The organism is Citrobacter freundii complex sp. CFNIH2, assembly GCF_002880615.1.
In the GTDB taxonomy this organism is placed as follows: Bacteria; Pseudomonadota; Gammaproteobacteria; order Enterobacterales; family Enterobacteriaceae; genus Citrobacter_A; species Citrobacter_A amalonaticus_F.
On record NZ_CP025757.1, the window covers coordinates 5,231,422 to 5,277,996 of the forward strand.

Sequence of the window (46,575 nt, forward strand, 5' to 3'; positions counted from 1 at the left end):
TTCACTAACATCGCTTCGCCTGAAATCGCGTGTCAGGTGGCAACGCGGTTGCGGCAGGCCATTCAGTCGGCACTGTAGTCGAGTTTATGCCAGGCCGGATAAACTTAAACGCTATCCGGCGCCGGCCTCACCCTTAGCGACGAAGACTCAGCAACGCCCCGACGAAGATCCCCACCGCCGCCGCTGTACCGATGCTACACCAGGGTTTATCACGTACAAACGTATCGGCGCAGCCTACGGCGTCACGGGCGGCTTGCTGCACGCGCGTCCGGCCATGCATTTTCGCCCGCGTCTCTTTCAGCAGCGCCTGCGCTTTACGCCGTGCTGTATCCGCTTCATCCTTCGCATCGCTGCCCAATGACTTCAGTACGGCTTCCAGACTATCGGCTAATTGATTGACGTCATTATGAATATCCTGCACGCCATCATCTACGTCGTTTCGGTTCGGTCGGTTAAACATATGATCCTCCAGTGATTTCGATGTGACTTTCAGTTTAGTCGATATTTTTAACTTCTGAGACGGCTCACGGCGTTATTGCGCGTTTATGGACTTTTCTGAAAGCGTTGCTAATGCTGAATCAGGTAAGGTAAGCCCGCAGTAAAAGATAACGAGGAAAAAATATGTATTTACGACCTGACGAGGTGGCGCGCGTACTTGAAAAAGTGGGGTTTACCGTCGATGTGGTGACACAGAAAACGTACGGTTATCGACGTGGCGAGAATTATGTCTATGTTAATCGCGAAGCGCGTATGGGACGCACCGCGCTGGTGATCCATCCGACATTAAAAGAGCGCAGTTCTTCGCTGGCTGAACCGGCGTCTGATATTAAAACCTGCGATCATTATCAGCATTTTCCGCTTTATTTAGCCGGGGACACCCACGAACACTACGGAATTCCTCACGGCTTTAGTTCGCGTATTGCGCTTGAGCGCTATTTGAATGGACTGTTTGGCGAAGCGAATTAATTCAGCGACTGGCACAGCCAGTCGCCGAGTCGTTTCAGGCTTTAACCTGTTGGTAGCGACTCACCTTAAACAGGCGGCGGCAATAATCCAGGAAATAGCCATAAACCGCCCCCATCAACATCGATATCACGATATTAGAACTGACTGCGGCGGTAATTTGATGCCAGTCAGCGCCCACCGTTAGCAGAATAGCGACATACACCGGGGACTGGAAGGTGACATAAGCCAGCACATCCGCCAGGTTTTTCAGCCACCCCGCAGAACCCACCTTACGCGACGCCTTCATAAAGAGATCACGATACATTCCGTAGGGCCAGGCGATCAGTATATTGACCGGAATGGCGACCAGTCTGGAAGAAAGTGATTGCTCAAAGGTCATTCCGGAGAGAAATATCTCGATCAACATGTTCACGACAGAACAATAGACAACCATCGCGAACGTGTCTGCTACAGCATGACGCAAGCGTGACTGTGGTGAGAACATGCTAATGCTCCTTGTAAAAAGGGGTAAAATCGCCGTTAAATGAGTTTTCGTTAGTGTTTTGTCGCGGTCTTTTCGCTTGATGATAGAGTATATTGCTGTCTTGTAACTATCAACTAGCGGAATGTTTTTATTTTTACACTTTTTGTCGATAAAATACTCTGTAACCGCCTGATTTTTGTACCGGATAGAGTTTTTGTTGTTGGTATGTGTTAAATGATTAAAAATCAATTGGTTATGTGATGGTTCGGGTTGAGGGGTTTCCATGTAAGGCAAAAACCGCATGTCTGTGCCCGATGAGCCGGTATGGAGGTTATTCGTCAGAGAATGAGAAAATGGGCCGGGATATTATTCAGGGCATAATAACGGGAGGTGGTATTTCCTCTGTTATATTCCAGGGGCTGGAAAATGTTCTGATAATATAATAGACTGCACAGTGTAATAATTTGTTTTAGCGTTAAAGGGTTTTAATTATTATGAATTTGATGTTACAGAACTTAAATAATATTCGTACATTACGCGCCATGGCTCGCGAGTTCTCCATTGACGTTCTTGAAGAAATGCTGGAGAAATTCAGGGTCGTCACTAAAGAAAGACGTGAAGAAGAAGAACAGTTACAGCGTCAGCGCGCTGAACAGCAGCAGAAAATTAATACCTTGCTGGAAATGATGAAGGCCGACGGAATTAGCCCGGAAGAGTTATTCGGGAATGACGTCGCGACCATGCGAGTGGGTAAAAAACGCCAGCCGCGTCCGGCGAAATATCGCTATACCGATCTTAACGGGGAAAGTAAAACCTGGACCGGCCAGGGGCGTACGCCAAAACCGATTGCCCAGGCACTGGCGGCAGGTAAATCGCTGGACGATTTTCTGATCTAATTCTGTAAGCGGTGAGGTGATCCTCACCGCTTATTTCCCCACTATTGTTTCCCGCTATTATTGAGGACGACGGTTCCACGGCATTTTGTCGAGCAGTCGTGCCATGCCACAAAAGCCAGTCAGTCCGGCAAACAATAATCCCGCGCCCACGAATCCGCTGAGCAAGAAAAAGCCACTGTTGACGCTGTACCCCAACACAACGCCCAGTAAGGCCAGCCCGCCTGCGGCAATTTGTACCTGACGCATCAGCGGAAGCGGCTGTGATTTATCTTCCGCCGTGGGGAAACCCGCCGCTTTCCAGCCGTCAATGCCCCCTTCCAGCAACAAGGCTTCTGCCGGTGCGGCAAGAGCCTGCAATGTCGCCGCATTGTTTTGCGTCCGTTTTCCGGACTGACAATGGAAGATAACTTGCTCACCTCGCAGCCTGGCTGGAAAGCCCCCCTGTTCGAGAGCGCTCAGCGGTGCGAGATGGGCCTGCGGAATATGTTCACGCAGGTATTCGTCGGCATCGCGAATATCAATCAGTCTGGCGCCTTGCTCGATACGGGCCTTTGCATCGCGCGGGGAAATCGTCCCGATAGTCATGTTCACTCCTTATGGACAATAGACGTTTTTCAATGTGGCAATGAGTGAGTTCACCGCTGCATTTTTAATGAAATAGAGGATGCGCTGGGCATCGCGCTGGCTACCAATCAGTCCTTCTTCGCGCATTTTTGCCAGATGCTGTGAGGTGGCCGACGGGCTTAACCCGGTGGCGCGTGCCAGATCGCCCGCGCTGGTGCCCGGTGAGCCGCAAAGCATACACAGGATAAGCAGTCGCTTAGGGTTGCTCATCGCTTTCAGCAGGGCCGCCGCCTGTTCTGCGCTGGCCTGGAGTTGTTCAAGTTCGCTCATATGCATTTTAGGTTTCTCTAAATTAAGTAAATTCTAAAATAAAAGTGAAACGCCTGCCAGCGTAAAAAACGTAAAAGAGGGTAAAAGCGAGAGTGATGACTGGCGATCTCCGCTAAGCTCGCTACGCTTAGGGATAAAATCCCTTTTTAAACAATAAGTAATTTTTCTTTTTGGAGTGTGTATGGGTTTCTGGAGAATTGTATTTACGATCGTTCTGCCGCCGCTGGGTGTTCTGCTGGGGAAAGGGTTCGGCTGGGCCTTCATCCTTAATATCATTCTGACGTTGTTGGGTTATATCCCGGGTCTGATTCACGCGTTCTGGGTGCAAACCCGTCCTTCAACGCTTTCTTAAGCGTCATAATACCGCCCGATAGCGTGACGTTATCGGGCTGCACCGGTCGCCGTGCCGCCAGAATTTTAAGCGAAACTTTCTGCTACACTTCGTGAGTGTTTATTGTCAATGATCGAGGTGGATATGGGACTTTTCAACTTTGTAAAAGACGCCGGGGAAAAATTGTGGGATGCAGTCACCGGCAATCACGATAAAGACGATTTAGCCAAAAAGGTGCAGGACCACCTGAATAAAACCGGTATTCCGGATGCCGACAAGGTGAATGTACAAATTGCCGATGGCAAGGCGACGGTCACTGGCGACGGATTAAGCCAGGAAGCGAAAGAAAAAATCCTGATTGCGGTCGGGAATATTTCCGGGATTGCCAGCGTGGAGGATCAGGTTAAAACCGACGCGCCTGCCGCCGAGAGTCAGTTCTATACGGTGAAATCCGGCGATACCCTGAGCGCTATTTCGAAACAGGTTTACGGCAATGCCAACCTGTATAACAAAATCTTTGAGGCGAATAAGCCGATGCTTAAAAGCCCGGATAAAATATATCCCGGCCAGGTGCTGCGTATTCCGGAAGAATAAGTGCCGTCAGGATTTTTGCGCCAGCAGTTTACCGTTCATGGCCTGCTGGATAATAGGAATCGGCGTCAGTAAATGTTGGCGCATAAGTTCACTGGCGCGCGTCGCATCGCGCGCCAGAATTGCTTCGGTCAGCGTCTGATGCTGAACGTGTTTATCTTCCAGCATTTCAACCGACAAGACCGTTTTTCGCAGCCAGATAAACCGATAACGCGCGGCGAGATCAAACAGCCGTTCACGCATTTGCAGCAGATACTGCGAACCGCATCCGGCAACAATAGCGGTATGGTATGCCTGATGGCGTAAATCCCACTCATCCAGCAGGTGTTCACTGGCGTCGCTGGCCTCAAGCTTGCTGAGCATGTGGGCGCGGGCGAGGATCTCGGCTTCCCATTCGTCACCGCCGCGTTCAATCGCCAGACTTACCAGCATGGCTTCCATATTGGCGCGGGCGTCGAAAATATCGAGCAGTTCCTGCTCTGACATGGACGCCACCCGATACCCTTTCTGATTCACCACCGTGACCAGCCGTTCCGCCACCAGATGAGAAAGCGCCTCCCTGAGCGGCCCAACGCCAAGAGAATAGCGTGAGGTTAATAAACTCATGCGCAGTTTTTCATCAGGCTGATAAACACCGCGAATAATATCGTTCTTCAGCCAGCGGTATCCATCTATGGCCGTCGGATGGGAAATGGCGGTCATGGTCTTACTCCTGAATCGTGTTCCCGGCCTGCGCCGGGAAATCATTTAACGGGTATTTTGCAGCGGTGTCTTTTGCCACAATACCAGTTTTTTCCAGCGCGACATAATCGGCACGGTGCAAATAATCCCCAGCCCCAGCAACCCTGTGGAAATCACTTCCAGCTGTTGCGCCGGGCGGAAGAGCATCACAACCAGCACAAAGATGATAAAACCAATCACCAGCCAGGTCAGCCATGGATAGAGCCACATTTTCAGTTTGATCTCGCCGCCCTCCGCCAGCAGGATTTTGCGCATCCGCAGTTGAGAAACGGCGATAACCAGATACACCAGCAGGGCGATGGCGCCGGAGCTGTCAATCAGGAACTTAAACACTTTTGCCGGGGCATAATAGTTCACGACTACGGTTAAAAACGCTGCGCCGGTCGAGAGCAGCACCGCCACCCAGGGGGTTTTGCTGCGATTGATTTTGCCCATCATGGCCGGCGCGTCGCCACGGCGGCTCAGGGAGTAGAGCATTCGCGACGCGGTATACAGCGCAGAGTTCAGGCAACTGGTTACCGAGAGCAGGATCACACAGTCCATAATCAGTTTGGCGTGCGGAATATGCAGCAGTTCCAGCACCGACTGATAGGAGCCAACCTCTTTCAGACCCGGCATGTTCCACGGGATCAAGGCGACGACGACAAAGATCGAACACAGATAGAAGATCGAAATACGCCAGATGACCGAGTTAGTCGCGCGGACGATGTGCTTATCCGGCGTGTCGGATTCGGCGGCGGCGATGGTGACAATCTCAGCGCCCATAAATGAGAACATCGTGATCAGCATGGCGCTCAGCACCGCGCCAAAGCCGTTCGGCATAAAGCCGCCATGATCCCATAAGCGCGAAATACCGCTGACTTCAGCGTAAGGGTAAAAGCCGCTGATCGCCGCCGCGCCGAGGGCGATAAAGGCGAGGATGGCAATCACTTTGCACAGCGCCAGCCAGAACTCAAACTCACCGTAGTTTTTGACGCTCAGCAAATTACTGCCGGTTAACGCCAGCGTGATAACCAGCGAGAACAGCCAGATTGGGACGCCGGGGACCCAGGAATTGAGAATGATCGCGGCGATATTCGCTTCAAGCGGGATCACCAGCACCCAGAACCACCAGTATAACCAGCCGATGGTGTAGCCTGCCCAGCGCCCGATGGCTTTATCAGCGTAGGTGGAAAAGGAACCGGTGTCTGGCGTGGCGACGGCCATTTCGGCCAGCATCCGCATGATCATCACCACCAGTAACCCGGCGAACAGATAGGCCAACAGGACCGCAGGCCCGGCCTGGGCTATCGCCACGCTGGAACCCACAAACAGACTTGCGCCGATAACCCCGGCAATAGACAGCATGGTGACGTGGCGTGATTTCAGCCCGCCCCCTAAATCATGTGATTGCGACAGTTGCCCCATCTTATGACCTCTTTATTGTTATTGAGCCGTTTGCCGGATGGCGACTCCGCCTTATCCGGCCTACAAACCACGCCGACTCTGTAGGCCGGATAAGCGAAGCGCCATCCGGCAATGGGCTGCAAGGGTTAACCTTGTTTCGCCTCATCAAAACACTGGGCGATAATGTCCAGCCCCTGGCGGATTTGCGCCTCTTCAATGGTGAGCGGAACGAGGATGCGCAGCACGTTGTAGTACGGCCCACAGGAGAGCAGGATCAGCCCTTTGTCGCGGGCGCGTGCGACGATCTCCGCCGTCAGTTTTGCATCCGGCTTGTTATGGTCGCCGTCTTCGAACAGTTCAATGGCGATCATGGCGCCCAGCCCACGAACGTCGCCGATTTCACGATGCGTTTCAGCTATCGCCAGCAGGCCGTTGCGCAGGGTTTTGCCGAGTTCGTTCGCCTTTTGCAGCAGATTTTCCTGCTCGAAAATGTTCAGTACCGCCAGCGCGGCGGCGCAGGCGATCGGGTTACCGGCATAGGTGCCGCCCAGCCCACCCGGCGGGATGGCGTCCATGACGTCGGCGCGTCCGGTCACGCCCGCCAGCGGAAAGCCGCCGGCAATGGATTTGGCGAAGGTGGTGATGTCCGGCGCCACGCCCATCTGCTCCATCGCGAACAGCGTACCGGTACGCCCCGCGCCGCTCTGCACTTCATCGGCAATTAGCATGATCCCGTGCTCGTCGCAAATCGCGCGCAGGCGCTGCATAAAGGCCGGAGAGGCGGCGTAAAAACCGCCTTCGCCCTGTACCGGTTCAATCACGATGGCGGCGATATCTTCCGGCGCGGCATCGTTTTTAAAGATGCGGTGAATGCTGGCGATGGCGTCATCTTCGCTAATGCCGTGCAGGGCGCACGGATAGAGCGCGCGATAAACGTGACCCGGCATCAGCCCCATTCCGGCGGAGTACGGGTTCACTTTCCCGGTCAGTGACAGGGTGTAGTGAGTGCGACCGTGGTACGCGCCGCTAAAGGCGATCGTCCCTGTACGTTTCGTTGCCGCGCGGGCGATCTTCACCGCGTTTTCCACCGCTTCGGAACCGGTGGTGACCAGCAGGGTCTTCTTGGCGAAGTCACCCGGCACTTTCTGGTTCATGATTTCGCACAGTTGCAGATACGGCTCATAGGCCAGCACCTGGAAGCAGGTATGGGACAGTTTTTTCAGCTGTTCTTCGACTGCCGAGACGATCTGCGGGTGCAGGTGTCCGGTGTTCAGTACCGCAATGCCGCCGGCAAAATCCAGGAACTCACGGCCTTCCACGTCCCAGACCCGACAGTTTTCCGCGCGCTCGGCAAAGATCGGGTGAATCTGTCCTACGCCACGCGGGACGGCATGAGTGCGACGCTGCATTAATTCGTTATTGGTGCTCATCAGGTGTTCTCCAGTCGATTTATTATTAAAGGCCAATGCACAGATATTTGATTTCTAAGTAATCTTCGATGCCGTATTTGGAACCTTCACGGCCAAGACCGGAGGCTTTGATCCCGCCAAACGGCGCGACTTCGTTCGAGATAATGCCGGTATTAATGCCGACGATGCCGTACTCCAGCGCCTCGCCAACGCGAAAGACACGGCTCAAATCGCGGGCGTAGAAATAGGCCGCCAGACCAAACTCGGTGTCGTTGGCCTGTCTGATCACGTCGGCTTCATCGGTAAAGCGGAACAGCGGGGCCAGCGGGCCGAAGGTCTCTTCTTTGGCGACCTTCGCGTTGTCTGGCACGTCCACCAGAATGGTCGGCTGGAAGAAATTGCCGCCCAGCGCGTGCGGTTTCCCACCGCTAATCACCCGGGCGCCTTTTTCCAGCGCATCGGCAATATGTTCCTGCACTTTGGCGACCGCTTTCTCATCAATCAGCGGGCCGGTGGTGACGTCGGGAGCCAGACCGTCACCGAGATGCAGTTTTTCCACCGCCTGCTGCAGTTTCTCCGCAAAGCGCTCATAAACGCCGTCCTGCACATACAGACGGTTAGCACAGACGCAGGTCTGCCCGGCGTTGCGGAACTTGGAAGCCAGCGCACCTTCTACCGCTTTATCAAGGCAGGCATCGTCAAAGACGATAAACGGCGCGTTACCGCCCAACTCCAGGGAGACTTTTTTGATGTCTTTGGCGCACTGTTCCATCAACTGGCGGCCAATTTCCGTCGAACCGGTGAAAGACAGTTTGCGTACCAGCGGATGGCTGGTCAGTTCGTTACCGACGGCGCCCGCCGAACCGGTGACAACGCTGAATACCCCCGCCGGGATCCCGGCGCGGTTTGCCAGTTCCGCCAACGCCAGCGCGGAGAACGGCGTCTGGCTGGCGGGTTTAAGCACCATCGTGCAGCCTGCCGCCAGTGCCGGACCGGCTTTGCGGGTGATCATCGCTGACGGGAAGTTCCACGGCGTAATGGCGGCAGTGACGCCAATGGGTTGCTTAATGACGATCAGGCGTTTGTCGGCCTGGTGTCCGGGAATGGTGTCGCCATAAATACGTTTGCCCTCTTCGGCAAACCACTCAATAAAGGAGGCGGCGTAGCTGATTTCCCCTTTGGCCTCGGCCAGCGGCTTGCCCTGTTCCAGGGTCATCAGACGGGCGAGATCGTCCTGATGTTCCAGCATCAGATTGAACCAGCGACGCAGAATATTCGCCCGCTCTTTGGCGGTGAGGTTGCGCCAGGCGGGCAGCGCGCGGTTAGCGGTCTCAATGGCGTCGCGGGTTTCCGCGCGGCCCATTTTCGGCACGCTGCCCAGCGTCTTGCCGTTAGCCGGGTTGGTCACCGCAATGACTTCGCCGCTATCGGCATCGCGCCACTGGCCGTTGATCAAGGCCTGCTGACGGAACAACGTCGGATCGTTTAGTTGCATGATGGCTTCCTGTCTGAAAAAAGGTTAACGGGTGAAAGCGGCGTGTAATGTGTCCACGCTACGTGCCGCACGCAGCGTGCGTCCGGGATTGCTCTGGTTTGCCAGTAACGTCTGTACCTGACTGACGATGTGTGCGCCGATAGGCAGCGCTGATGTCGCCGCCGGAGAGGGGGCATTGCAGGTGTGGATTGAGCGCGGCGTGGTGACAAACAGAAAATCGTCAATCAGCTTGCCATCCGGCGAAACGGCCTGGGCGCGGACGCCTGCGGGCCACGGTTGCAGATCGTTTAGCGTCAGGCTCGGGCAGTACTTTTGCACCCGTCGCAGATAGCCGCTCTTGCACAGCGAGTTTTTCATTTCACTTAAACCGGCGCGCAGGTTGTTTTGCAGGACCCGACGAATGCCGGAAGAACCGAGGATCTCCAGCGTATCGCTGAGTGAAAAGTCGCGTTTGCGATAGCCCTCGCGCTTAAACGCCAGCACTGCATTCGGCCCAACCGTGACGCTGCCGTCGATCATGCGGGTGAGATGGACGCCGAGAAACGGCATCGCCGGATCAGGGATCGGGTAGATCAGATGGTTGACCACCTGATTGTGTTCCGCCGACAGACGGAAGTACTCGCCACGGAACGGACAGATGATAAAACCTGGCTCGACGCCGAGCATTTTCACCAGCCGATCGGCCATCAGTCCGGAGCAGGTAATCAGCGTCGACCCTTCAAATTCCTGTCCCTGGCGGGTACGCACCACCACGCCCGAGGCATGCTCTTTCAGGGCGCTGACGTCGGCGTTGTAGATAATCTCGCCGCCTCTGGCCTGGAAGATTTTCGCCATCGCCGCCGTGACCTCCCGGTAGCTGACGATCCCGCTGGACGGCACAAAAATGCCGCCGAGTCCGGTGATGTTTGGTTCGCGCTCGCGCAGTTCCTGCGCATTCAGCCACTTGCGCTCTAAGCCGTTGGCCGCGGTGCGATCCCACAGGGCGCGCATCCGTTCCATTTCCAGTTCAGAGGTCGCGACCAGCATCTTGCCGCAGGTGTCGTAGCGGATGCCGTTTTGATCGCAAAAGGCTTTGGTCGCACGGTTACCGGCGAGACAAAACTGCGCCTTCAGACTGCCTGGGGTGTAATAGACCCCGGCATGGATCACGCCGCTGTTGTGGCCCGTCTGATGACAGGCCGGGCCGGACTCTTTTTCCAGCAGTGCGATGCGAGCGTCCGGATAGACCTCAATTAACTGCATGGCGGTCGACATGCCAATAATGCCGCCGCCAATAATCACAAAATCATACATCCGCTTGTTCCTTCACGCTTACTGGTGAGTCTGGTAGTGGTGGGTGGAATAAGCGAAGTAGCCGCGCTGGCGCATGAGTTCGCGGCGCAGGTCCGGGTGCGAGGTAAAACGATCGCGGCCGTGCAGCCAGAACAGGTTGTTGATCAACAGGAATTTACCCACCGAAACCGGAACGGACAGGATGTTTTTGCTGGTTTCCAGCGCATCAGACAGGTCGCTCAGCCAGACGCCTTCTTCAAAATCTTTCGGCTGCACAAACTGGTCGATGTAGCGCATGACCGGGCGGCCCTGTTGGTCGACGTCAAATACCGGGTGGAACACATCATGGCTGACGTTCTTGCTGGGCGGCGCAGCGAAGCGCATCGGACGGCGCGCCAGTGGGTGGCTGAAGTACTCGTCAAGATGCTCCCAGTCGTCAAGATGCAGCAGCAGCGAGTTGCCGCCGGTCATGTTCTGCTCGTCGATTTTCATCATCAGCACGTAATCGGTGATCTCTTCGACGTAGGTGCCGTCGTTATGCAACTCCATCACGCGGTGCGGCTGGCGCAGATAGCTGTCTGAGTTATCGACGTTTTTTACCACAAAGCGCGCATAGTACTGGCCGCTCATGGCATCAAAGTTGGAGCGTCCAACCAGATGCGCCACCGCGGTTGCCAGCTTGACCATGTCGTCAGCCTGCGCCACGTCATCGACGCCTTCGGCGTTGATCAGCAGCGCACCCTCAGCGCGATCGAGCAGCGTTTTCAGCAGCAGCGGCTGCAGCTGGTTGTCGCACAGATCGTCGAGGATCTTGCCCACTTTGAAGCGCAGGAACGATTTGTATTCCAGCGCCTGCACTGGCCATTGCGCGACCTGCTGAAGAAAGTGTTCCGTCGTCCGGGCGGAAAAGGTCAGTTCCCGCAGACGCGGGGACTGGGCTGACGGTTTCAGCGTAAATCCGTTGTCAGGTTGGCCTGGATCTTCAGCGTTTGGTTTAACGGCAGTCAGTGCATTCATCAGAATCGATCCTCTCAGTAGATGGTCAGGGAGACATGGCGAAGCTTATTTCGTAGCCATAAATTAAAAATATCTACATTTTTAATAAACGCGCACAAAATGAACTTTTTGTTTCTTTTTTGTGATCAAAAACAACAAATATTTAACATTATTAAATGCAGGGATAAGTGGATGCGTACCGAGAGAAAAGGGCGGAAAAGGTTGAGGAAACCGCCGGTTAGCCTACACTAACGCCGGTTGCGGTGTGTCTGATGAGCGAGGCTCGGAATAAACATGTTGATTAAAAACCTCTTTCGTCGTGTGAAGTGGGTCAGTTCCGGCCTGTTGGCGTTGATCAAACACGTGGTACTGACGCTGCTGGTGGTACTGATTATTTTCCTCGGCGTGCGGGTGTATCAGACAGAGAGCGGCCCTGACCTTCATCCCTGGCATACCTGGCGCGGGAATGAAATGAGCGCGGAGGCGCTGGATAACGCCACTTTTGCGCAGTATCAGGCACGGGAAGCGGCGCTGTTTGCCGATCTGCAAAAACAGGTAGGCGATACGCTGAGCCCGGATGAGCAGACGCCGATCAACCGTTTCTGGTCGGGCAGTCGGGTTGCTCCGGCGCAATTTACCCCCAACTGGAACCGTTCATTCGTGTTGATGCCGCAAGGCAAACCGCGCGGCGTTGCCGTGATGCTGCATGGCCTGACCGACTCGCCCTACAGCCTGAAATATGTCGCCCGGATCTACCAGCAGCAGGGATTTATCGCCGTGGTGCCACGCCTGCCCGGACACGGTACCGCGCCAGGCGCGTTAACGGCGGTCGACTGGGAAGCGTGGCTGGCCACGACGCGTCTGGCGGTGCGTGAGGCGACGCGACTGGCGGGTAACGAGGTGCCGCTGCATCTGGTGGGTTACTCTAACGGCGGCGCGCTGGCGCTGAAATACACGCTGGACAGTCTGGACGACGCCACGCTGCGACGTCCGCGTCAGGTGGTACTGCTGTCGCCGATGATTGGCGTCACGTCATTCGCCCGTTTTGCCGGGCTGGCGGGGTTGCCGGCGCTGTTTCCCGCCTTTGCCAAAGCCGCGTGGCTCAACGTCACGCCTGAATATAACCCCTTCAAATACAATTCGTTTCCGGTCAATGCGGCGCGGCAGTCTTATCTGCTGACCAAAGCGCTACAGCAGCAAATCGTGCAGGATGCGCAGAATACGCGACTTCGCGATCTGCCGCCGGTGCTGACCTTTCAGTCGGTAATGGACTCCACCGTCAGCACCCAGGCGGTAGTGGAGTCGTTGTATCGCTATCTGGGGCCTAACGGCAGCGAACTGGTGCTGTTTGATATCAATCAGGCGGCTAACCTGCGTCCTCTGCTGCGGTCGTCCTCTTATACCGCCGCTGCGACGCTGTTGCCGTCCGTACCGCGAGCTTACCGCACCACGGTGGTGACCAATGCCACGGCGGAAACGCTGGCTGTGGTGGCGCGTGACACCCTCGCCGGAGCGCGTGACGTGCAGGTTCAGCCGTTACAGGAAGCCTGGCCGCAGGAGATGTATTCGTTGTCGCATGTGGCGGTGCCCTTTCCACTGACCGATTCATTGTATGGGTTGAAGCCGGATGCGTTGAATCGCTATGGGTTGAGCATTGGCACGATTGCGCTGCGCGGAGAGACCTCCACGCTGCTGGTGGGGCTGGATACGTTAATGCGTGTCACCTCGAATCCGTTCTTTCCCTATATGAAGGAACGGATTGAGGCGGTTGTCGGGGGCAGTGTTAAGGATTGACGTCGTTACCGGATAGCAACGCCACGTGTTTTATGCGACCTGGGTTGCGGGTAGGCCGGATAAGCGAAGCGCCATCCGGCGAGGCGTTACCCTATATCCACCTGCGGTTTGGTGTTGCGCTTACGAAGGATCCGTAACAGCGGCGGGATCACAATCACCGCAATGGCCATCACCAGCAGCGTTTTGGTCACGCCGCTTTCCCACAGAATCGCCATATTGCCGTTGCTGATCGACAACGCACGGCGCAGGTTTTGTTCGAGCATTTCGCCCAGCACAAAGCCTAAGATCAGCGGCGACATTGGGAAGTGCATTTTGCGCAGAACGTAGCCCAGCACGCCGAGCGCGACCATCAGCACCAGATCGAAGGTTGTACTGTGTACGGCGTACACCCCGACCGCCGACACGGCCGCGATAGCCGGTACCAGGAACCACAGTGGGATGGTCAGCATCCGGGTGAACAGGCCAATCAGCGGGATGTTCATCACCAACAGCATCACGTTGGCAATCAGCAGGGCCGCAATCAACCCCCAGACGATATCCGGTTGTTCGGTAAACATCGCCGGTCCCGGCGTGATGTTGTACAGGGTTAACGCGCCCATCATCACCGCCGTGGTACCGGAACCCGGCACGCCCAGCGTCAGCATCGGAATAAACGAGCCGCAGGCCGACGCGTTATTCGCCGCTTCCGGTGCGGCAACCCCACGAATATCGCCTTTGCCGAAGCTGTCACTGTTGCCGCTGATTTTTTTCTCGGTCATGTAGGTAATGGCGCTGGCGATGGTGGCCCCCGCCCCTGGCAGCACGCCGACGAAGAAGCCAATCACCGACGAGCGCAGCGTCGCACCAACGCACTGCGCGCCTTCTTTGGCGTTGAACAGCATTCGCCCCGTTTTACGCACCAGTTTCTGCCCGCTGCTGGTATGTTCCAGCATGAGCAGGATTTCAGAAACGGAAAACAGACCGATCACCACGACGATAAACTGCACGCCGTCAGAAAGGTGCACGCTGTCAAAGGTAAAGCGATAAACCCCGGTGTTGGCGTCAACGCCGACGGTTGCCAGTCCCAGACCAATCAGCGCCGCCAGAAACGATTTCAGCGGGTTTTGCGCCATCATGCTACCAAGACAGGCAATCGCAAAAACCATGAGCGCGAAGTACTCTGCCGGACCAAACGCCAGCGACCATTGCGCCAGTAAGGGGGCGAACAGAATGATCCCGCCGATTGCGATAAGTGAGCCAAAGAAGGAGCTGACCGCTGAAATGGAGAGCGCGACGCCGCCGCGCCCCTGTTGCGCCATCGGGTAGCCATCAAGCGCGGTCATAATTGCCGCCGCATCGCCGGGCACGTTGAGCAGAATCGACGAAATGCGTCCGCCGTATTCGCAACCAATGTAAACCGTTGCCAGCAGGATCAGCGCCGATTCCGCTGGCAAATGCAAAGCAAAGGCCAGCGGTAACAGGATCGCTACGCCGTTGATCGGCCCCAGACCCGGCAGCAGGCCGACAATGGTGCCGACGAAGCAGCCGATCAGCGCGATCACCAGGTTTTCCGGGGTCATTGCCACCGCAAAACCCTGAGAAAGATATATCCAGGTATCCATCGTTTCTCCGTTAACTCAGCCAGGCGCCGAGCGGTAAGGTGACATCAAGCAGGCGGTCGAAGGCGTACCACAGGGCGACGCCGAGAATTGCGCCGGAAAGCCCTGCGGCAGGCAGGGTGGCGCCAAACAGAATGCCAATCACCAGCGTCAGAATGGCGGTGGCGACGGGAAAGCCCAGCCACTCAAAGCCCCAGGCGTACATCAGCAGGACGATCACCATCGTTAACAGTTTTTGCAGGACGTGTCGGCGCGGCCAGTCCACGACGTCCGGATGGCGCAGCAGCATGGCCAGCGCGCACAGCGCCATCAGGCCGATAATCCCCAAAGGGAAGGGACGGGGACCGACCGGCTCATAGCTGTATTCACTCTGAATTTGCCAGGCGATGAACAGCCCGGCGATGCAGAGCAACAGCCAGATACCGGCGAAAATACGATCGCTCATGGTTCTCTCCATGCTTATTTCGCCAGGCCAAAGGCTTTCGCCTGATCGCGATAACCGGTCACCTGTTTTTTGACGTACTCGTCGAGCGGTTTGCCCGTCATGTTGAACTCAAACAGGCCGCGCAGATCGCGCTGCTTTTTGAACGCGTCGGTCTGCTGGAGTTTTTCAAATGCCTGCACCCACCATTGATACTCGGCATCACTGACTTTCGGGCCGACATAAAAGCCGCGAATGATGGGCCAGACCAGGTCATAACCCTGCTCTTTGGCCGTCGGGACGTTGGCGAGCTGGCCCGGCAAGCGCTCTTCAGAGAAGACGGCGAGGACGCGGATTTTATCGCCATTCAGATAGGGCACCATCTCACTGAGATCGCCGGAAACCACCTGTACGTGATTGCCCATCAGCGCGGTGACCGGTTCGCCGCCGCCTTCAAAGGCGACATAGCGCATCTTGTGCGGATCGACATGAGCCTGTTGCGCCAGCAGCGCCGATTTCATCCAGTCCTGGCTGCCAATAGAGGCTCCGGCGCCAATCACCACGCTGTTGGGATCTTTTTCCATCGCGGTTAACAGATCTTTCAGTGACTTCCACGGTGAGTCGGCGCGCACGGCGATCATGCCGTAGTCCGTACCGACGCTCGCCAGCCAACGCACATCATCCACGCCGTAACGACCAAATTTTCCCTGCGACAGGTTCAGCAGCGAGCCGCCGGAGAACGCCACGACCGTCCCCGCTTCGGCGGGACGCTGGGCAACGATGGCGTTGTAGGCGACCGCGCCCACGCCGCCCGGCATGTAGGTGACGCGCATCGGTTTCTCGATAGCGCCTGTTTCCATCATGCTTACCTGAATCAGTTTGCAGGTAAGGTCAAAGCCGCCGCCCGGTTTCGCCGGGGCGATACATTCGGTACGCGACGGCGCTTCTTGTGCCAGTACAGAGGTGCTCATCAGTAAAACGCTTGCAGCAAGGGTACGAACGAACTGTTTTTTCATTATTTATCCTCACGCCGGAGAACCGGATGGTAGGGTTCGGAAGACTATTTTTTGATTATGTGAACCAACATGTAGCGGTTCGGTTGCGTGATTGTTAAAACATTAACCTTTCATTTCCCTTTCAATGCGGCAGAAACTTTACAGGATGTGATATGCGTCTCTTATTGGCGGAAGATAACCGTGAGCTGGCTCACTGGCTGGAAAAGGCGCTGGTGCAAAACGGCTTCGCCGTGGACTGCGTGTTCGACGGACTGGCTGCCGACCATCTTCTGCATAGTGAAACCTATGCGCTGGCGGTTCTGGATATCAACATGCCCGGGATCGACGGGCTGGAAGTGGTGCAACGTCTGCGTAAGCGTGCGCAGACGTTGCCGGTGCTGCTTCTGACAGCGCGTAGCGCCGTGGCGGATCGGGTAAAAGGGCTGAATGCCGGAGCGGATGATTATCTGCCCAAGCCCTTCGAACTTGAGGAACTGGACGCCCGGCTGCGGGCTTTGCTCCGGCGTAGTGCGGGACAGGTACAGGAGCTTCAGCAACTGGGCGATCTGGCGTTCCATGACGAAGGGTATTTCTTGCTTCAGCAGCAACCGCTGGCACTCACTCCGCGTGAACTGGCGCTGTTGACGGTGCTGATGTATCGCAGAACGCGGCCGGTATCGCGCCAGCAGTTGTTCGAACAGGTCTTCAGCCTGAACGATGAGGTCAGTCCCGAAAGTATCGAACTGTACATCCATCGTCTGCGGAAAAAATTACAGGGCAGCAATGTGCGGATCACCACTCTGCGCGGACTGGGATACGTGCTGGAGTGCGGCAATGAGGTGGGCTAAACCCCAGTCGTTATACCTGCAACTGCTGCTGTTTCTTGGGCTACCGCTGATCCTGCTGTGGGGACTGTCGGCGTTTAACAGCTACGTCAGCGCCCTGCAGGCGGCAACGCAGGCCTATGATCGCACGCTGCTGTCGTCAGCCCGCACGGTGGCGGAGCGGCTGGTGGTGCGCCACGCGAAGCTGGAAGTGAATGTTCCGTGGGTGGTGCTGGACAGCTTTGAACTGAACATGAATGACCGGCTGTACTATAAAGTGGTGGATCCGGCGGGGAAGGTGATTTCAGGTTACGACGACCTGCCGGCGATGCCGCCTTCCACTTCCCGGACGCAACACTATCCTGCGCTGGCCTGGTTTTATCATACGCAATATCAGGGACAGGCCATTCGCGTGGCGCGTCTGTTACAACCGGTGAACGAGGGCGGCATTGTCGGGATGGCGGAGATCTACGTCGCAGAGACGCTCCAGTCGCGACGTTACCTGGCAGGACAACTGCTGTTTTCGTCATGGGTAACGCAGGGGCTGTTGGTGTTGCTGACGCTGGTGCTGGTCGGCTGGCTACTGCGCCGCGTGCTGCGGCCGATGCGCCAGCTCTCCTCACTGATGGTGCGCCGTGAACCGGAGCTCCTGACGCCGTTACCTGAACTGCTGCCCTGGTCGGAGACGCGGCTGCTAATTGTTGCGTTTAACCGTTATCTGGATCGCCTGCGCGCGCTGATTTCACGTCAGGAACGGTTTAGCGCCGATGCCTCTCATCAACTGAAAACGCCGCTGGCCGTATTGAAAACGCAGGCCGCCGTGGCGCTTGCCAGCGAACAGCCTCAGCAGTGGCACGAAAGTTTACGGGCGATGAGTACGACGCTGGACAACACCATTCTGCTGACGGAAAGGTTGTTACAGCTTTCGGCGGTGAAGCGAAAAGAGCAGGGGGAGCGGCAGTTTTTACCGGTCAATCTGTTCGAGGTGGTGCAGACGAGTTGCTTTACGCGACTGGCACAGGCGCGCAGTAAAGGCATCGATCTGGGTTACGAAGGTGCGCAGGAGGCGATATGGGTAGACGGCGATGATGTCCTGCTGGGGGAACTGTGCGGTAATTTGCTGGATAACGCCCTGAAATATACACCGGCGCAAGGGACGGTGACCGCCAGGTTACGACGGGAAGGTGAGGCCGTGGCGCTGGAGGTTGAAGACAGTGGCCCTGGCATCGAGGATGAACAGATTCATCAGGCAATGCTGCCATTCCATCGTCTTGAAAATGCAGGAACGGAAGCCGGAGCAGGCATCGGCCTGGCGCTGGTTAATGATATTGCCCGTTTGCATCGCACTCATCCTCATCTTTCGCGGAGCGCTATTTTAGGGGGGCTGCATGTACGGGTACGCTTTTTAGTGGTCGCGCATTCCCTGACGAAAACGTAAATATTCTTTATAGACAATCAGATAGAAGCAGTTAACACATTACGCTATAAATGCTTTTAGCAAAAAGTGCTTTTCAAAGGCAATTTTTATGCTTTTAAAAAACGCTAATAATCTTATTATTGCATATGAAATTCCTGGATTCATCTCGGTTTCCCCTTCCATTATACAGATAAATCAAATTGCGTGATCTGGTCCAACCAGGAATTTATTCTCACTCATAATTATTTTCTGATATTTATAACCCGGCTAATAGTTCGGGGGCGTATTGACAGCTTTTTAGGCGAGTGTAAAACTGAGCGCACGAATTACATAAAGATTATTAACCAAACAGCAAGCCGCAACGGCTGCTGCCGAGCCGCTCCCGGCTCGTCACCAGAAGGTCTGAATCTATCGTGTGGTGTCAGTAACCAACGGGTATGAGTGGATGTTTTGTACAGGGCCACACTTTATATATTTGCATAATATTGATTTTAATTTCTGACGATTGTCTGTGATTCCATTAACGTTCTCTCCGGAGAGCAAATCGTGGATCCTGGATAGTGGTTATTTAATCATGCATGGATACTATTGTCGGAGACAATATGTGAAATCATTATAACACTATCAATAGAGTATTTAATTTAAGACTGTTCAGAATTCATTTCTGAATAGCCCTCTATTTCCCATTTCCAGGTGAGGGAAGCTTATCGATTCTATGTTGCGTATTAAAAACAATTACACCGCGTATAAACATTTTATCAGATTATGAGCAATTTATTATGAACACAAATTATCGCGTTATATGGAATGAAGTTCTCAAGGTATTTCAGGTTTGTTCTGAGCTGGTGAGAGGGAAAAGTCAATCATCAGCAAAATCATCCATAAAAAAAACGACCTCTTCCGCGCAACAACACCATGCTTGGCAACCTCTTTTTAAACGTAGTGCCCTGTCGCTGTTGCTGCTGGCCTCTCTTCCCGCCTATTCGGCTATTATCGATAATGGCGAGGTCGTCAACGTGTCGACGGGATATTCACTGGATTACTACACTTTCGTCGGCATGAACGGCGTCGGGACGCTGAATATTCTCGCGGGCGGTGTGGTGGCAGGATCGGATGTCTACAAGCTCACTATTGGCGATAACACTCAGGCGAACGGTACGGTGAACGTCGATGGTTCCGGCTCTTCGTTACGCTCAGGGGCGATGACCCTTGCTGAGTCAGGTACCGGAGCCATGACCCTCTCCAACTCTGCGGTGGTGAATACTTCAGGATTGGGCGTCCTGGGCGGTTCAACCGGCAGTCACGGGTCCGCCACGATCCGTACGGGTGGACAGTGGAATTTAGTCAATCCCTCAGGCGCGTACCAGGACCTGAATATTGGTTATGGCGGCACAGGAGTGATTAACATTGAAGAGGGCGGTGCGCTGAACGCCGGTATGACAACGATTGGCAGTTTTGCCTCCGGAGTCGGAACCGTCAGCGTTAGCGGTCAGAATTCAACAATGAGCACCGGCGCGCTGCGGGTCGGGGATTATGGTTCGGGAACGCTGAATATCTCTGACTCTGCTATTGTACGCAGTAGCGCCGACAGTATGCTGGCGCGTTCGCCTGCTGGTTACGGGCGAGTGAATATCAGTAATGGCGGGGAATGGCGGATCGCCGACGCCAGTGACGTCACCAAAAGACTCAACGTGGGTCATTCCGCGACGGGGATACTGGATATTCAGTCGGGTGGGAAAGTGGTTGCCAGCGCGGTGAGCCTGGCGGCAAATGGCGGCCAGGGGACGGTGAATATCAACGGTGCCGGATCGCGTCTGGATGCGACGTCAGCCACCGTCGGCGCCGTGGGCGACGGTACTCTCAACCTGAGTAACGGCGGTGCGCTTAACCTGAATGGCAAACTGTTCATTGCGCAGAATGCCTCAAGCACCGGCGTGGTGAATATCGGCGCGGCTGAGGGGCAGGCCGCCACCGGGGCAGGCGTGATTTCCGGCGTGACCGGCGTGACGTTCGGCTCGGGCACCGGTTCTCTTGTGCTCAACCACACCACCAACGACCCGTCCACGGCGGGAGGATATCAACTCACCATGCCGATTACGGGCCAGGGAACGATTGTTCATCAGGCCGGGCATACCGTGCTGACGGGGGACAATACCTACAGCGGGAAGACCATTGTCAATGGCGGCACGCTCACCTCGGCTCTGCAATCTAGCGCTAACAGAACCGGCCTTGGCAGCAGTGAGGTGACGATCGGCAGTGACGGCACGCTCGAAATTGTCGGTGCCACCAACACCAGCACCAATGACTTTGCCTTCAGTAATGTGTTGAACGGCACGGGGTTGATGTCTGTCAATCTGCACGCAGGGGATGATGTCTTTTCCTTTACGCCTGCCGTCGGCAACAGTTTTCGCGGAGCGGTTGAGTTACGCAATAGCACATTTGCGCTTTCCGGGAATAACGCTTCGTCGTTGGCACAATCGCTGTTAATCAGCAGTGCGGGGAACACCACAACCGTCAGCGGTACGCAGTATCTTACGGGGCTACTTTTTAATGGGGGCACGCTGGCTTTTGACGTTACTCTTCCGGGGACAACGATCTCCAACAGTCTGGTGTCGGTCAATACCCTCGTCGCCGGCGCAGAGGGGGTAATATACAACGGACGCGCACATCAGGCAGACGGTACCGGTACGGTGAAAGTTAATCTTGCCGATCCCTGGAACGATACTGGCGCGGCGGCGAATCCAGATACCACCGCAAACCTGCTCCAGCAGGATGACACAGAGATTGGCGTACAACTGGTGAAAGCGTCGATTGTCCTTGGGTCGGGTGGTTCGCTGACGCTTGCCGATCAAAACGGTACGCCAGTTGCGGCAGATAAAACCATTCAGATAGCGCAAAGCGGGACGACCGTGGCGAACGGGCAGTATGGTTTTCGTCTTACTACCGCGCCGGGTGATGGTCTGTATGTGAACTACGGCCTGAAGGCGCTGGATATTCTCTCCGGGCAAACGCTGGTGCTGTCGCCGTATGCGGGCGTAACGGGTGCCGGTGCGGATATGTCGGCAACGATCTCCGGTAGCGGCAATCTGGCGGTGAATACGGCCGATGTCGTGTCGCTCTCCAACGGCCTGAACGACTACAGTGGCGCCACGCAGGTACAGGCAGGGACGTTGCGCACCGATGCCGATGGCGCGTTGGGCGAGACCAGCGAATTGCACATCAGTAGCGGAGCGACCGCCGATCTCAACGCTACAACCCAGACGGCGGGCACGTTGACAGGGCAGTCCGACTCCACCTTAGCACTGAATGGCGGCTCGCTGACCCTGTCGAACGGTGGGCTTAGCGAGGGACGTCTGGCCGGTAGCGGCGCGCTGAATGTCAACGGTGGCCTGTTAACGATTGACGGTGCCAACGCTGCGCTGACGGCTAAAACTACCATCAGCAGCGGGGCGGAAGTGAGCGTAAATGATGTGCTGGGCGCAGGCAGCGGCGATATCGTCGACGACGGGACATTGACCCTGAATGGCGTTGTCGGCACGCTGACGAACACCCTCAGCGGAGCGGGCGGCATTGATGTGGCAAACATGTCAGATGTGGTCGTCAGTGGAGATAACAGCGGCTTTAGCGGTCTGTTCAATATCGACACGGACAACAAACTGACCGTCAGTGAACAGCAGAACCTTGGCACTGCCTCTGTCACGGATAACGGCCTGTTGACGGTAGCGACGGACACGGACTGGACGCTGGACAATGTCATTAGCGGCACAGGCGATCTGACCAAGACCGGTAGCGGCGTGTTGACACTGAAACAGGATTTTGTGTCCTGGACAGGCACCACCGATATTCTCGACGGTGAGATTGTGCTGGGTAGCGATACCGATTCTGCCGTCGATATGGCTAACCAGCAGGTGAATATTCACGATGGCGCTACCCTGTCGGGGTATGGTCGCACCGCCGGGGATGTGGATGTGATGAGCGGCGGGACGATGCAGGTGTCCAACTTTACGGTCGGCGGCAATCTGACTCACAGCGGCACTGTGATCCTGGGGCGTGCGGGCATGCAGCCGGGTAATCACCTGGATGTAGACGGTAACTACCACGGTAATGACGGTCTGATGGTATTTAACACGGCCCTCGGCGGTGATGATTCAGCCACGGACAAACTGACCGTTCATGGCGATACCTCCGGCAACACGCGGGTGGACGTCAATAACGTTGGCGGTACTGGCGCGCAGACCCGCAATGGCATTGAACTGGTGCAAGTGGACGGCAATTCCGCCGGTCAATTCGCCCTGAACCGTGGCTCCGTGGAGGCCGGTGCATATGTCTACACGCTGGCGAAGGGAACCGGCGAGGCGGCGAAAAACTGGTATCTGACCAGTAAATGGGATGGCGTGATTGACTCAGACAACCCGCCGGTTGTCGATCCGCAGGCGGTGGAGGCTCTGCGACCGGAAGCGGGAAGCTATACCAGCAATATTTCCGCTGCGAACACGCTGTTTGCTCACCGTTTGCACGATCGTCTAGGTGAGCCGCAGTACATCAATGCGCTCAAGGATGAGGGGCTGGCCGGCAGCATGTGGATGCGTCACGTCGGCGGGCATGAACGTTCCTCGGCGGGTGACGGTCAACTGAAAACACAGAGTAATCGCTACGTGCTGCAACTGGGCGGCGACATTGCACAGTGGAGTATGGACGGGCTGGACCGTTGGCATCTCGGCGTAATGGGCGGTTATGCCAATGAACACAGCAACACCCACAGCAACCGTGCCGGATACGGTTCAGACGGACGTACCAGCGGCTACAGCGCGGGTCTGTACGGAACCTGGTATCAGAATGTCGTGGACAGCACGGGGGCGTATGTTGATAGCTGGTTGCTGTACAACTGGTTCGACAACACGGTGGACGCGGACGAGCGTGAGAGCGACAGCTATGACTCAAAGGGGCTGACTGCCTCGCTGGAAACGGGTTACACCCTCAAGGCCGGAACGTTCAGCGGCAGCCAGGGTTCTCTGAACACCTGGTACATCCAGCCGCAGGCACAGGTCACCTGGATGGGCGTGAAGTCTGATACGCATACCCGGCATGACGGTACGCGCATTGAAACAGAAGGTGATGGCAACATTCAGACGCGTCTGGGGGTGAAAACGTACCTCAACAGTCATCACAAAATGGATGACGGACAACAGCGCGAGTTCCAGCCCTATGTCGAAGTGAACTGGATCCACAATACCGACACCTGGGGCGTGAAGATGGATGGCGTGAAAATCAGCCGTGATGGCGCGCGCAATCTGGGTGAAGTGCGTACCGGGGTGGAAGGTAAACTGAATAACCGTTTAAGCGTCTGGGGGAATGTCGGTGTGCAACTGGGGGATAAGGGCTACAGCGATACCCAGGGCATGCTGGGGGTGAAATACAGCTGGTAAGTTAAGACAGGTAAAAGCAGAAATAAAAAAGCCGCGTAAGCGGCTTTTTTATTCTTTAATGATCAAGTCGAAAGGTTTATTCGCTGATTTTCTTCTCTACGCTGGCTGCGCCTTCTTTGGTCTTATTCCAGCCCTGCTCAGCACCTTCTTTCGTGGCATTCCAGCCTTTCTCGGTGCCTTCTTTGGTTTTATTCCAGGTCTTCTGCGAGCCTTCGCTGACTTTGCTGCTGATATTATCCTGTTTACCTTCGGCGCGGTGTTCCATTTTCAGTTTTTGCTCTTCACCCTGATTCTGCGCCTGGTGTAATTTCTCTTTTGCTGTATTTGCATTTTCATGTGCGGCGGCGACATCATTATCGGTTGCGTGTGTCGTAGCGGCAAAAACAGGAGAAGCCAGCAGAAGTGCAGATAATGCGATTAGGGTCTTTTTCATCATGTCCTCGCTTTACGTTATAAGTTATTAGCGTGTTTAAGCATGGCATCTTAACGAAGCGCTGGCTTTAGGAAAAAACTGTAAGTGAAAACAATGATGGCAACCGCCGTCATTCAGGCATTTGAACAAACCTCTTTCGCTATTAAGAATATTGTCAAAAAAATATCCTTTTGTTTTTAAAGGTTTTTATGAAACGTGAATTGTCTGATTTTGGGGTGTCTGTTATAAGACCCCGGATGTTAAATCTGAAAATTCCTATGAGTGTAAATATATTTAAATGCCAGTAAAGATGTGACGAAAAATTGATAATGACATGGAGTCGTTTATGACAATAAAGAAGTATGCCTTACTGATGGGGGTATTTTCCTTCGAGGGGGTTGCCGCCGAAGCCGTGTGTAGTTCTGCTGATGGGGTGAGTGCTGTCTGCAATGGTGACACAGGGCTGGTGAATGATATCGACAGTAAAATTAACGGTTATGACAGCATCGCCATTAATACGACGGCGAATGAACGAGGCTATGGATTTGATTTCCGCCAGACAACACATCATTTGACACCGAAGGATATTACGATTACGACACTTGGAAAGTATTCGGATGGCATTATTGGCCGAATTGCTACGGCGACCATTGATGGTAATTTAACGATTAAAACCTATGGTGAAAATTCTTCCGGAATTTTATTGCAGGAAGTGGACTATGCTAATATCACTCTCGCGGGTACCACGAATATTTATGCACGCTATGGCATGGGAATTGCGTTGGAACTGACCCTGGGGAGTAACAGGAATAATATTTTAACCGCCGGGGATAATGTCTCCATTGTTACCGATGGTACCGGCAGCAATGTTAACAGGGGCGCGGGTTATGGCGTGTATGCCGGTTCCGCCTACTATCTGAACGCAATGGGGTTTATTCCCGATCACAGTACCGCTCGCATTACGCTGGGAAATCATGTTTCCGTACAAACCAATGGCGATGAAGCCCATGCGGTTTACGCCAATAAAACGGGCATGATCCAGGTTGGCGATATTGCGATCGTTACCCGTGGCGACAGGGCGACGGGACTGAAAGCGGAGGATGGCAATAAGTATGTACCGCCGGGAACGCGCATGCTCAGAGCCCAGACGCAAAACTACGAAGGCGGGAAAATCTTCCTGACCCGGAACGTGAATATTGATCTGGAAGGTGCCGGAAGTTACGCGATGCATTCGACCGGTTTTGGTTCGTATATCGGCTCCTCATACCTGGGAGGACAGCAGTCACGCGGAACCTATATCGTCAACGGTGATTTGTTGGCGGACAGGCAGGGGGTTATCGATCTCCGTATGACCCAGGGCTCTGCGTTTACCGGTAGCGCCAACTCAACCCAACTCAATGCTGATAACTCCCTGAATACCGTAGATAACGGTTATATTTACCTTGATATGTCCAGAACCAATAGCGTCTGGAATATGACGGAAGATTCGGTCGTTACGCGTCTCGATCTGCATGATGCGAATTTGACGTACACCGCACCCACCACTTTCGCATCCTACACACCTAAATATCTTCACGTCGTTGAGGATTATTCCGGTACGAATGGCATCCTGACGCTGAATACGGTGCTGGGCGGCGACGATTCATTAACCGATAAACTGTATGTGTTGGGTGATGTGGCAGCGGGGAATACTCAGGTCAGCATCAACAATATTGGCGGCCAGGGCGCGCTGACTCAGCAGGGGATCGAAATTGTTAACGTTGGCGGCGAGTCGATCGGTACGTTTACCAAACATGGGCGTATTGTCGCTGGCGCCTATGACTATGATGTCGTGCGCAAAGGGGAAAACTGGTATCTCGTGAGTGGTATTGCGACGAGCCCGACGCCGGAACCTTCTCCCGAGCCTGGCCCGAAACCTACACCCGTGATTCGCCCTGAAGGGGGAGAGTACGTGGCAAACATCGCGGCTGCGAACACGCTGTTCCAGCATCGTTTACATGACCGTTTAGGCGAGCCTCACTATGTAGACGCCCTGAAAGGAGAAACGGAGAGCGTTTCCAGCCTCTGGATGCGCCACGTTGGCGGGCATACGCGTTTTAAAGACAACAGCGGGCAAATTAATACCCAGGCGAACCGTTATGTCGTCCAGTTGGGCGGAGATATCGCACAGTGGAGCGGCGATGAAAAGGACCGCTATCACCTTGGCGTCATGGGTGGATATGCTAATCAAAAAAGTAACTCTCATAATAAGTTGAACCACTATTACAGCAGGGGCAGCGTGGAGGGTTATAGTCTCGGGGTTTACGGCACGTGGTTGCAAAATAATGAAGAGAAAACGGGCGCTTACGTGGACAGCTGGTTAATGTACAACTGGTTTGATAACACCGTCAGCGGCTACGGTCTGGCGCAGGAAGAGTATAAATCGAAAGGATTTACCGCGTCTGTGGAATCCGGATATACCTGGAAAATCGGCGAGAAGAATGAGCGCGAACGCTACTATTTCCAGACAGTGGGCCAGTTAACCTGGATGGGCGTGAAAGCCAATGCGCACCGTGAAGCTAACGGTACGCGGGTGACCAGCGAAGGAGACGGTAATCTTCAGACTCGTCTTGGCGCACGTGTATTCATCAAAGGGCACAGCAAAATTGATGAAGGGAAAGAACGTATTTTTGAACCTTTCGTCGAAGCAAACTGGATTCACAATACCAAACGTTTTGGCGCGTCGATGAGCGGTGTCGATGTTGAACAGGCTGGGACGCGCAACATTGCCGAACTGAAAGCCGGTGTGGAAAGTCAGCTTAACCGTAACGTTAATCTCTGGGGTAATGTTGCCCAGCAAATTGGCGATGCTGGCTACAGCGATACCAGCGCGATGCTGGGGGTGAAAGTGAATTTCTAAGGGGATTCTGAACTCTGAGCATCAGCAGGTAAGGGGTATCACTTCAACAAAAACTGCACTCCAAAAGTGGGTAATCCCACTGAGTAAGGTGCAGTTTTCAACGCAATCATTGTCTTTCATATCCGGAAAGAGAAATAAATCGCTCAAGCGCTATGGTTATTTTAAACGCGTTCTACCATGCTTTTTAGATTCGTGGCGTTAAGCGTGCCAACGACAAAATAATAACTTATCTCTCGCCCGGGGCTGACAATGCGTAACACTCTTCTCCCTATTATCGTTGCTGTGTTGCTCTTTATTTTCGGTGTTTCTGTTTTGAATATGCAACTCTGGTATTCGGCGAGAGCAGGCAGTCTTTCGGGGGCTCGCTATGTTGCGAGTGATATCGATGTCATTCTTGATGAGGCAACTCACGCGACATCAACGGCCAGTGATATCACGCGAAAGGGTTGCGATCAGGAAGGGCAGTACCGGCTGGGGACGGAGGCCGCGCTACAGCCTCATCTTCGAACCATTTTAATCTACCGGGAAGGCAAAATATGGTGCTCTTCGCTGCCGGGTAATCGCGTGCTACTTTCTTATCTTTCTGAGATACCGGAGACAACGCTGCAACTCGCGCCAGCAAATAATACGATTAACAGACGACCGGTGTTGTTATATCAGAATCAAATTGCCGGGAGCCGAATTGTCATCACCATCAGCGACCAGCATATTCGTGATTCACTGCGTACGCCGCTGAAAGAGGTAAATTATTCATTAATGGTAGGGAAGGCGATCCTGGGGCTGTCCGGCGATGTGGTAACCGTCAACGATACAGACCAGAAGTTCGGACAGGTAGGCTCAAAACGTTACCCCTTCACAATACGTTATCATTTACCGCCCGTGTTTAGCCTGCAAAGGCTCATCAGTCAGGGGATGGGCATGATGATTTTCATTTTTCTCATGTCTTGTTTCGCCGCGTATGCCCTGATTAAGTATTTAAATAAAAACACCACGCCGGAAGACGCGCTGCGCAGAGCTATTCTCAAGGGAGAAATCGTGCCTTTTTACCAGCCCGTGGTGAATGGTCGGGAAGGGACGCTACGGGGCGTTGAGGTATTGGCGAGATGGAAACACCCGAAAGCCGGATATATTTCCCCGGCGTCATTTATTCCGCTAGCGGAAAAGTCGGGGCTGATTATTCCTCTGACGCAAAGTCTGATGGAACAGGTGATTACCCATATGAATGCTATCGCCACGAAGTTGCCAGAAGGTTTTCATGTCGGTATTAACTTCAGCGCCTCTCATATTACCGCCCCAACCTTTGTCGAAGAGTGTCTGAACTTTAAGGCGCGGTTCAGCCGAAAAGATTTGAATCTGGTGATCGAAGTGACCGAGCGTGAACCTTTGCATGTCGATGAGCACCTGGTGCAGACGCTTAACACGCTGCATGAGAATGGCTTTGTTATTGCGCTGGATGATTTTGGCACCGGCTATTCGGGGCTTTCTTACCTTCACGACCTGCATATTGATTACATTAAGATCGATCAAAGTTTTGTGGCGCGCGTCAGCATGGAGGAGGATTCCACCCGAATTCTGGACTGCGTGCTGGATTTGGCGCGAAAACTGTCGCTAAGTATTGTCGCGGAAGGCGTGGAAACGAAGGCGCAGGTTGACTACCTGAACCGCAACAATATTACCTTTCAACAGGGCTATTATTTCTTTAAACCCGTTAATTTCACCGAACTGATAAAAATTATTCTGTCAAAGCCTAAAGTAAAAGTGGTCGTGGAGTAGCGGGAGGCATTTTATTTTTCGTGGCGAGACATGGGGCATTTATATCTCGCATGCCTTCTGATTTATCAGGAAAATAGGCGCGCACGCATTGAGTGAGTCTGCCCGTACGCCAGGGAAAGGCTTTATCAGTGAGCGGTATTGAACTGATAACACTAATTTTTCCAATTGGTTACTTTAACTTTCAACGGTTAATATCTACATTGAGAACCGTGCCTGGCTATCTTTACAATTGATGATGAAGATCACCTAAATTGATAGGTTATTTATATACAGTACCAAATTCGATTATCTCCCTATAAGATAGATTGCATTTCCGCGGGTGTGGTTTACAAGGAAAGACTGTCAACATGCATCGCTCTGTTTCTGAGTTTTATCGCATTCCCCCTTTACTTATTCGGGCGCTAAAAAGCGGCGTCTCCTCCGTGGTGGAGTTTCATCTCAGCAGGGGATTGCCGAAAGATTCACGAGATTCTCTGGGAAATAGCCCATTGATGATTGCGGCCCAGAATGGGCATTTCGCTATTTGCGAAATGTTGTTGCGTGCGGGTGTCGATGTTGAACATCAAAACAACCTCGGGTTTTGCGCCAGTGACCTCGCGCAGGAGCAAACGCTGCGTGATCTGTTGGCCCGTTATCGGCAATCTCCTTCGCCTGCCGGACAGCAACCAGCAGGAGGGCCAGTTGATGAAGCAGACGTTGAGGTTGAAATTGAAGCCGAAGCCGATGTTGAAACAGAACCTCCCGAAACCGAAGACGCTATGGATTTTATGCGGTGGGAGGCTGAGGTCGAATCGGAACCCGCCGAAGATAATCAGACATTACGACACGCTTCCGCTGAGGCTCAGCAATTATTATCCCGCTATCGCCCGAAAGATAACGCTGCTGAGTGGATCGATATCGAACTCTCGCTTCCTGACCCGCCGACGCCAGTTTCTCACTCTCCGCAAAATTACCCCCATTTCTCAACGTTGCTCACTGGCGCACTGGATGCCGGTCGTGTCTCTGTGCGTGACATCCGGTTTGCCGGGGAAGAGGATTTCGGCATGCCGTGGCCTGAATTCCGGGTCAGCGTAGAGGCCTTGATCAAGGACTTACCTTTGATTGTGGATGGCGATGATGCTTTCCCGGAAAGTGATGCCTGTGAGGCATTCGCGGCGAGTGGCGATCTTGACCCCTGGTTTGACGCATTCGGTGCATTGCGGCTGTCCGGCATCTTTGAACGTTATCTTGTGGACATTCGCCAGTGGGATGTCGTCGATAAAACAAAGGAAGAGCGACTCGGGCAGCGCATGGATACGGCGCTTATCAATTTGATGACGATCCTGGCGGGATTACCCGAAGCAGAATATCTTCAGTTGCTGCATCCGAATCGCCTTCCGGCGCCAGCGCCTGAGATTTCTGAAGAGGAAGACGACGCGGATGAGGACATCTCTTCTGCAGCCGATGACGATGACGCCATCAGCTTTAACGATCTGCTCATTCTGCTGAGAAGTGGGAAAGCAGAAGAGTACCAGGATAATCATATCCCTCGCCCGGAGTACGCTGACCTGCAACAGATAGTCGAGCGCGCCCAAACGCTCATCCCTGATGAATGCCATAAAATGAGTCTGTATGTCAGTAGTTACAGAGACGCCTGGGAAGGGTTAATCCACGCCAATTTGCGTCTGGTGGTCGCGATTGCGAAAAAACACTGCGGGCGAGGATTAGATATCGAGGACCTGATCCAGGAAGGCAATCTGGGCTTGATCAAGGCCGTTGAAAAATTCGACTATCGGCGTGGATTTAAATTCTCCACCTATGCCTCCTGGTGGATCCGCCAGAAGATCACTCGTGCAATTGCCGATCAGGCGCAGCTCATCCGTTTACCCGTTCACTTCTATGAGCAATTCAGGCGCTGGCGGAGCAGTCGGGATCAGTTGCTGCATCGCCAGGGGATAACCCCCACCCTCAGACGGTTGCAGGAAATGACCGACCTGCCAGAGCGTCAACTTCTTCGGATGGCTAAATATGAAGAACAGACGGCGCTGATTGGTGATTTTCACGATGACGCCCAGGACCTGTCAGGAGACGCGCTGCTGACCAGAAGGGATTTCACCAGTGCTCCCGTTCAGTCTCTGGAGCTAAGAGAACATATTTCATCGGTTCTGGATACGCTGTTGCCACGCGAAGCACAGATCATAAAAATGCGTTTTGGCATCGGTATGACGCAAGATTTCACGCTGGAAGAGGTGGGTAAACAGTTTAATGTCACGCGAGAAAGGATACGTCAGATAGAAGCCAAAGCGCTCCGTAAGCTCCGTCATCACAGCCGGGCGTCGAAATTAGGCGGCTTCGTCGAACAGTGGGAAACCGCGTTGAGCGAGATGCAGGAAGAAGAAGAATGACGACCATGCGCCATGCGCCACCGAATGCAGCCATTATGATCGAAGCTCTGCGAGGGCTCGGCTACAACACCGCCACCGCACTGGCTGATATCATCGACAACAGCATCAGTGCTGGTGCCCGTAAGGTCGATCTGACTTTTCACTGGCGTGAGTCGGATAGCTATATCGTGGTTCGGGATAATGGTTGCGGCATGTCGGCCGCTGAACTGGATGTTGCGATGCGGCTGGGGGTCAAAAACCCGCTGACAAAGCGTCCAGGACACGATCTGGGCCGCTTCGGTCTTGGACTCAAAACCGCCTCCTTTTCGCAATGTCGCCGCCTGACGGTCTCCTCTAAAAAAGAGGGAATAACGACCATCCTGCGGTGGGATCTGGACATTCTCGCCGCCAGTACGGACGACGGTTGGTATTTGCTTGAAGGTGCTGACCCAGGGAGTCAGGAGGCGTTAGCAAATGCGGAACCTGACTCCCACGGTACGGTGGTGCTGTGGGACGTTTTAGACCGAATTGTCACCCCCGGCTACGGTGAGAAAGATTTCCTCAATCTGATGGATGGCGTTGAACAACATCTGGCGATGGTATTTCACCGATTCCTTGAGGGGAACTCTCCCCGACTCACTCTCACCCTCAATGGTCGCAAAATTAAAGCCTGGGATCCCTTTCTTAGCGGGCATCCTTCCAAGCCCTGGCATTCGCCTTCGGCAATGGCGCCAGGCGCTCCTGCCGTGAAGGTGGAGTGTCATGTTCTGCCGCATCAGGATCACCTGACGATGCAGGAGTATCAACAGGCTCAAGGACCGGCAGGCTGGACGGCTCAGCAAGGATTTTATGTATACCGGAATGAGCGATTGCTGGTGGCGGGCAACTGGCTTGGACTCGGAAGTCCCCGGGCCTGGACGAAAGATGAAACCCACCGCCTTGCGCGGATCCGTCTGGATATCCCTAATGATGCCGACATAGACTGGAAGATTGATATTCGTAAATCGATGGCGCGCCCGCCGGTTTCGCTGCGTCCCTGGTTAACTCAACTGGCGCAATCAACACGCGATCGTGCGGTAAGGACATTTGCCAAACGCGGGAAAATGAATAAGCGCAAGCCCGGCGAGGAACTCGTTCATCTCTGGCAGGCGCAGAAGACGTCATCAGGTGTTCGTTACCAGATTTCGTTACAACATCCTGTCATCAGCAATGTCCTTTCGCAGGCTGGTGAGTTATCCCCACAAATTCAGGCCATGCTAAGACTGATTGAGGAAACCGTTCCGGTTCAGCAAATCTGGCTTGATACGGCTGAGACAAAAGAGACGCCGCGGACAGGCTTTGAAACCGCGCCGCCCGCAGAGGTGTTATCCGTATTGCAGGTCATGTACCAGACCCTGGTTGGTCAGCAGGCGATGTCACCGGCGCTGGCGAAACAGCATCTGCAAAATATGGAACCTTTCGATAATTATCCCGAATTAATTGCACAACTCCCCGACGATCAACAAGAGAAATCGCTATGAGTCTGAATCCCCTGGATGACACGCAACTGAGTGTATTGCAGATTGTGCAAACGCTTCTGCAAGGCCGGGATAAAAGTACGATCACCCCTGGCATTCTGCGCCAACATATTGACATGGTTTGTCAGATGAAACCGGAGTGGAGCCGCCTTGATAACCGGGAGATTCTGGTCGAAGAGTTGATCCGCCGTTATAGCATCTGGATGGGGGAAGATACTTCTCTGAGTAATGACGAAGGGCATCAACCCTGGCTGACCGCTGATGCGAAACGCGAGTGGCGCTACTGGCATCGATATCGCCAATGGCTTGGTAAAACGATGCCCTGGGGTGTCCTGGATACCCTTGACCGTTCAACGGATCGTGTTCTGGGATTACTTGAGCAGCCAGGGCGGGAAGGGCGCTGGGACCGGCGTGGTCTGGTGGTCGGCCATGTTCAGTCGGGGAAAACCAGCCACTATACCGGTCTAATCTGTAAAGCCGCGGATGCGGGATATAAGATAATCATTGTGCTTGCGGGTTTGCATAATAACCTTCGCTCGCAGACCCAAATGCGTCTGGATGAAGGATTTCTTGGCTACGAGACGAGTCCACTCAGAGAAAAAGTGACCATCATTGGGGTGGGCGATATTGATAGCGATCCCGTCATTCGTCCCAATTACGTCACCAACCGATCTGAAAAGGGCGACTTCAGTGCCGGAGTGGCTAAGAATCTGGGGATCAGCCCCGAGCAACGGCCCTGGCTGTTCGTGGTAAAGAAAAATAAATCAATTCTGAAACGCCTGCATACCTGGATTGAAAACCATGTCGCCACCAGCGTTGACCCCGTCACCGGAAAGCGTTTTGTTTCGGAATTACCGCTGCTGATGATTGATGATGAAGCGGATAACGCCTCAGTTGATACGGGGGAAATTGTCTACGATGACGATGGAAAACCGGATGCTGAACATCAGCCAACGGCAATCAATAGCCTGATTCGTAAGCTGTTGATGCAGTTCAGCCGTAAGGCGTATGTCGGCTATACCGCCACGCCCTTTGCCAATATTTTTATTCACGAGAGCAATGAAACGCGTGATGAAGGCCCGGATTTGTTCCCTTCCGCCTTTATCATTAACCTCGGCGCACCTTCTAACTACATCGGCCCGGCGAGGGTATTTGGTCGGGCCGCCGCGGAAGGGCGGACCGGTGAACTACCTTTGATCAGGCGGGTGAGCGATCATTGTAGCGATGACGGAAAAAGAGGGTGGATGCCGGTTTCTCATAAGAGCTCGCACTATCCCACGCTCGATACGCTAACCCATTTCCCGGACTCGTTAAAACACGCCATCGATAGCTTTTTGCTGGCGTGCTGCGTCCGGGAATTGCGCGGTCAAGGAGATAAACACAGTTCGATGCTGGTCCATGTGACCCGCTTCAATAAAGTGCAATCGGTCGTTTATGAGCATATTGACGCCTACATTCAGGACGTGAGACAGCGACTGACGCGAAGGATTGGACACGAGCCTTTTTTACATCAGCTTGAATCACTCTGGCAGGCCGACTTTTTGCCGACTGGTCAGACGATCCGCGACGTCATGCCGCAGCAGATTCCGGACGATGCCTTTGCGTGGCGGGAGATCGTCGACAAGCTGTATACCGTGATCGAAAACGTGTCGGTACGAATGATAAACGGAACGGCGAAGGATGCGCTTGATTATTCGGACAGTGCGACAGGCTTAAAAGTCATTGCGATTGGCGGAGACAAACTGGCTCGAGGGCTAACGCTTGAGGGATTATGTACCAGTTATTTCTTACGCGCCTCCCGCATGTATGACACGTTAATGCAGATGGGACGCTGGTTTGGCTATCGCCAGGGCTATCTGGACGTATGTCGGCTGTATACCACCGATGAGCTGATTGAATGGTTTGAGCACATTGCGGATGCCTCGGAAGAGCTGCGGGAAGAGTTTGACAATATGGTCGCCAGCGGCGGAACCCCACGTGATTTCGGGCTAAAAGTGAAATCACACCCCGTGTTAATGGTGACATCCCCCTTAAAAATGCGTAGCGCGCGCTCACTTTGGCTCTCTTTCAGTGGCACGGTGGTCGAAACGATTTCGTTGTTTAAAGAACCGGAGTACCACAAGCGTAACTACGCGGCCTTCCAGCATCTTACCGGGCGTGTCGGTTCTGGCGCGCCGATCCCTGAGAGACGGCGCGCAGAGAAGATTGAAAAATGGAAAGGGGTCATTTGGCAAAACGTCTCTCCCGAGCCGATCATTGATTTCTTAACGGAATATGAGACCCACGCTCAGGCCAGGAAAGCCAACAGCAAACTGCTGGCGGATTTCATTACGCGGATGAATCGTGTTGATGAACTCACCCAATGGACAGTGGCGGTGATAGGGGGTGGCGTCGATCGTCATCACGATGTCTGTGGCTTCCCGGTCCCGCTTATGCTGCGTAAAGCGTCTGAGGGGGTCACTGACCGCTATTCCATTGGCCGTTTACTTTCCCCACGCGATGAAGGGATTGACTGCGATGAATCGACCTGGCTTGCCGCGCTGGCCGAAACGCAGCGTATTTTTCATGCCGATCCCGGACGCAATGAAGGGCGAGAGGAGCCCGCCATTCCTGGTGGTGTAGTACTGCGCCGGATCAAAGGATTTGGCATAAACGACATCCCGGCACAGCGTCAAAAAGGGCTACTGCTCATTTACTTACTGGACCCGCAACAGGCGTTGTCAGCAGCGGAATATCAGGACGATGCCTTGCCGGTGGTGGCTTTTGGCATCAGTTTTCCGGGAAGCCGCAGTGGGGTAACGGTGGAGTACAAAGTGAACAACGTACTGTGGGAGCAAGAGTATGGTGCGGCTGAGTAAAGATGATCTGCTGGCGGCCTGGAAAGCCTTAGATCGATCTCAGATAGACGAACAGCCCGGCGCTCAGGGCTGGCGCGGGATTCGGCTTTTTACGCACCAGGGCTGTAGCTTTCATGCCGGGCGTCGTCAGCCTGATAATGAAGAAATGCTGATTGCCGTGTTTCCTCATCCTCTTTCGCCGGGGTCGACGGCGCTGCCGTCCTGTAAAGGATTTCGCGTTGAGATGACCGGAACAGAGGAGGGTCGGCAGAACGGTTTGATGATCCGTCGCCAGCAAACGGGGAATGCGGATGTCTTTACGACGATGATTCTGGATATTCTCCATTCGCTCCTGAACGTTTCTGAACCGCGTCTGTTTGAAACCCTGCTCCGTCGGATTCGTTTATGGCAGGCGTTTATGGAGCGCGATACCCGTCCACTCAGTCATGAAGAAGAAGTGGGGTTAATCGGGGAATTGACGTGTCTGGAGCGGTTAATCGAGAGCGGTCTTGCGCCGTCAACGGCAGTCGAAGCATGGGTAGGACCGCAGCATGGCCTACAGGATTTTGAACTCGATGAACGCGCCATTGAGGTAAAAAGCACCACAGCAGAGCAGGGCTTTTGCGTAACCATCCACGCGCTTGAACAACTGGACTGGCTGCGGCCTGGCTCGCTCATGTTGTGCGGTTTGCGCTTCAGCGAGCATCCCAGCGGCGCGACCCTGAATGACCTCATTCACCGTCTTCGTCAGCGGTTTGATGGAAACGCTCCGGCGGCCTGTCTTTTTGAGGGATCGCTTTGTCACGTCGGATATTTCACTGAACATGCTGAATTCTATACACGTCATTTCTTGCTGACAGAGGCGTTCGCACTTCCCATTGAAGCGGATTTTCCCTCTTTGACGCATGCCAATGTCCCGTTGCCGGTGGTGAGTGCGTGCTATCAACTCGAACTCCAGACACTTATTCCTCAGGCTCAAAATTTTAACCATTGCTTGTCAGACTTTGCAGGATTACCGCATGGAACTTATTGATTTTTTACGTCAAACGCAGAATGAGATTCGCAAGGAATATCAGGATCAAATGGCTCAGCCTGGGGTTGAGTCGCCTTTTCCGGAACTGATTTTTACCGATATTGTTATGCGTCATATGGCCGATATCGGCATGACATTCGATGATGCCGAGACGTGTCACTTTATGGCGAAAGTCAGTGGACACAATGTGCGTCTCAGCGGTTATGCCTTCTCAGAAGATGGCGATCAACTTGACCTTTTTGTCAGCATTTATCACGGTAGCGACGAGCTTTGTCACGTCCCGGATGCTGAGACAAAAGCGATTGCCGGTCACTGCATTCAATTTTTGCAGAAGTGCGTTGACGGTAAATTATCATCCACGCTCGATCAGTCCAATGATGCCTGGCAACTGGTGACGACCATCGAACAGTCCTATACGGAACTGGAGCAAATCAGAATTTATGTTCTGACCGATGGTCAGGTGAAAACCCGTTGGTATCAGTCCCGCGATGTGGCCGGTAAAACCATTAAATTAGAGGTTATGGACATTGTCCGCCTGTTTAACCACTGGCAGGAAGGTAAGCCACGCGACGAACTGCAGGTTAATTTTGATGAGGTGGCGGGGGGCGCACTCCCCTGTGTCTGGATCCCGGATGAAATGGGGGAATATGATTATGCGCTGACGGTGGTTCCGGGCGAGACGCTGCGATTTATCTATGAAAAATATGGCAACCGGATTCTGGAAGCGAACGTGCGCTCATTTCTGAGCCAGACGGGGAAAGTCAACAAAGGGATTCGCGACACTTTACGCGAGCAGCCTGAGCGTTTTATGGCTTATAACAACGGCATTGTGATTGTTGCCGATCAGGTCAGGCTTGGCGAAGCGCCGGGAGGTGGTCCTGGTATTGCGTGGATGCAGGGGATGCAGATTGTCAACGGTGGGCAGACGACGGCTTCCATGTTTTTCACCAAAAAGAAATTCCCGGCAACCAATCTGCGTAACGTGCGTGTACCCGCAAAAGTCATTGTGCTGAAACAGACGAATAATGCACAAGAAGAGATGCTAATTGCGGATATTTCGCGCTTCTCGAATAGCCAGAATAAAGTCAATATTTCCGATCTGTCAGCCAATCGACCGGTACATGTACAGCTGGAAAAAATGGCAAACACGGTGTATTGCCCGGACGGATACAGCCGTTGGTTTTACGAGCGAGCGAACGGCAGTTATAAGGTTATGCTGGAACGGGAAGGTAAAACACCCGCTGGCATCAAACGGTTAAAAGACGCGATTCCTGCCTCTCGCCGGATAACGAAAACGGATTTCGCAAAATATCATTGTGCCTGGCTCCAGCGTCCGGATTTAGTCAGCCTCGGCGGACAGAAGAACTTTGCTGCATTAATGACGATGATCGACAAGGATACTGAGCGTTATGGGGATGAACTGAACATTGAGAGTTTTAAAAATTACATCGCGCAGGCCATTATTTATAAGAAAGCCTATAAGTTGATTAATTCACTTTTCCCCGCATTTAAGGCGAATATTGCCGCCTATACCGTGGCCGCCTATTCACATCTTTATGGCAACCAAACGGATCTGGCAGAGATCTGGAATCAACAGGGCATTGAGGAAACGATGGGCAACCGCCTTGTCAGCTTAGCCCATCGGGTGAATAGTCTTCTGACCGAATCCGCGAATGGCAGGATGATTTCAGAGTGGGCGAAGAAGCCTGAATGCTGGGAGTATGTGCGCAGCAAAATCTATTTCTCCGCGCAGGCAAAAACGGATGGCCTTTCGCATGATTAAATTCAGTATCAAAGCGCGGCGTGCGTGTTGTGGAGCTCGCCGCGGTTATTCTCTCGGGATGTGCCACTGAAAAGAATAAACATATAAATAACAGGGATATTTTAAATCCAGTGTTAATCATTAACAAAACCTCGCGCCGGCGGGGTTTCTTTTTTTGTGATGCCTTGCTTTTGAATCATTCGTTTCGCAAGCATTTTAAGAATATATCCAGGAATAAAATGTTGCCTTCACGCAACTTTTAGGAATAGTCTAGATCTTTACGGAATTTTCGCGTTTTATCAATCAAGGATGAATTATGTACGTTCTGGCATTAATCTTCTCGCTCGCGGGTAACGCTGAAAAAAGTGAAGTTATTGGTGTTTTCAGTAGCCACCCTGAATGTGAGGCGGCATCTCAGTTGCAGTCATCACGAACCCGATGCTTTTTCCTCGATCCCGAAAAGGGCCTGGTGGATGTGGCATTACATGACGTTAATGCCAAAAATCCGAGATAACTTCATGTTAGTGCGCCTCTGCTTTGAACCGACAGGATTGTCTTAACCAGGGCATGCGCTAATCTCATCATTGCGGAAATACCTCTCTCTTAAGCGCGTATCGGATATCCTTTGCGTCGCCCTCGGCCACACGGTTTCTCACATGCTCAATAACATTCGGCAACGAACAATAACGTGTTGGTTTTAACCTGATGGGCATTTCTTGCTATGGGTGCCGCCATCATCGAAAGCAAAGGCTTTTCGTTGGGCCTGGCAATGGGTCTAAAAGGTTCGGATTTAATGAGTTGGCTTCAGACTTCGCGGGACAAATTGAGGGCACAAAAAAGCCCGCAGGGCTTGCGCCATGCGGGCTCTTAGGACTTCATCGAATGACTCTGGTAATCACCGATGGAGAATTTTGGTGGGCTGGCGTCCCTGTGATTGGATATTCAAACCATTGATTTTTATATTAATTTTTTATTTATATTCTATTGGTGGTTCTAAAAAGGAACCATAAATCTTAATGGTATGAGTTCTCACGATTAGCTGATTGGCAAATTGTATCAAAAGATAACAAATCCTCAGTTCAGCTACCAACTGGAGTTGAACTGCGTAAGCAGGATCTGCTTTCCACCGATTAGTGTATACGGTAGTTTTTAAGCATAACTGAATTGTACCCGTAGGGCAGTACCAGCATAGGTGGAGAATGGATTTTGAACAACTGGTCACTAGAGCATACAAAAGAAATCAAAGCTTGGCTTAACATAGATAACTATCGCAAGTTTGAAGATCTCTCATTGATACACTTCTATCACGAGTTATGGGCCCGGAATCTGTTCTTTAAGGAGTATCGGGAAGAGTTTGAGAGCAGAACTCTTATGGGTTACTTCTCAAAGATTTTCACCGGTAACCCTTTTTTGATTCCAGAAGGGCAACTTGGATACATGACTCCTGCCAACAAACTTTTTCAGCCCCCCCATTTTTTTCTAACAACTCTTGATCGCCTTGCTGAAACGAGCATTATTGCTATGCAACGCGGAGGTTTTGTTTGGCATGAAGGTAACAATTATTCTATAAACGCAGAGCTTCGAGAGGAATCACTTTCAGACATTATGCCAGATCAGTTTACACGAACAGTCATGATCGAGATTGATTTGGCAAGTGGCACAGACGAAGAGATTGCAGAGTCGCTTAAAGCTGCATTACCGCAATGGCGTAAAATTAAGGGTATTGATGAAAACCCATTGGAATCTGTTCGTTTTGGATACGGAACTATCAAGAAACTCATCAGTTATCGAGTAATACCTATGTTAGATATCTTGGTGTGGGCAGCCGTTAAAAAAATCCGTGTTTCTGACGACAGGTTATCCAGACTACTATATACAGATGATGACGAAGAAAGCGAAATGAGGCAGTCCAGCCAAATCAAAGATACCGACAGGCCTTTGGCCCTTAAATCCTGCACAACTGACTTTATCCGACAATTCCTTTACTTCATGAACAAAAATAGCCATTTGAAGCAAATGAAAGTCTCAGATGTAATGAAACTATCGGATTGAAAAATGACACCCATAATTCTTAGGTGTATTGAAAAATATTTTCATTTCTAATGTGGATAATTTGTAAAAAGGTCGATGACATTCATTAAAATTATTTTACAATTGAGCTTTTTGACTATTGTTTGATGGTTTTTTTTTAAGTGTATTGAATATGCCTTGGGGTGAGATTTATATAAATAAAAATGAAATAACAGCGAATATTTTAACTTGGAATGACGAATGAAATTTATATTCATTCTTGTCATTAACCAACTATTAGGATGACGGCATGTCTCTTTACTCATGTTAAGGTGATTATGATAATTTATCAAAAGCATCTTTTACAGGATGCTTTTCTTTGTATTTCCAATATAAATCCTTGCATTTTATTGTGAAACACATTAAGAAGTTAATGTATCTTAACATCACCAGGAAGGATAAAAAATGAGTGAGTCTCTTAAAATATTAAACAACATTCGTACACTTCGCGCTCGGTCTCGTGAGTTTTCTCTTGAAAATCTTGAAGAAATGCTGGAGAAACTGACTACGGTGGTTGAAGATCGTCGGCAAGAAGAAGTTACATTTCTGAAAGATAAGGAAGAACGACAGGCCAAGCTCGAAGCTTTTCGTCAGCAACTCCTTGAGGATGGCATTGATCCAGCAGAATTGCTTTCTGGTCTGAGTTCTTCTTCTAAGCCAAAATCCAGCCGTGAACCACGACCGGCTAAATACAAATATATCGATGAAAACGGTGATGAGAAGTTTTGGACTGGTCAGGGTCGAACTCCGAAAGTTATCACCGCTGCTATTGAAAGTGGTAAGAAGCTGGAAGATTTCGCTATCTAATATTTGAAGAATACTTTATCAAAAAAAAGCCGTTAAAAAGTTGATTACTTATAACGGCTTGCATTAACAGAAAGAATATTTTCTGGGGTCAGTGATGAAAATTAAACATTGGTTAGTATCATTTTTAATAAGCTTCAGCCAGATTGCTTTTGCAGATACTGTATTAGATGAGGTTTCTAAAAGCGTCATTAGTGTTTGCCATGCTCCTAGTAGCAAAGGGCAGAAATGGGATGTTCAGGTTCTTGCCTCTGGTGATGTTAAAGTTGGACTTAAGTTTGCAGGTAAAGTAGCGGCTGATGCAAAGGTTGCTCTTACAAAGAGTGAGTGGGATGGCGTACAACAAGTTCTTAGGGAACATCAACAATTGGATAATGACAGTTATCGAGATTGTGTAGAAAAAATCACACCTTTATTTTTAGCGAATATAAAAGAAGAACGGAATATATCCTCACAGATATTAAATAAAGAAGAAAGTGAACTAAAACTGCCAATAAGTATAATCGGTGGTGGACAAAAGGTGGTCTTCTCTCCTGATTTTATTATAGAGATGGAAGAAGCTTCTGGCGGTGGAGTGAATAAAAAAGGATTATCAATTATAGTTACACCTGAGAATGGACGATTATATCTTACTGAAGGTGAGCCAGTGAACGTGGCAATTAAAGGTAAGAATTATTTGCTTGAATTTAGATTTAATAAAAAGATGCAGCCTGTCTATACATTAATGAACCAATAGTGTAGTTGCAGGGCGACTTTAGTTGCCCTGTCTAATTTTTAACTTTGTTCTTTGGGGGTTAGAATGTAAATCCGTTGTACTCCATTATTTCTTATCTCTATTCTTAATGATTGACCTTTTCTAATTATTACTTTTCTTCTCTCATAAAATAAACTCTTTATTGGATTGTCTAAATAATAATTACTACTGCCATGAAAATCTGGAAGTTCCAGTAAAACATATTGGTAATGTTCTTTATCTAACTTTTGAACGAACATTAAAAAATTATTACCTGATGGTATCGATTCAGGATTTAATGATTCCTTAAAAGTGAGTAATTCCAAGGAATTATTATGAGATATTTTTATTGTGATAAATTTGAAAGTATGCTGATCTATGTCATTTATCGCATTAGAGTTGTTATCAAACACTCCGGTCTTTTTTTTCTCATCATATATCTTGGTGCTTTTATTCTCATAAACTTTCAATTCATACTTAATAGTTTCGCCCGAATAACTGTTGTAGAGGGGGGGTATTGATGTGGGTATTGAGTGGGTTACAGGAATTGCTGATGAATTTTCAATATCATTAGCATTCACTTTATAGCTAAATGAAATGAAAATTAATGCTGTAATAAGTGATGCTATAGATATCTTATTCATATTCTCTCCTATTAATGGATTTAATTATTTTTATTTAACATCTATAAAAGAAAATATCAAATTTAATTTTTGGAGTAAATGAAGAAGGATCTGGATTGGTCGTTCAATACCAAATTTTTGTGCCGGGCAAAGGAAGTAAAATTAATTATTATATATAAAGGATACTCTAATTCATATAAAAGATTAGTGCTAAAATTTTATGATATTTATGTTTAAATCAGAACTATGAAATTCGTTAATGGTAGAAAAATTTAGCCTTGAGTTGTCATTGCCTCTATATCAGCAATATGTGGCCGTGAGATGTAAATTGATCAACCATTACTACCATCTAGATATGGCCGCAACCGTAGACACACCTTCAGCGAAATAGGGGAATTTCAGATACTCTCAAGTTCCCCTGTTCTGTACTGCACCAACTTCGAGAGAACCATCCTGCATAGCAGCAAGGAACCTCCGCTTCAGGAGTCTCACTCCTTTCTTTTCCCAAGTGTTCGTATAGTGACTTCACCACAACGACAAGGGAAAACAAAATGAACAATCAACCAACCCGCCTCATACGCCTACCAGAAGTTCTCGAACGAACTGGCTACGGAAAAGCATGGATCTATCGTCTGATCAACGATGGCAAGTTTCCTGCACCTGTCAAATTTGGGCTCTATGTCGTGTAGTTAAAGAATATACTAATTTTATTGAGGGGGGGAGAGAAATAAAAGTGGAGAATCTAAATTATAAAAGCGAAGATAATAATAAACCATGAGTTAAAATAGATCTACATAAATAGTTTTTCTCTAACAGCCCCAAAATATCAGTGAGCAATGAAAGAACAATACGCTTAAATAGCCTGAATAGTCAAATAATGCTACTTTTATGCAGTATTCAGATAGGTTTTACGGATTGTTTTGTTGGTTTTGATAGTTTTCTTCTTTGAATTGTAAGGAAAATTAAATGTATATCTATCAAATGGTTACAAGCAAGCTTTTCCGGAATTATTCTAAAAATCAAGTAATTAAAAATAAATTTACAGATTATTCTTATTATTGTACTATTTTGATAACAATTTCAATGAGGATAGTATGATGCAAAACCAAGCAGAAGAAGCAAAAAAAATTTTAAAAACAGATGGTTACAGCGGGGCAAACTCGGTGTTATCTAGACTGATGGAAGAAGTTAGAAATGATAAAAACACAACGGTAGGTAGCCGTTATGATCGAGTCCATAATCGGCATAACCGTTAAATTTCTATGCTTGATACAATTTTAATCAAGACGGCCAGTAGGTGCAATTTGGATTGCACCTACTGCTATGTATATCGCGGGGCTGATACAAGCTGGCAGGATCAACCCTATAGGATGAATGATGCCACGATAGAAAAAGTGGTAGAAAGGATTACGGAATATAGTCTTTTGCAGGTAACTGGATTTGCCATAGTTTTACATGGAGGTGAACCACTTCTTTTGGGGGAAAGAAGACTTGAGACTTTATTATCAGGTTTAAGAAGAGGTTTAAATCCTCAAAATACCCTATAAGTATACAAACCAATGGTGTTTTGATAACTGAGAAAATTTTGAACTTATGTTCAAAATATAGAGTAAGCATTTCGGTTAGTATTGACGGAACAAGAAAAGCTAATGATATCGCGAGGTTTACACGTGGTGGTAACAGTAGTTTTGAGGATGTAATTAATGGAATTGAAAAATTAAGCTCACACCAAGACCACACCTTCTTGTTTGCAGGGACATTATCAGTTATACAACCGAATATTCCTGCTGAGGATACATATCATTATCTGAAGAGTATAAACTCTCCAAGTATAGATTTTCTATTTCAGGATGGAAATTATGATAGGATGCCTTATGGAAAAAAAGATCTTCAAACTACTGAATATGGTGAGTGGTTAGCTAAAGTATTTGAACTCTATATGGAAGATAGCAATCCTGTACCGATAAAAATACTGGATGATATTCTCAAGATTTATTTGGGCGGTTCTCCAATAAAAGAAGGGAAAGGAAATAATGAGTTTGGTATTTTGATAATTGAATCTGATGGCGAGATTAGAAAGAATGATACACTGAGAGCATCATTTGAAGGTGTCGATTTTTTCAAAGGACGTCCGTCGGTACATAATACTTCATTAATGGATGTAGTAGAAAGTGAAGAATATATAATTTATACGAAATCATCTTCACCTTTATCAGCAGAATGCCAGTTGTGTGAATATAAAGATGTATGTGGTGGTGGAATGCCATTATATCGATGGAGTAAAACTAGGGGGTTTGATAACCCATCAATATATTGTGCGGATCATAAGATAGTGATTAGTACAGTTAAAAAATTCTTGCAGCGGTCTAAATTATTATGAGTTAAGGGGGGGGTATGTTAAAAAATCTATGGAAGAGTGAGATGGAAATTTTCCCATTTAATCATTTCTTTTGTAATTCCTGTATTAGTTCTAATGTCACCGAGGGTATTTTGCAATGGTTGATATCTACTAATTCTTGGAAAAGGGTTAATGAATATTTTTATGACCAGTATGAATTTAGTTTATATGATGCGAAATTACCAGATGAGATTCTTTTCCTCAAGGAAGATTTTTTTTGTGATGAATTGAAAAGTTTTATAGAAAATAAATTTGATGTGGTTCTGAAAAATAAAGTGGATATTGTTGCACATAAATTAATATCAGGCGACAAAATAAAAATTCATAATGATTTTATTGAAGGGCAAGAGTCACATCGTATTTTGTTTCATTTTAATAAAAATTGGAAAGAAGAGAATGGTGGGTATTTTATGATCTTTTCTAAGGATGAGCCGGAATCCTTAGAAAAAATAATTCCTCCACTTCATGGTTCAGTTCAAGGATTCGAGATATCACAGAACTCACATCATGCGGTTAGTCAGGTATACGATTTTGAAAGATATACTGTAATTTACTCATTTTACAGGAAGGGAAATGAAAATATCTGATTTTATATGTTCTCCTTTAGGTTGGAATGAAAGCTCACCATTTTATTTGCGTGATAACTTTCTGTTATCACAAAATATAAATTCCGTAGATGATATATGCGTAGTAGATCCCGGCAGTAAAATAATGGGGATTGATTATTTAGTACCTAAGTTTTTGGATGAAATTGAGAAAGTAGATTGGGAAAAAATGGGATTAACTTTCTGCGACAAAAATGAATTTTCATTACCAGAATATGAAAGGTTATTGTCCAAAATTGAGTCTTTATTATATTTTTCAAAAAACATGCATAGTTCGATAAAGGCATTTGCAATTAACTTTCATCCATTATTATCTGAGTGTGAAGATTTTGATGTGAGTTTCAGTGATCCTTGCATACCATTCGATGTATTCACTAATGTTCCAAAATATGAAGAGAAATACGCTGCTGAAAGATTTGTTGAAGGGATTATTCATGAAACTCTGCATTTACAGTTAACAGCTATGGAACATTTATTACCTTTGTTCCATGATAAATTGTTAACTGATAATGTATTTTCCCCCTGGAAAGGAGAGGGCCGAAATGAACGCGGTTTACTACATGCAGTCTATGTTTTCTCAAATATTAAAATTTTTTGGTTGAAGGTTCATGCGCAATCTAAAAATATAAATGACTTTGCAGTAAAAAGGATTAATGAAATTCAAAAGGAATTATCAACGGCAGGACATATACTAAAAAGCGATGCATTAACTCCTGAAGGTAGAATGCTTGCCTGCTTGTGTTTATCATAACCACTCAACTATGATGCAAGGTCATAATTAATGGAGGTTCTTTGAGTGTGTTGAACTTTATTATAATTAATGGTGTCAAT

General features: G+C 50.7%; 39 protein-coding genes and 3 pseudogenes (1 of these 42 only partly in view). 27 read left to right on the top strand and 15 right to left on the bottom strand.

The genetic code is table 11. The annotated features are described in order from the left end of the window. Positions 1 to 78, top strand: partial view of a PLP-dependent aminotransferase family protein gene (locus WM46_RS25665; protein ID WP_102603724.1) — the 3' end only. 1,266 nt of this gene lie to the left of the window's left edge; the window shows 78 of its 1,344 coding nt (coding positions 1,267-1,344); its start codon lies beyond the left edge, outside the window; its stop codon occupies positions 76 to 78. Between the two features lie 55 nt (positions 79 to 133). Here the strand turns inward: WM46_RS25665 and WM46_RS25670 are convergent, their stop codons facing one another. Further along, complete coding sequence (locus WM46_RS25670; protein WP_042999636.1) at positions 134 to 460, bottom strand: DUF883 domain-containing protein; 327 nt, start codon at positions 458 to 460, stop codon at positions 134 to 136. 161 nt (positions 461 to 621) lie between these two features. On the opposite strand from WM46_RS25670, the gene WM46_RS25675 reads away from it, so the two are divergent. Next, positions 622 to 966, top strand: coding sequence for a DUF2002 family protein (locus WM46_RS25675; protein WP_042326015.1), 345 nt, complete (start codon positions 622 to 624; stop codon positions 964 to 966). Positions 967 to 1,000: 34 nt separating this feature from the next. Here the strand turns inward: WM46_RS25675 and alaE are convergent, their stop codons facing one another. Further along, positions 1,001 to 1,450 (bottom strand): L-alanine exporter AlaE, encoded by a 450-nt coding sequence (alaE, locus tag WM46_RS25680; RefSeq protein WP_061075050.1) that lies wholly within the window; start codon positions 1,448 to 1,450, stop codon positions 1,001 to 1,003. Positions 1,451 to 1,923: 473 nt separating this feature from the next. Between alaE and stpA the strand changes: the two genes are divergently transcribed. Next, positions 1,924 to 2,325 carry a DNA-binding protein StpA gene (gene stpA / locus WM46_RS25685; protein ID WP_061075049.1) on the top strand — a complete coding sequence of 134 codons (402 nt, stop codon included), beginning with the start codon at positions 1,924 to 1,926 and terminating at the stop codon, positions 2,323 to 2,325. A gap of 57 nt (positions 2,326 to 2,382) precedes the next feature. On the opposite strand, the gene WM46_RS25690 is transcribed toward stpA, so the two are convergent. Together WM46_RS25690 and WM46_RS25695 are read right to left on the bottom strand one after the other, a co-directional pair. Then, positions 2,383 to 2,910, bottom strand: a complete 528-nt coding sequence (locus WM46_RS25690; RefSeq protein WP_102603725.1) for a rhodanese family protein — start codon at positions 2,908 to 2,910, stop codon at positions 2,383 to 2,385. Positions 2,911 to 2,919: 9 nt separating this feature from the next. Continuing rightward, positions 2,920 to 3,219 (bottom strand): ArsR/SmtB family transcription factor, encoded by a 300-nt coding sequence (locus WM46_RS25695; RefSeq protein WP_042999641.1) that lies wholly within the window; start codon positions 3,217 to 3,219, stop codon positions 2,920 to 2,922. 181 nt (positions 3,220 to 3,400) lie between these two features. On the opposite strand from WM46_RS25695, the gene WM46_RS25700 reads away from it, so the two are divergent. After that, a complete protein-coding gene (locus WM46_RS25700) occupies positions 3,401 to 3,571 on the top strand; it encodes a YqaE/Pmp3 family membrane protein (RefSeq protein ID WP_042326004.1) in 171 nt (56 codons plus the stop codon). A gap of 123 nt (positions 3,572 to 3,694) precedes the next feature. Then, positions 3,695 to 4,144 carry a peptidoglycan-binding protein LysM gene (gene lysM / locus WM46_RS25705; RefSeq protein WP_061077921.1) on the top strand — a complete coding sequence of 150 codons (450 nt, stop codon included), beginning with the start codon at positions 3,695 to 3,697 and terminating at the stop codon, positions 4,142 to 4,144. A gap of 6 nt (positions 4,145 to 4,150) precedes the next feature. Here the strand turns inward: lysM and csiR are convergent, their stop codons facing one another. The 6 genes from csiR to glaH all read right to left on the bottom strand — a co-directional run bounded on the left by csiR (position 4,151) and on the right by glaH (position 11,461). Continuing rightward, positions 4,151 to 4,843 carry a DNA-binding transcriptional regulator CsiR gene (csiR, locus tag WM46_RS25710; protein ID WP_102603726.1) on the bottom strand — a complete coding sequence of 231 codons (693 nt, stop codon included), beginning with the start codon at positions 4,841 to 4,843 and terminating at the stop codon, positions 4,151 to 4,153. Between the two features lie 45 nt (positions 4,844 to 4,888). Further along, positions 4,889 to 6,289: a GABA permease gene (gene gabP, locus WM46_RS25715; RefSeq protein WP_061075045.1), complete on the bottom strand. Its 1,401-nt coding sequence runs from the start codon at positions 6,287 to 6,289 to the stop codon at positions 4,889 to 4,891. A 125-nt stretch (positions 6,290 to 6,414) separates the two neighbouring features. Then, complete coding sequence (gene gabT / locus WM46_RS25720; protein WP_102603727.1) at positions 6,415 to 7,698, bottom strand: 4-aminobutyrate--2-oxoglutarate transaminase; 1,284 nt, start codon at positions 7,696 to 7,698, stop codon at positions 6,415 to 6,417. Positions 7,699 to 7,723: 25 nt separating this feature from the next. Then, positions 7,724 to 9,172 carry an NADP-dependent succinate-semialdehyde dehydrogenase gene (gene gabD, locus WM46_RS25725; protein WP_061075043.1) on the bottom strand — a complete coding sequence of 483 codons (1,449 nt, stop codon included), beginning with the start codon at positions 9,170 to 9,172 and terminating at the stop codon, positions 7,724 to 7,726. A gap of 24 nt (positions 9,173 to 9,196) precedes the next feature. Next, the gene (gene lhgO, locus WM46_RS25730; RefSeq protein WP_102603728.1) at positions 9,197 to 10,465 is read right to left on the bottom strand and encodes an L-2-hydroxyglutarate oxidase; all 1,269 of its coding nucleotides are present in this window, start codon (positions 10,463 to 10,465) and stop codon (positions 9,197 to 9,199) included. Positions 10,466 to 10,483: 18 nt separating this feature from the next. Further along, positions 10,484 to 11,461, bottom strand: coding sequence for a glutarate dioxygenase GlaH (glaH, locus tag WM46_RS25735; protein ID WP_102603729.1), 978 nt, complete (start codon positions 11,459 to 11,461; stop codon positions 10,484 to 10,486). A 273-nt stretch (positions 11,462 to 11,734) separates the two neighbouring features. Between glaH and WM46_RS25745 the strand changes: the two genes are divergently transcribed. Then, positions 11,735 to 13,234 carry an alpha/beta hydrolase gene (locus WM46_RS25745; protein WP_102603731.1) on the top strand — a complete coding sequence of 500 codons (1,500 nt, stop codon included), beginning with the start codon at positions 11,735 to 11,737 and terminating at the stop codon, positions 13,232 to 13,234. An 86-nt stretch (positions 13,235 to 13,320) separates the two neighbouring features. Here the strand turns inward: WM46_RS25745 and WM46_RS25750 are convergent, their stop codons facing one another. Genes WM46_RS25750 through WM46_RS25760 form a run of 3 tightly spaced genes read right to left on the bottom strand, consistent with a single transcriptional unit; the run spans position 13,321 to position 16,269 of the window. Beyond that, the gene (locus tag WM46_RS25750) at positions 13,321 to 14,835 is read right to left on the bottom strand and encodes a tripartite tricarboxylate transporter permease (protein WP_102603732.1); all 1,515 of its coding nucleotides are present in this window, start codon (positions 14,833 to 14,835) and stop codon (positions 13,321 to 13,323) included. Between the two features lie 10 nt (positions 14,836 to 14,845). Further along, positions 14,846 to 15,277: a tripartite tricarboxylate transporter TctB family protein gene (locus tag WM46_RS25755; RefSeq protein ID WP_061075038.1), complete on the bottom strand. Its 432-nt coding sequence runs from the start codon at positions 15,275 to 15,277 to the stop codon at positions 14,846 to 14,848. A 14-nt stretch (positions 15,278 to 15,291) separates the two neighbouring features. After that, the gene (locus WM46_RS25760) at positions 15,292 to 16,269 is read right to left on the bottom strand and encodes a Bug family tripartite tricarboxylate transporter substrate binding protein (protein ID WP_102603733.1); all 978 of its coding nucleotides are present in this window, start codon (positions 16,267 to 16,269) and stop codon (positions 15,292 to 15,294) included. Between the two features lie 152 nt (positions 16,270 to 16,421). Between WM46_RS25760 and tctD the strand changes: the two genes are divergently transcribed. From tctD to WM46_RS25775, 4 genes and pseudogenes are all read left to right on the top strand, one after another. Further along, a complete protein-coding gene (gene tctD / locus WM46_RS25765; protein WP_044255134.1) occupies positions 16,422 to 17,096 on the top strand; it encodes a transcriptional regulator TctD in 675 nt (224 codons plus the stop codon). Next, on the top strand, positions 17,083 to 18,510 hold the full coding sequence (locus WM46_RS25770) for a sensor histidine kinase (protein WP_061075036.1): 1,428 nt from the start codon (positions 17,083 to 17,085) through the stop codon (positions 18,508 to 18,510). The genes tctD and WM46_RS25770 overlap by 14 nt, the downstream gene beginning before the upstream one ends. Before the next feature lie 758 nt (positions 18,511 to 19,268). Next, positions 19,269 to 19,376 (top strand): annotated as a pseudogene (locus WM46_RS26935) (ESPR-type extended signal peptide-containing protein); the annotation flags it as partial. A 252-nt stretch (positions 19,377 to 19,628) separates the two neighbouring features. Then, positions 19,629 to 23,915 (top strand): annotated as a pseudogene (locus WM46_RS25775) (autotransporter outer membrane beta-barrel domain-containing protein); the annotation flags it as partial. Between the two features lie 76 nt (positions 23,916 to 23,991). Here the strand turns inward: WM46_RS25775 and WM46_RS25780 are convergent. After that, positions 23,992 to 24,348 (bottom strand): hypothetical protein, encoded by a 357-nt coding sequence (locus WM46_RS25780; protein ID WP_061075034.1) that lies wholly within the window; start codon positions 24,346 to 24,348, stop codon positions 23,992 to 23,994. A 325-nt stretch (positions 24,349 to 24,673) separates the two neighbouring features. Here WM46_RS25780 and WM46_RS25785 point away from each other — a divergent pair, with 325 nt between their 5' ends. The 11 genes from WM46_RS25785 to WM46_RS25835 all read left to right on the top strand — a co-directional run bounded on the left by WM46_RS25785 (position 24,674) and on the right by WM46_RS25835 (position 42,121). Beyond that, positions 24,674 to 27,226, top strand: a complete 2,553-nt coding sequence (locus tag WM46_RS25785; protein WP_262360431.1) for an autotransporter outer membrane beta-barrel domain-containing protein — start codon at positions 24,674 to 24,676, stop codon at positions 27,224 to 27,226. Positions 27,227 to 27,475: 249 nt separating this feature from the next. Further along, positions 27,476 to 28,999 carry a cyclic diguanylate phosphodiesterase gene (locus WM46_RS25790; protein WP_102603736.1) on the top strand — a complete coding sequence of 508 codons (1,524 nt, stop codon included), beginning with the start codon at positions 27,476 to 27,478 and terminating at the stop codon, positions 28,997 to 28,999. 347 nt (positions 29,000 to 29,346) lie between these two features. Beyond that, positions 29,347 to 31,383, top strand: a complete 2,037-nt coding sequence (gene mzaA, locus WM46_RS25795; RefSeq protein ID WP_102603737.1) for an MZA anti-phage system associated sigma-70 family RNA polymerase sigma factor MzaA — start codon at positions 29,347 to 29,349, stop codon at positions 31,381 to 31,383. Continuing rightward, complete coding sequence (mzaB, locus tag WM46_RS25800; RefSeq protein ID WP_102603738.1) at positions 31,380 to 32,882, top strand: MZA anti-phage system associated ATPase MzaB; 1,503 nt, start codon at positions 31,380 to 31,382, stop codon at positions 32,880 to 32,882. The genes mzaA and mzaB overlap by 4 nt, the downstream gene beginning before the upstream one ends. Continuing rightward, positions 32,879 to 35,737 carry an MZA anti-phage system associated Z1 domain-containing protein MzaC gene (gene mzaC, locus WM46_RS25805; RefSeq protein WP_102603739.1) on the top strand — a complete coding sequence of 953 codons (2,859 nt, stop codon included), beginning with the start codon at positions 32,879 to 32,881 and terminating at the stop codon, positions 35,735 to 35,737. Before mzaB ends, mzaC begins: the two co-directional genes overlap by 4 nt. Continuing rightward, on the top strand, positions 35,721 to 36,749 hold the full coding sequence (mzaD, locus tag WM46_RS25810; protein ID WP_102603740.1) for an MZA anti-phage system associated PD-(D/E)XK motif protein MzaD: 1,029 nt from the start codon (positions 35,721 to 35,723) through the stop codon (positions 36,747 to 36,749). Before mzaC ends, mzaD begins: the two co-directional genes overlap by 17 nt. Then, positions 36,736 to 38,532, top strand: coding sequence for an MZA anti-phage system associated AIPR family protein MzaE (mzaE, locus tag WM46_RS25815; RefSeq protein WP_102603741.1), 1,797 nt, complete (start codon positions 36,736 to 36,738; stop codon positions 38,530 to 38,532). The genes mzaD and mzaE overlap by 14 nt, the downstream gene beginning before the upstream one ends. A gap of 295 nt (positions 38,533 to 38,827) precedes the next feature. Then, positions 38,828 to 39,025, top strand: a complete 198-nt coding sequence (locus WM46_RS25820; RefSeq protein WP_061075026.1) for a hypothetical protein — start codon at positions 38,828 to 38,830, stop codon at positions 39,023 to 39,025. A gap of 692 nt (positions 39,026 to 39,717) precedes the next feature. Beyond that, positions 39,718 to 40,563: a DUF6387 family protein gene (locus WM46_RS25825; protein ID WP_001625719.1), complete on the top strand. Its 846-nt coding sequence runs from the start codon at positions 39,718 to 39,720 to the stop codon at positions 40,561 to 40,563. Positions 40,564 to 40,986: 423 nt separating this feature from the next. Next, a complete protein-coding gene (locus WM46_RS25830; RefSeq protein WP_045404661.1) occupies positions 40,987 to 41,388 on the top strand; it encodes an H-NS family nucleoid-associated regulatory protein in 402 nt (133 codons plus the stop codon). Positions 41,389 to 41,482: 94 nt separating this feature from the next. Further along, positions 41,483 to 42,121: a hypothetical protein gene (locus tag WM46_RS25835; RefSeq protein ID WP_001625716.1), complete on the top strand. Its 639-nt coding sequence runs from the start codon at positions 41,483 to 41,485 to the stop codon at positions 42,119 to 42,121. A 38-nt stretch (positions 42,122 to 42,159) separates the two neighbouring features. Here WM46_RS25835 and WM46_RS25840 read toward each other — a convergent pair whose 3' ends face one another. After that, the gene (locus WM46_RS25840) at positions 42,160 to 42,762 is read right to left on the bottom strand and encodes a hypothetical protein (protein WP_102603742.1); all 603 of its coding nucleotides are present in this window, start codon (positions 42,760 to 42,762) and stop codon (positions 42,160 to 42,162) included. A 530-nt stretch (positions 42,763 to 43,292) separates the two neighbouring features. Here WM46_RS25840 and WM46_RS25845 point away from each other — a divergent pair. The 6 genes and pseudogenes from WM46_RS25845 to WM46_RS25865 form a co-directional block, all read left to right on the top strand. Beyond that, positions 43,293 to 43,415: pseudogene (locus WM46_RS25845) on the top strand (helix-turn-helix transcriptional regulator); the annotation flags it as partial. Positions 43,416 to 43,835: 420 nt separating this feature from the next. Further along, entirely contained in the window at positions 43,836 to 43,997 is a 162-nt protein-coding gene (gene yhhA / locus WM46_RS25850) for a YhhA family cyclophane-containing RiPP (protein WP_072025379.1), read from the top strand. 6 nt (positions 43,998 to 44,003) lie between these two features. Further along, positions 44,004 to 44,288: a radical SAM protein gene (locus tag WM46_RS26720; RefSeq protein WP_262360432.1), complete on the top strand. Its 285-nt coding sequence runs from the start codon at positions 44,004 to 44,006 to the stop codon at positions 44,286 to 44,288. Positions 44,289 to 44,308: 20 nt separating this feature from the next. Continuing rightward, positions 44,309 to 45,121 carry a radical SAM protein gene (locus WM46_RS25855; protein WP_262360433.1) on the top strand — a complete coding sequence of 271 codons (813 nt, stop codon included), beginning with the start codon at positions 44,309 to 44,311 and terminating at the stop codon, positions 45,119 to 45,121. 14 nt (positions 45,122 to 45,135) lie between these two features. Continuing rightward, positions 45,136 to 45,726: a cyclophane-containing peptide 2OG-Fe(II) oxygenase YhhC gene (gene yhhC / locus WM46_RS25860; RefSeq protein WP_045404653.1), complete on the top strand. Its 591-nt coding sequence runs from the start codon at positions 45,136 to 45,138 to the stop codon at positions 45,724 to 45,726. Further along, positions 45,713 to 46,495 carry an aKG-HExxH-type peptide beta-hydroxylase gene (locus WM46_RS25865; RefSeq protein WP_233424262.1) on the top strand — a complete coding sequence of 261 codons (783 nt, stop codon included), beginning with the start codon at positions 45,713 to 45,715 and terminating at the stop codon, positions 46,493 to 46,495. The genes yhhC and WM46_RS25865 overlap by 14 nt, the downstream gene beginning before the upstream one ends. Positions 46,496 to 46,575 lie beyond the last annotated feature (80 nt).

Bases quoted from the DNA above. Each gene is read 5' to 3' on its own strand.
- WM46_RS25670 (WP_042999636.1), bottom strand. From the start codon at position 460: ATGTTTAACCGACCGAACCGAAACGACGTAGATGATGGCGTGCAGGAT.
- WM46_RS25675 (WP_042326015.1), top strand. From the start codon at position 622: ATGTATTTACGACCTGACGAGGTGGCGCGCGTACTTGAAAAAGTGGGG.
- alaE (WP_061075050.1), bottom strand. From the start codon at position 1,450: ATGTTCTCACCACAGTCACGCTTGCGTCATGCTGTAGCAGACACGTTC.
- stpA (WP_061075049.1), top strand. From the start codon at position 1,924: ATGAATTTGATGTTACAGAACTTAAATAATATTCGTACATTACGCGCC.
- WM46_RS25690 (WP_102603725.1), bottom strand. From the start codon at position 2,910: ATGACTATCGGGACGATTTCCCCGCGCGATGCAAAGGCCCGTATCGAG.
- WM46_RS25695 (WP_042999641.1), bottom strand. From the start codon at position 3,219: ATGAGCGAACTTGAACAACTCCAGGCCAGCGCAGAACAGGCGGCGGCC.
- WM46_RS25700 (WP_042326004.1), top strand. From the start codon at position 3,401: ATGGGTTTCTGGAGAATTGTATTTACGATCGTTCTGCCGCCGCTGGGT.
- lysM (WP_061077921.1), top strand. From the start codon at position 3,695: ATGGGACTTTTCAACTTTGTAAAAGACGCCGGGGAAAAATTGTGGGAT.
- csiR (WP_102603726.1), bottom strand. From the start codon at position 4,843: ATGACCGCCATTTCCCATCCGACGGCCATAGATGGATACCGCTGGCTG.
- gabP (WP_061075045.1), bottom strand. From the start codon at position 6,289: ATGGGGCAACTGTCGCAATCACATGATTTAGGGGGCGGGCTGAAATCA.
- gabT (WP_102603727.1), bottom strand. From the start codon at position 7,698: ATGAGCACCAATAACGAATTAATGCAGCGTCGCACTCATGCCGTCCCG.
- gabD (WP_061075043.1), bottom strand. From the start codon at position 9,172: ATGCAACTAAACGATCCGACGTTGTTCCGTCAGCAGGCCTTGATCAAC.
- lhgO (WP_102603728.1), bottom strand. From the start codon at position 10,465: ATGTATGATTTTGTGATTATTGGCGGCGGCATTATTGGCATGTCGACC.
- glaH (WP_102603729.1), bottom strand. From the start codon at position 11,461: ATGAATGCACTGACTGCCGTTAAACCAAACGCTGAAGATCCAGGCCAA.
- WM46_RS25745 (WP_102603731.1), top strand. From the start codon at position 11,735: ATGTTGATTAAAAACCTCTTTCGTCGTGTGAAGTGGGTCAGTTCCGGC.
- WM46_RS25750 (WP_102603732.1), bottom strand. From the start codon at position 14,835: ATGGATACCTGGATATATCTTTCTCAGGGTTTTGCGGTGGCAATGACC.
- WM46_RS25755 (WP_061075038.1), bottom strand. From the start codon at position 15,277: ATGAGCGATCGTATTTTCGCCGGTATCTGGCTGTTGCTCTGCATCGCC.
- WM46_RS25760 (WP_102603733.1), bottom strand. From the start codon at position 16,269: ATGAAAAAACAGTTCGTTCGTACCCTTGCTGCAAGCGTTTTACTGATG.
- tctD (WP_044255134.1), top strand. From the start codon at position 16,422: ATGCGTCTCTTATTGGCGGAAGATAACCGTGAGCTGGCTCACTGGCTG.
- WM46_RS25770 (WP_061075036.1), top strand. From the start codon at position 17,083: ATGAGGTGGGCTAAACCCCAGTCGTTATACCTGCAACTGCTGCTGTTT.
- WM46_RS25780 (WP_061075034.1), bottom strand. From the start codon at position 24,348: ATGAAAAAGACCCTAATCGCATTATCTGCACTTCTGCTGGCTTCTCCT.
- WM46_RS25785 (WP_262360431.1), top strand. From the start codon at position 24,674: ATGACAATAAAGAAGTATGCCTTACTGATGGGGGTATTTTCCTTCGAG.
- WM46_RS25790 (WP_102603736.1), top strand. From the start codon at position 27,476: ATGCGTAACACTCTTCTCCCTATTATCGTTGCTGTGTTGCTCTTTATT.
- mzaA (WP_102603737.1), top strand. From the start codon at position 29,347: ATGCATCGCTCTGTTTCTGAGTTTTATCGCATTCCCCCTTTACTTATT.
- mzaB (WP_102603738.1), top strand. From the start codon at position 31,380: ATGACGACCATGCGCCATGCGCCACCGAATGCAGCCATTATGATCGAA.
- mzaC (WP_102603739.1), top strand. From the start codon at position 32,879: ATGAGTCTGAATCCCCTGGATGACACGCAACTGAGTGTATTGCAGATT.
- mzaD (WP_102603740.1), top strand. From the start codon at position 35,721: ATGGTGCGGCTGAGTAAAGATGATCTGCTGGCGGCCTGGAAAGCCTTA.
- mzaE (WP_102603741.1), top strand. From the start codon at position 36,736: ATGGAACTTATTGATTTTTTACGTCAAACGCAGAATGAGATTCGCAAG.
- WM46_RS25820 (WP_061075026.1), top strand. From the start codon at position 38,828: ATGTACGTTCTGGCATTAATCTTCTCGCTCGCGGGTAACGCTGAAAAA.
- WM46_RS25830 (WP_045404661.1), top strand. From the start codon at position 40,987: ATGAGTGAGTCTCTTAAAATATTAAACAACATTCGTACACTTCGCGCT.
- WM46_RS25835 (WP_001625716.1), top strand. From the start codon at position 41,483: ATGAAAATTAAACATTGGTTAGTATCATTTTTAATAAGCTTCAGCCAG.
- WM46_RS25840 (WP_102603742.1), bottom strand. From the start codon at position 42,762: ATGAATAAGATATCTATAGCATCACTTATTACAGCATTAATTTTCATT.
- yhhA (WP_072025379.1), top strand. From the start codon at position 43,836: ATGATGCAAAACCAAGCAGAAGAAGCAAAAAAAATTTTAAAAACAGAT.
- WM46_RS26720 (WP_262360432.1), top strand. From the start codon at position 44,004: ATGCTTGATACAATTTTAATCAAGACGGCCAGTAGGTGCAATTTGGAT.
- yhhC (WP_045404653.1), top strand. From the start codon at position 45,136: ATGTTAAAAAATCTATGGAAGAGTGAGATGGAAATTTTCCCATTTAAT.
- WM46_RS25865 (WP_233424262.1), top strand. From the start codon at position 45,713: ATGAAAATATCTGATTTTATATGTTCTCCTTTAGGTTGGAATGAAAGC.